49 protein-coding genes (2 of these 49 only partly in view) are annotated in these 56236 nt (G+C 66.1%); 23 read left to right on the plus strand and 26 right to left on the minus strand.

Annotated features, from left to right (window positions below):
* Positions 1–718 carry the 5' portion of a LysR family transcriptional regulator gene (locus ACFO3A_RS05135; protein WP_377724570.1) on the minus strand. 182 nt of this gene lie to the left of the window's left edge, so only the first 718 of its 900 coding nucleotides appear in the window; it begins with the start codon at positions 716–718; its stop codon lies beyond the left edge, outside the window.
* A gap of 103 nt (positions 719–821) precedes the next feature.
* Between ACFO3A_RS05135 and ACFO3A_RS05140 the strand changes: the two genes are divergently transcribed.
* The 3 genes from ACFO3A_RS05140 (at position 822) to ACFO3A_RS05150 (ending at position 2641) form a co-directional block, all read left to right on the plus strand.
* Positions 822–1370 (plus strand): cytochrome b, encoded by a 549-nt coding sequence (locus ACFO3A_RS05140; protein ID WP_377724571.1) that lies wholly within the window; start codon positions 822–824, stop codon positions 1368–1370.
* A gap of 61 nt (positions 1371–1431) precedes the next feature.
* Positions 1432–1995, plus strand: coding sequence for a YceI family protein (locus tag ACFO3A_RS05145; RefSeq protein WP_377724572.1), 564 nt, complete (start codon positions 1432–1434; stop codon positions 1993–1995).
* 76 nt (positions 1996–2071) lie between these two features.
* The gene (locus ACFO3A_RS05150; RefSeq protein WP_377724574.1) at positions 2072–2641 is read left to right on the plus strand and encodes a YceI family protein; all 570 of its coding nucleotides are present in this window, start codon (positions 2072–2074) and stop codon (positions 2639–2641) included.
* Positions 2642–2747: 106 nt separating this feature from the next.
* On the opposite strand, the gene ACFO3A_RS05155 is transcribed toward ACFO3A_RS05150, so the two are convergent.
* Genes ACFO3A_RS05155 through tsaB form a run of 4 tightly spaced genes read right to left on the minus strand, consistent with a single transcriptional unit; the run spans position 2748 to position 5389 of the window.
* Positions 2748–3374: a LysE family translocator gene (locus ACFO3A_RS05155; protein WP_377724576.1), complete on the minus strand. Its 627-nt coding sequence runs from the start codon at positions 3372–3374 to the stop codon at positions 2748–2750.
* Positions 3364–4224, minus strand: coding sequence for a uracil-DNA glycosylase family protein (locus ACFO3A_RS05160; RefSeq protein WP_377724578.1), 861 nt, complete (start codon positions 4222–4224; stop codon positions 3364–3366). The genes ACFO3A_RS05155 and ACFO3A_RS05160 overlap by 11 nt, the downstream gene beginning before the upstream one ends.
* Entirely contained in the window at positions 4221–4709 is a 489-nt protein-coding gene (gene rimI, locus ACFO3A_RS05165) for a ribosomal protein S18-alanine N-acetyltransferase (protein ID WP_377724579.1), read from the minus strand. Before rimI ends, ACFO3A_RS05160 begins: the two co-directional genes overlap by 4 nt.
* Complete coding sequence (tsaB, locus tag ACFO3A_RS05170; RefSeq protein WP_377724580.1) at positions 4706–5389, minus strand: tRNA (adenosine(37)-N6)-threonylcarbamoyltransferase complex dimerization subunit type 1 TsaB; 684 nt, start codon at positions 5387–5389, stop codon at positions 4706–4708. Before tsaB ends, rimI begins: the two co-directional genes overlap by 4 nt.
* A gap of 333 nt (positions 5390–5722) precedes the next feature.
* Between tsaB and dacB the strand changes: the two genes are divergently transcribed.
* The 6 genes from dacB to ACFO3A_RS05200 all read left to right on the plus strand — a co-directional run bounded on the left by dacB (position 5723) and on the right by ACFO3A_RS05200 (position 14253).
* Entirely contained in the window at positions 5723–7150 is a 1428-nt protein-coding gene (gene dacB, locus ACFO3A_RS05175; RefSeq protein WP_377724581.1) for a D-alanyl-D-alanine carboxypeptidase/D-alanyl-D-alanine endopeptidase, read from the plus strand.
* A gap of 222 nt (positions 7151–7372) precedes the next feature.
* Positions 7373–9742 (plus strand): TonB-dependent receptor plug domain-containing protein, encoded by a 2370-nt coding sequence (locus ACFO3A_RS05180; RefSeq protein WP_377724584.1) that lies wholly within the window; start codon positions 7373–7375, stop codon positions 9740–9742.
* Positions 9743–9753: 11 nt separating this feature from the next.
* Positions 9754–10953: a cytochrome-c peroxidase gene (locus tag ACFO3A_RS05185; protein ID WP_377724586.1), complete on the plus strand. Its 1200-nt coding sequence runs from the start codon at positions 9754–9756 to the stop codon at positions 10951–10953.
* A gap of 133 nt (positions 10954–11086) precedes the next feature.
* Positions 11087–12241, plus strand: coding sequence for an ABC transporter substrate-binding protein (locus tag ACFO3A_RS05190; RefSeq protein WP_377724588.1), 1155 nt, complete (start codon positions 11087–11089; stop codon positions 12239–12241).
* Positions 12242–12331: 90 nt separating this feature from the next.
* Positions 12332–12673: a hypothetical protein gene (locus ACFO3A_RS05195; protein ID WP_377724590.1), complete on the plus strand. Its 342-nt coding sequence runs from the start codon at positions 12332–12334 to the stop codon at positions 12671–12673.
* Positions 12674–12690: 17 nt separating this feature from the next.
* Entirely contained in the window at positions 12691–14253 is a 1563-nt protein-coding gene (locus ACFO3A_RS05200) for a methyl-accepting chemotaxis protein (protein ID WP_377724591.1), read from the plus strand.
* A gap of 269 nt (positions 14254–14522) precedes the next feature.
* Here the strand turns inward: ACFO3A_RS05200 and ACFO3A_RS05205 are convergent, their stop codons facing one another.
* The 7 genes from ACFO3A_RS05205 to glnE all read right to left on the minus strand — a co-directional run bounded on the left by ACFO3A_RS05205 (position 14523) and on the right by glnE (position 23553).
* Complete coding sequence (locus ACFO3A_RS05205) at positions 14523–15536, minus strand: L-threonylcarbamoyladenylate synthase (protein ID WP_377724592.1); 1014 nt, start codon at positions 15534–15536, stop codon at positions 14523–14525.
* A gap of 2 nt (positions 15537–15538) precedes the next feature.
* Complete coding sequence (locus ACFO3A_RS05210; protein ID WP_377724594.1) at positions 15539–16711, minus strand: 5-(carboxyamino)imidazole ribonucleotide synthase; 1173 nt, start codon at positions 16709–16711, stop codon at positions 15539–15541.
* On the minus strand, positions 16708–17202 hold the full coding sequence (purE, locus tag ACFO3A_RS05215; protein WP_377724595.1) for a 5-(carboxyamino)imidazole ribonucleotide mutase: 495 nt from the start codon (positions 17200–17202) through the stop codon (positions 16708–16710). The genes ACFO3A_RS05210 and purE overlap by 4 nt, the downstream gene beginning before the upstream one ends.
* 72 nt (positions 17203–17274) lie before the next feature.
* Positions 17275–18648 (minus strand): hypothetical protein, encoded by a 1374-nt coding sequence (locus ACFO3A_RS05220; protein ID WP_377724597.1) that lies wholly within the window; start codon positions 18646–18648, stop codon positions 17275–17277.
* Positions 18645–19583, minus strand: coding sequence for an ABC transporter ATP-binding protein (locus ACFO3A_RS05225; RefSeq protein WP_377724599.1), 939 nt, complete (start codon positions 19581–19583; stop codon positions 18645–18647). The genes ACFO3A_RS05220 and ACFO3A_RS05225 overlap by 4 nt, the downstream gene beginning before the upstream one ends.
* 26 nt (positions 19584–19609) lie before the next feature.
* The gene (locus ACFO3A_RS05230; RefSeq protein WP_377724600.1) at positions 19610–20806 is read right to left on the minus strand and encodes an HD-GYP domain-containing protein; all 1197 of its coding nucleotides are present in this window, start codon (positions 20804–20806) and stop codon (positions 19610–19612) included.
* Complete coding sequence (gene glnE / locus ACFO3A_RS05235; RefSeq protein WP_377724602.1) at positions 20803–23553, minus strand: bifunctional [glutamate--ammonia ligase]-adenylyl-L-tyrosine phosphorylase/[glutamate--ammonia-ligase] adenylyltransferase; 2751 nt, start codon at positions 23551–23553, stop codon at positions 20803–20805. The genes ACFO3A_RS05230 and glnE overlap by 4 nt, the downstream gene beginning before the upstream one ends.
* A 67-nt stretch (positions 23554–23620) precedes the next feature.
* Between glnE and ACFO3A_RS05240 the strand changes: the two genes are divergently transcribed.
* Positions 23621–27637, plus strand: a complete 4017-nt coding sequence (locus ACFO3A_RS05240) for a YhdP family protein (protein WP_377724603.1) — start codon at positions 23621–23623, stop codon at positions 27635–27637.
* Positions 27634–28452 carry a carbon-nitrogen hydrolase family protein gene (locus tag ACFO3A_RS05245; protein WP_377724605.1) on the plus strand — a complete coding sequence of 273 codons (819 nt, stop codon included), beginning with the start codon at positions 27634–27636 and terminating at the stop codon, positions 28450–28452. The genes ACFO3A_RS05240 and ACFO3A_RS05245 overlap by 4 nt, the downstream gene beginning before the upstream one ends.
* Positions 28453–28538: 86 nt before the next feature.
* Here ACFO3A_RS05245 and ACFO3A_RS05250 read toward each other — a convergent pair whose 3' ends face one another.
* A complete protein-coding gene (locus tag ACFO3A_RS05250; RefSeq protein ID WP_377724685.1) occupies positions 28539–29726 on the minus strand; it encodes an MFS transporter in 1188 nt (395 codons plus the stop codon).
* 303 nt (positions 29727–30029) lie between these two features.
* On the opposite strand from ACFO3A_RS05250, the gene ACFO3A_RS05255 reads away from it, so the two are divergent.
* Together ACFO3A_RS05255 and uvrA are read left to right on the plus strand one after the other, a co-directional pair.
* Positions 30030–31637: a methyl-accepting chemotaxis protein gene (locus tag ACFO3A_RS05255; RefSeq protein ID WP_377724607.1), complete on the plus strand. Its 1608-nt coding sequence runs from the start codon at positions 30030–30032 to the stop codon at positions 31635–31637.
* 89 nt (positions 31638–31726) lie between these two features.
* The gene (gene uvrA / locus ACFO3A_RS05260; RefSeq protein ID WP_377724608.1) at positions 31727–34693 is read left to right on the plus strand and encodes an excinuclease ABC subunit UvrA; all 2967 of its coding nucleotides are present in this window, start codon (positions 31727–31729) and stop codon (positions 34691–34693) included.
* A gap of 25 nt (positions 34694–34718) precedes the next feature.
* Here the strand turns inward: uvrA and ACFO3A_RS05265 are convergent, their stop codons facing one another.
* Positions 34719–35384, minus strand: coding sequence for a glutathione S-transferase family protein (locus ACFO3A_RS05265; protein ID WP_377724609.1), 666 nt, complete (start codon positions 35382–35384; stop codon positions 34719–34721).
* A 60-nt stretch (positions 35385–35444) separates the two neighbouring features.
* Here ACFO3A_RS05265 and ACFO3A_RS05270 point away from each other — a divergent pair, with 60 nt between their 5' ends.
* Entirely contained in the window at positions 35445–36833 is a 1389-nt protein-coding gene (locus tag ACFO3A_RS05270; RefSeq protein ID WP_377724611.1) for an aminopeptidase P N-terminal domain-containing protein, read from the plus strand.
* A 61-nt stretch (positions 36834–36894) separates the two neighbouring features.
* Here the strand turns inward: ACFO3A_RS05270 and ACFO3A_RS05275 are convergent, their stop codons facing one another.
* The 3 genes from ACFO3A_RS05275 to purB form a co-directional block, all read right to left on the minus strand.
* Complete coding sequence (locus tag ACFO3A_RS05275; protein WP_377724613.1) at positions 36895–38088, minus strand: phosphoglycerate kinase; 1194 nt, start codon at positions 38086–38088, stop codon at positions 36895–36897.
* A gap of 73 nt (positions 38089–38161) precedes the next feature.
* Entirely contained in the window at positions 38162–38722 is a 561-nt protein-coding gene (locus ACFO3A_RS05280) for a YaeQ family protein (RefSeq protein ID WP_377724615.1), read from the minus strand.
* Positions 38723–38835: 113 nt separating this feature from the next.
* Positions 38836–40212 carry an adenylosuccinate lyase gene (gene purB, locus ACFO3A_RS05285; RefSeq protein ID WP_377724617.1) on the minus strand — a complete coding sequence of 459 codons (1377 nt, stop codon included), beginning with the start codon at positions 40210–40212 and terminating at the stop codon, positions 38836–38838.
* Positions 40213–40636: 424 nt separating this feature from the next.
* Here purB and trxA point away from each other — a divergent pair, with 424 nt between their 5' ends.
* On the plus strand, positions 40637–41593 hold the full coding sequence (gene trxA, locus ACFO3A_RS05290) for a thioredoxin (protein WP_377724618.1): 957 nt from the start codon (positions 40637–40639) through the stop codon (positions 41591–41593).
* A gap of 55 nt (positions 41594–41648) precedes the next feature.
* Here trxA and ACFO3A_RS05295 read toward each other — a convergent pair whose 3' ends face one another.
* The 3 genes from ACFO3A_RS05295 to ACFO3A_RS05305 form a co-directional block, all read right to left on the minus strand.
* Complete coding sequence (locus ACFO3A_RS05295) at positions 41649–41987, minus strand: ribbon-helix-helix domain-containing protein (protein ID WP_377724619.1); 339 nt, start codon at positions 41985–41987, stop codon at positions 41649–41651.
* Positions 41988–42068: 81 nt separating this feature from the next.
* Positions 42069–42650: a DJ-1/PfpI family protein gene (locus ACFO3A_RS05300; protein ID WP_377724620.1), complete on the minus strand. Its 582-nt coding sequence runs from the start codon at positions 42648–42650 to the stop codon at positions 42069–42071.
* A gap of 92 nt (positions 42651–42742) precedes the next feature.
* Entirely contained in the window at positions 42743–43282 is a 540-nt protein-coding gene (locus ACFO3A_RS05305) for a GNAT family N-acetyltransferase (protein WP_377724621.1), read from the minus strand.
* Positions 43283–43429: 147 nt separating this feature from the next.
* Here ACFO3A_RS05305 and ACFO3A_RS05310 point away from each other — a divergent pair, with 147 nt between their 5' ends.
* From ACFO3A_RS05310 to ACFO3A_RS05325, 4 genes are all read left to right on the plus strand, one after another.
* Entirely contained in the window at positions 43430–43699 is a 270-nt protein-coding gene (locus tag ACFO3A_RS05310) for a DUF2061 domain-containing protein (protein WP_377724623.1), read from the plus strand.
* A 196-nt stretch (positions 43700–43895) separates the two neighbouring features.
* Positions 43896–46208: an NADP-dependent malic enzyme gene (locus tag ACFO3A_RS05315; protein WP_377724625.1), complete on the plus strand. Its 2313-nt coding sequence runs from the start codon at positions 43896–43898 to the stop codon at positions 46206–46208.
* 177 nt (positions 46209–46385) lie between these two features.
* Complete coding sequence (locus tag ACFO3A_RS05320; RefSeq protein WP_377724687.1) at positions 46386–46730, plus strand: guanyl-specific ribonuclease; 345 nt, start codon at positions 46386–46388, stop codon at positions 46728–46730.
* 18 nt (positions 46731–46748) lie between these two features.
* Entirely contained in the window at positions 46749–47162 is a 414-nt protein-coding gene (locus ACFO3A_RS05325) for a barstar family protein (protein ID WP_377724627.1), read from the plus strand.
* 111 nt (positions 47163–47273) lie between these two features.
* On the opposite strand, the gene ACFO3A_RS05330 is transcribed toward ACFO3A_RS05325, so the two are convergent.
* The 3 genes from ACFO3A_RS05330 to ACFO3A_RS05340 are packed head-to-tail and all read right to left on the minus strand — an operon-like array spanning position 47274 to position 49343.
* Entirely contained in the window at positions 47274–48752 is a 1479-nt protein-coding gene (locus tag ACFO3A_RS05330) for a M20 family metallopeptidase (RefSeq protein WP_377724628.1), read from the minus strand.
* A gap of 22 nt (positions 48753–48774) precedes the next feature.
* Positions 48775–48942 carry a hypothetical protein gene (locus ACFO3A_RS05335; protein WP_377724631.1) on the minus strand — a complete coding sequence of 56 codons (168 nt, stop codon included), beginning with the start codon at positions 48940–48942 and terminating at the stop codon, positions 48775–48777.
* Between the two features lie 32 nt (positions 48943–48974).
* On the minus strand, positions 48975–49343 hold the full coding sequence (locus tag ACFO3A_RS05340; protein WP_377724635.1) for a hypothetical protein: 369 nt from the start codon (positions 49341–49343) through the stop codon (positions 48975–48977).
* Positions 49344–49581: 238 nt separating this feature from the next.
* On the opposite strand from ACFO3A_RS05340, the gene ACFO3A_RS05345 reads away from it, so the two are divergent.
* Together ACFO3A_RS05345 and ACFO3A_RS05350 are read left to right on the plus strand one after the other, a co-directional pair.
* Positions 49582–50049, plus strand: coding sequence for a pilin (locus ACFO3A_RS05345; protein ID WP_377724636.1), 468 nt, complete (start codon positions 49582–49584; stop codon positions 50047–50049).
* A 21-nt stretch (positions 50050–50070) separates the two neighbouring features.
* Entirely contained in the window at positions 50071–50301 is a 231-nt protein-coding gene (locus tag ACFO3A_RS05350; RefSeq protein WP_377724638.1) for a hypothetical protein, read from the plus strand.
* Between the two features lie 151 nt (positions 50302–50452).
* Here ACFO3A_RS05350 and argC read toward each other — a convergent pair whose 3' ends face one another.
* Complete coding sequence (argC, locus tag ACFO3A_RS05355) at positions 50453–51385, minus strand: N-acetyl-gamma-glutamyl-phosphate reductase (protein WP_377724640.1); 933 nt, start codon at positions 51383–51385, stop codon at positions 50453–50455.
* Between the two features lie 277 nt (positions 51386–51662).
* On the opposite strand from argC, the gene sucC reads away from it, so the two are divergent.
* On the plus strand, positions 51663–52823 hold the full coding sequence (gene sucC / locus ACFO3A_RS05360; RefSeq protein ID WP_377724642.1) for an ADP-forming succinate--CoA ligase subunit beta: 1161 nt from the start codon (positions 51663–51665) through the stop codon (positions 52821–52823).
* Between the two features lie 21 nt (positions 52824–52844).
* On the plus strand, positions 52845–53747 hold the full coding sequence (gene sucD / locus ACFO3A_RS05365; protein WP_377724643.1) for a succinate--CoA ligase subunit alpha: 903 nt from the start codon (positions 52845–52847) through the stop codon (positions 53745–53747).
* Between the two features lie 200 nt (positions 53748–53947).
* On the opposite strand, the gene secF is transcribed toward sucD, so the two are convergent.
* Positions 53948–54898, minus strand: coding sequence for a protein translocase subunit SecF (gene secF / locus ACFO3A_RS05370; RefSeq protein WP_377724644.1), 951 nt, complete (start codon positions 54896–54898; stop codon positions 53948–53950).
* Between the two features lie 11 nt (positions 54899–54909).
* Positions 54910–56236 carry the 3' portion of a protein translocase subunit SecD gene (gene secD / locus ACFO3A_RS05375; RefSeq protein WP_377724646.1) on the minus strand. Its footprint extends 626 nt past the window's final position, so the window shows 1327 of its 1953 coding nt (coding positions 627–1953); its start codon lies off the right edge, out of view; it ends in the stop codon at positions 54910–54912.

Genomic DNA, 56236 nt, shown 5'->3' on the forward strand with positions numbered 1-56236 from the left:
GCTGCACCGTAATGCCCAGCCCCTGCTGCGCGGCCAGCGCCAGGGCGTCGCCATTGTTGGCCTGCAGCACGTAGTTGGGCGCAAACGATTGCAGCTGCCCCTCGACCATGAAGTGCCAGGGCCGGTTGTTTGCCCGCCCGGTGTAGCCCAGGCAGCGATGCTCCAGCAAATCGCCGGGGTGCTGCGGCGTGCCGTGCTGCGCCAGATAGGCCGGCGCGGCCACGGTGAACAACTGCCCCTGGCCCAGCTTGCGGGCGACGACGCCGGGGGCCAGCTCGGTGCTGACGCGGATGGCGATGTCCATGGCCTCGTCGATCAGATCGCTGGTGCGGTCGTTGAAATCCAGCGTCAGGGCGATGTGCGGGTAGGTCTGGCCGAACTGCGCCAGCAGCGGGGCGATGCGGCGGATGCCGAAGCTCACCGGCAGCCCCATGTGGATATGCCCGCGCGGGGTCTGGCCCGAGGCCATGACCTCCGACTCGGCATCCTCCAGCGCCTGCAGGATGCTGCGGCAGCGCTCCAGGTAGGCCAGCCCGGCGCTGGTCAGGGTCAGCTTGCGCGTGGTGCGGGTGATGAGCTTGACGCCCAGGTGTTCCTCCAGCGCCGCAATGCGCCGCGTCACGACCGAACGGGCCACCCCCAATTGATCGGCAGCAGCAGCAAAACTGCCCAAGTCCGCCACCCTGACGAAGTGCTGCATGGCATCCAAACGGCTCATTGTTGCAACCTTTGCAATAAAGTTTTGGCAATTGTCCCCTATCGCTTCACGGGTAAATACCCTAAAGTCCCAGGCGTTCCTGATTATTTTTTGATCTATGTCTATGCCTTCAGCACCATCCCGCTCCCATTACAGCGCCCCGGCCAAATTTTTGCACTGGTTGATGGCGCTGATGCTTTTCGGCCTGCTGGGCCTGGGCTTTTACATGCAGGGGCTGTCCCTGTCGCCGCAAAAGCTGCAACTGTATTCGTGGCACAAATGGGCGGGCGTCACCGTGTTTCTGCTGGCCGTCGTGCGCCTGGCCTGGCGGGCAGGCCATACCCCCCCGGCGCTGCCTGCCCACATGAATACGCTGGAGCGCCTGGGCGCCAGGCTGGGCCACTTTGCCCTGTATGTGCTGATGTTCGCCATTCCGCTGTCGGGCTGGCTGATGAGTTCGGCCAAGGGCATCCAGACCGTATGGTTCGGCGTGCTGCCGCTGCCCGACCTGCTGGAAAAAAACAAGGAAATCGGCAACGCCCTGCAAACTTTGCACGCCGTTTTGAATCTGACGCTGATTGCGGTGCTGCTGGCGCACGTGGCCGGGGCACTCAAGCACCACTGGTTCGACAAGGACGACGTGCTGACCCGGATGCTGCCGCGCCGCGCCTGACGCTACCGAATCAAACACCACGCCGGGGCCTGCGCCCCGCGTTTCCTGAAAGGATTTTTTCATGCAAAAACTTGCCCTCGCCCTGACTGCCGGCCTGCTGCTGGCCCACACCGTACAGACGGCCCAGGCGGCGGAATACACCCAGGTGCAGCCCCAGGCCAGCAAGATCACCTTCGACTACCAGCAAATGGGCGTCGGAATGCAGGGCGTGTTCAAGACGTTCAACGGCCAGTTGCGCTTCGACCCGGCGCACGCCGACAAGGCCCAGGCCAGCCTGGAAGTGGACCTGGCCAGCGTGGATGTCGATAGCGACGAGGCCAACGACGAACTGGCCACGAAAACCTGGTTCAACACCAAAGCCTTCCCCAAGGCCCGGTTCGAATCCACCAGCGTCAAGGCACTGCCCGCTGCCGGCCAGTACGAAGTGGCCGGCAAGCTGACCATCAAGGGCCAGACGCAGAACGTCGTGGTGCCCGCCCGCTTCAGCGAACAGGGTGGTCAGGGCGTGTTCGAAGGCAAGCTGACCATCCAGCGCGGCGCCTTTTCCATCGGCGAAGGCGCGTGGAAGGCCTTCGACATCGTTGCCAACGACGTGGTGGTGAACTTCAAGATCACCGCCAAGTGAACCCCGGCGTTCTTTTTCGGTCTCCCTTATCCCCTCTCTTTTGTTTGACCCCCTTGAAAGGAAAACCATGCTCCGTATGACCCAACTGACCGCTGCCCTGGCCATTGCCGGCGCTTTTGCCACCTCGGCCATCGCTGCGCCGGTTACTTACGCCATCGACAGCTCGCACTCCTACCCCAACTTCTCGTACCAGCACCACGGTCTGTCGACCCAACTGTCCAAATTCAACAAGACCACCGGCACCGTGGTGCTGGACAAGGCCGCCAAGACCGCTTCGGTGGACGTGGTGATCGACGCCACCTCGATCGACACCGGCTTTGACGTGTTCAACGGCCACCTCCAGGACGAAGACTTCTTCAACACCGCCAAGTACCCCACCGCCACCTTCAAGTCCACCAAGGTGACTTTCGACGGCGACCTGCCTGCCACCATCGACGGCGACCTGACGATCAAGGGCATCACCAAGCCCGTGACCCTGAAAGTGACCCACTTCGTCAGCAAGCCCCACCCGATGATGAAGAAGGAAGCCATCGGCGCCAACGCCAGCACCGTGATCAAGCGCTCGGACTTCAACCTGGGCAAGTACGTGCCCAACGTGGGCGATGAAGTGACGATCACCGTCGCCCTGGAAGCCGTGGCCAAGTAAACCGGGCAGCCTTCCTAAAAAAGGAGCTGCTACTGCTGGTATGGAAATGATTTCAAAGGTTTTTAACCCTGAAATCCTTGTCTGATCAGCGGTAGCAGCTCCTTTTTTATGCCCGCCGCGCCGTCAGCAGGCCCAACCCGGCCAGACCCAGCAACGATCCGCAGGCGCGGTTGAAGACCTGGCGGCGCCGGGGCGCAGCAAACCAGCGGCCCAGGTGGCTGCCGATGTAGGCGTAAGCCGCAATGGCCACCCATTCCAGCACCAGAAACAATCCGCCCAACACGGCGAACTGCGGTGCAGCGGGCTGGCCGACTTCAATGAACTGGGGCAGAAAGGCGGTGAAGATCAAAATCGCCTTGGGATTGCCCACCGCCACCCAGAACTCCTGTTTGGCCAGCGCCGGCAGGGAACGGCCCGCCCCCGTCGGGGCCGTGCCGGGGGCGGATTCCACCGGCGCCCGCCAGAGCTGAATGGCCAGATAAAAAAGATACAGCGCCCCGGCGATCTTGACCGCCAGGAAAAACACTTCCGAGGTCTGCAACACCACCGCCAGCCCGGCAGCCGCAATGGCGATCATTCCCGCAAAAGCCAGCAAGCGGCCCACGCCCGCCCAGCACGCCGTGGCAAATCCATAGCGCGTGCTGTTGGTGATGGAAAGCAGGTTGTTCGCCCCGGGCGCCATGTTCAGCGCAAAGCAGGCGGGGAGAAACAAGAGGAGATGTTCAAGATTCATGCCGGTTCTCCCTCCCGCCCAGCCGGGCGGCAAAGCGCAGATCGTCCCACGTCTCGCCCTTGTAGCGCCGGGGCTGGGCGGTGCGCAGCAGGAAGCTGGGGTCGTAGCTGACCGCCGCCGCAATGCCGTGCAGCACATGGCGCTGCTGGCGCAACTGCCCGACGGGTTCGCTGCGCTCCAGCACGGTTTGCGCCACTTTCTGGCCCAGCAGCAGCGCCCGCGCGGGCTGCACCTGGGCGATGGTGCGGGCCAGACACGGCTGTAGCGGCTGCCAGTCCACCGGGGCCAGGCTGCCGGCCATGCCCGCCGCAATCGGCAGGGCGCTGCTGCCGGGGCGTTGCAGGACGGCCAGCCAGACCTGCGGATGGGTGTCCAGGCCCAGGGCCTGGAGCATTTTGCCCAGCAGTTGCCCCACGGCGCCCGCCAGCGGGGTGGTGGGATTGACGCTTTCCAGCAGGATGAGCCACGGCCCGCCCGTGCCCTCTCCCGTCGCCTGCGGGTACAGATGCACCGCCGGGGCCAGTTGCCATGTCGTTGCCGCTGCGGCCACTGCCGCCGTTTCTGCGGGTGCAGGCGGGGGCGTGGTCTGGGCAGCGGCGGCAGGCCGCCGGGGGGACGGGCGCACGGGGGCTGCCGGGGCGGTTGTTGCCGTTCCGGCCGCTGGCGCACCGGCAGCAGGTGAATCGGCAACGGGTGCGGCCTCTGCCCGGGCCGGTGTCGGCACCATAGCGGTGGCCGTCCGGCCAGGGTTGGCAGCGGCCACCGGGGCCGCAGCGGTCTCGGGCAGCCACAGCGTGATGCCCATGGCCTGCAGCATGGCCAGCCGGCGCGGATCGAGTTGCAGACTCATTGCAGACCTCCTTGCTGCGGGTGGCCCACATCCTTGCGCATGAGGATGGCCGCCTCGCGCACGCCGGGGGCCACGGGGTAATAGTCCCGGCGCTGCCCGACTTCGGCAAAGCCGCAATGCTGATACAGGCTGCGGGCGCGGTCATTGCTGCTGCGCACTTCCAGCCACAGCGATTGCGCGGCGATCTGCACCGCCCAGGCTTCCAGCGCCTGCAACAGCAGGCGGCCATGCCCCTGCCCCTGGTGCGCAGGGGCCACGCTGATGCACAGCAGATGCGCTTCATCCGCAGCCTGCATGGCCATGAAAAACCCCAGCAGCTCGCCCGTGCGCACCAGCACCTGGGCGTGGTAGCCGCTGGTCAGGCCGTCGGCAAACTGGCGCTGCGTCCAGGGGTGAGGCTGGGCGGCGGCATCGACGGCCGCAACGGAGGGCAGCCACTGCGGCGCCATGGGCAGCAGCTGTGCGGGGGCCTGGCACTCCATCATGGCTGCCCGGCGGGACGTGCCGCCAGCCGTTCGGCGGTGGTTTGCGCCACCTTGTCGCGGATATACAGGGGCAGGGCCTGCTCGGCAGGCACCAGGGCGCCCGCCGCGATCAGCGCCGGGGCCAGTTGCAGCAGGGCCAGGGCATCGGGCAGGGCGGCAAGGTGCGTGCCGGCCGGGGCCAGATCGGCATACACCGCCTGGGCATTGCCCACGACCACGGCACCGGGCGGAACGGCCACGGCGGCCGGGGCGCTCAAGGCGATTTCCGTGGCCTGCTCCCACTGCCCGGCCACGCGGCGGTAGTGGGCGTGGTAGACCTCGCCCATGCGGGCATCGAGTACGGCCAGCATGTCCGCAGCGCCGTGGCGGTCGTAAGCGTCCTGCGCCACGGCCAGCAGGCTGCACACCGGCAGCACCGGAACAGCGCCGCCAAAGGCCAGCCCCTGGGCCACGGCGCAGGCCGTGCGCAGGCCGGTGAAGGCGCCCGGCCCCCGTCCGAAAACAATCGCATCCAGGGCCGACACCGTCAACCCCAGGGCGGCCAGCCCTTCCAGAATCTTCGGGATCAGGGTGCCGGATGCCTGCGGCCCGCCACCGCCTTGCCACTGCCACAGGGCGTCCCCGCGCTGCACGGCGATGTCGGTATGGTCGGTACTGGTGTCAAAGGCAAGCAAATCCATAAGGGGGCGATTATCTGCTCTGAGAACGTGTTTACGATCTCCGCGCGGGTGTGCCGTCGCGGCCTCGGGCGCTCTGCGGCGTTGCAAATCCTCGCGATAGCTCCGGCTATCGCTGCGGTTTGCCCTTGCAGGGCGCGGGCCAGCCAGAGGCTGGCCCCGTTCACGCTGTCCAAAGCTGCGCAGGCAGCTTTGGAGCCGCAGCGTTCACCCTAGCAGCCCATCCCGATCCGCTTCCCGCACCCCTTCGCGCCGAGAGCGTAAACACGTTCTGAGGCTGTTCTGCACGCAGCAAATGGCAAGCTGGCGGACTTTGTAAGTTCTAAACTTGTCGCCATGCTGAAAAAATTTTTCCACTCCTGCACCCTGTCCCTGGGCCTTGCCCTGGCGGCGCCCGCTGCCTGGGCACAGACGCAGCCTGCCCCGCTGCCCGCACCGGTTCAGGCGGCCTTGAGCCGCGCCCAGATTCCTGCCGAGGCGGTGTCCATCTTTGTCGCCCCGGTCACTCCGGGGCAGGCGCCGCGCCTGGCATGGCAAAGCGGCACGCCGCGCAACCCGGCCTCGGTGATGAAGCTGGTCACCACCTACGCGGCGCTCGACCAGCTTGGGCCGGCCTACGTCTGGCGCACGCCGTTGTACCTGGACGGCGTGATCGACGACGGTGCCTTCCGGGGCACGGTGTACCTGCAAGGCTCGGGCGACCCCAAGCTGGTGTCCGAACGCCTGTGGCTGCTGCTGGGGCGCTTGTACGGCCTGGGCGTGCGTGTCATCGTCGGCGACATCGTGCTGGACCGCAGCGCCTTCATCCTGCCGCCGCACGACCCCGGCGCCTTCGATGACGAACCTTACCGCCCGTACAACGTCGGGCCAGATGCCCTGCTCATCAACTACAACAGCCAGGTGCTGAGCTTCATCCCCGACCCCGGCGCAGGCGTGGCCCGCATCCATTACGAGCTGCCGCTGGCTGGAGTGCAACTACCCGCCAGCGTGCCCCTGGCCCCCGCAGGCAGCGCCTGCGGCGACTGGCGCAGCCAATTGCAGGCCGACTGGAGCGCTCCCCGGCAGGTGCAGCTGGGCGGCGCCTACCCGGCCCAGTGCGGCGACAAGAACTGGCCCGTGGCCCTGCCCGAACCCGAGCGCTTTGCCGCCAAGGCCGTCGAAGGCATGTGGCGGGCGCTGGGCGGCCAGCTCACCGGCGCGGTGCGCGACGGCAAAGTCCCCCCCGGTCTGAAGCCCGCCTGGGAGAACCAGTCGCCCGCCCTGGCCGAAGTGGTGCGCGACATCAACAAATACAGCAACAACGTCATGACCCAGCAGCTGTTGCTGACCCTGGGCAAGGAGCGCATGGGCGAAGGCAGCTTCGACGCGGCCCGCTTCGCCCTCGCCCAGTGGTGGCAGCAGCGCTGGCCGCACGACCCGGTGCCCGCCGTGGACAACGGCGCCGGCCTGAGCCGCGCCGCCCAGATCACGGCGCAAAGCCTGGGGCACATGCTGCAAACGGCCTGGGCCTCGCCGGTGATGGCGGAGTTCATGGCCTCGCTGCCCATCGCCGGCACCGACGGCACGCTGCGCCGCAGCCAGGCCAACGCCAGCGCCCACCTGAAAACCGGTTCGCTGCGCGATACCAATGCCCTGGCCGGATTCGTCGATGGCGCCAGCGGCCAGCGCTACGTGCTGGTCGCCCTGATCAACCACGCCAACGCCGGTGCGGCCCGCCCGGCGCTGGATGCGCTGGTCGACTGGGTGGCGGCGGATAAACGGTAGGTTGCTTATCTACGCCTGATGACGAAGAAAGACCAGAGGTGAGCCGGCAGCAGCCATAAGGAGGCAATAAAGGAGTAAAATCACGAACGATAATTGTTTTCATTATCAAAAACTGGTGATAATTCATATTTTTTGATATTGAACGATTCCGTTATGGACACTCCGACACTCCGACACTCCGACACTCCGACACTCCGACATTCAGCAGCGGCAGTCCTGGTCTTGACGGCACTGGCCAATGCCGTAACGGCACACGCCCAACAAACTGAATCGTCCCCCGAAGTAACAGAGCGCCAGATGCCCGAGGTACAGGTGCAAGCCACCAGCCTGGAAAGCCGCACCTACACCCGCGAAGAAATGGATGCCACGCCCAAGGGCAATCGCGACATCACCTCCCTGATCGCCGAGCACCCCGCCGTGCGGCTGAACCCGACCACGGATGGATCGGGCAACCGGGGCAGCCTGGCCCCAGAGCAGTTCTCCATCCACGGCGAAAGCCCGTTCCAGAACCAGTTCATGATTGACGGCATCAGCGCCACCAACGTCATCGCCCCGCACAACAACAACCTGAACCTGCAGATCGGCAACGTGCCCGGCTTCTCGCAGGCCTATAACCTGGATACCGACCTGCTTGACCGGGTCGAAGTGCATGACAACCGGGTACCCGTGGAGTTCGGCCACTTCACTGGCGGGGTGGTGGATGCCCGGATCAAGACCCCTGTGGGCGACAACCGCTTTACGGTCAAGCGCAGCTTCAACAGCTCCAACCTGACGCAGCAGGAAATGCCGGAGGGCATGGACGCCAAATGGACGAATGGCGAACCGGGCTTTTCCAGCATCTGGAAAAAGCATTTCACCAGCGTGAGCGGCGACGTGGGCATTACGCAGGACACGGCAGCGCTGCTGTCGTTCTCGCGCCGGGAGTCGGACATTTCCCGGCTGGCCCGGGTGCTGAACCGGTCCAGCGGCGGCCTGCCCAATGGCAACAGCGTGCGGCTGATGACGGAAAAACAGGCCGATACCGTGGACAACCTGATGGCCAAGATCCACACCAACTGGGGCGGTGGCACCCGCACCAATCTGCTGTTCAAGTATGCTGACCGGCAGGAGGATCTGGTTCACAGCTCCTTCCCCGATACGGCCTGGACGAACCGCCAGAAAGCCACCGGCCTGGGGCTGGAGCTGGTGCAGACGCTGAACAGCGGCGAGCTGACCGCCAAGCTGGGCTGGGACCAGATGGACGCCTTGCGGGAATCTTCCGCCACCGAACTGGTAACCCAGCAGTTCTGGAGCGGCAGCGGGCTGGCCCAATACACCTGGGGCGGGTTCGGCACCGAAGCGCTGGAACAGCGCCAGTTGAGCGCCAAGCTGCGCATGGACTGGAACGCCTTCGATGCCTGGGGACTGCGCCATAAGGTGTACGCCGGACTGGATGTGCAGGATACCGATGCGACGTTTGACCGCAAGCAGGACGCGTACAGCTACCGTGCCGTGATGCAGGCCGACGGATCGCAAAAAATCTATAGCAAAACCTACAACATGAAAGGCACGGCCAACGCGGGCTACAACACCGTGGGCCTATACCTGAGCGACAGCATGCAGTGGCAGCGCTGGACGGCCACCCTGGGGATGCGCGTGGATCACGACAACCTGTTCAAGAACACCAACTTTGCGCCCCGCGCCCGGCTGGATTGGGACGTGCTGGGCAATGGCCGCACACAGGCGGGCATGGGTTTCGCCCGTTACTACGGCCTGGATCTGATGGGCTACGCGCTGGCGCGGGAAAAAAGCCGCCTGTCGCGCACCGTGGTGAATGCCCAGGGGGTGGAGGTGAACAACCCGGCAACGGTCGTGATGCACAACTTCGACGGGGTGAAGACCGAGTATTCCGACGAATGGGCATTCAGCATTGCACAGCAGTTGTCTTCATCGCTGGAGGGCAGCCTGTCCTACGTCCACCGCAGCAGCCGCGATGGCGTGACCAAGGAGGGCACGTCCGCCGCCGGCTACTTCTACACCAATGATGGCCGGGGCCGCAACGAAACCATCATGGTCAGCCTGCGCACGCTGCGCCACTACGAGTTCCTGGCTGGCCAATGGACAGGCCGCGCCGACTTCAGCTGGCAGGACAGCCAGCGCAACCGCGACACCACGCTGGGTTATGACACTGCCGAGGAAGCGCCCGACGACCTCGTCGAATACAACGGCCAGCAAATACAGCGCAAGCACATGCCCGCCAGCATCTTCAACCAGCCGCGCCGCCTGAGCCTGAGTTCCCTGACCCGTTGGCAGCAAGCCGGGCTGGATTGGGGCAACCGCCTGTCGTGGAGAAGCTCGCGCCCGGCCATCACCTATCTGGGAATGCGCAACGGCATGGAGCGCTATGTCTCGACCCGCCTGCCTTCGTACTGGACATGGGACACCACGTTGACCTGGCAGCCCAAACAGGTACGGGGGCTGACGCTGAACGTGGAGGTACTCAACCTGCTCAACCGTATGCCGACCATTGCCGTCGCCAATCCCTTGCTGGCCAACAACGTGCGCTACCAGACCGGGCGGGAAATCTGGCTGACGGCGGGTTACCAGTTCTGATGGGAGGGCGCATGACTCGTCCGAGCAAGCCCGCCCGGCACGCGCTGGTGGTCGGCTGGGTAGCCCTGGCGCTGGCCTGCGGCAGCGCGGCCCAGACCATCGAGGCCAATGCCACCTCCGAGCTGGCCGCCAGCGCTGCGCCCAATACGGCCCTGGCCCGGCTGGCTGCACCTGCGGACAACGGCGACGCCTTGTGCGGCCTGCCCGAAGGCTGGGACATGGCCTGCCTGCGGGCGCAGTACCAGGGCACACCGTCCCGCTGGCCCCGGCCCGCCGTGGATACGGGCAAGGCCTGGCAGGAATGGGGGCCGGTGCCGGACGTGCCCGCCCCGGCCAATGCGGGGGAGCAGGCCCGCCGCACGCTGGGGCAGGCGCTGTTCTTCGACCCCGGCCTGTCCAACAAGGGCCGCGTGGCCTGCGCCAGTTGCCACCAGGCCGACAAGTCGTTTGGCGACGGGCGGGCATTGAGCGTGGGCGAAGACCGGCTGATGGGCCGCCGCCGCGCCCAGCCGCTGTTTGCCGCGCCGTTTGCCGACCAGTTGTTCTGGGATGGCCGCGCCCCTTCGCTGCAGGCACAGGCCAAGGATTCCATCCGCAACCCGTTCGAGATGAACAACACCCTGGCCGCCGCCCTGGCCCATGCCCGCGCCCAGCCGCAGTACCGCGACTGGATGCAGGTGGCTTACGGGCACGCCGACATCAGCGAGGACGAGATGGTGGACGCCATCGCCAGCTTCGTGCGCACCATCCGCCCCCCGGTCACCCTGGCCGATGCCGCCATCGCGGGCAACACGGGGCAGCTCAACGACCAGCAGCTGCTGGGCATGCACCTGTTTCGCACCAAGGCCCGCTGCATGAACTGCCACAGCGGCCCTTTGTTGACGGACAACGCCTTCCATGACCTGGGGCTGTCGTTCTACAGCCGGCGCAACCAGGATCTGGGACGCTTCGAAGCAACGCGGGACAAGGCCGATCTGGGCAAGTTCCGCACCCCCAGCCTGCGCGGCGTCGCCCACGCCGGGCCGTGGATGCACAACGGGCTGTTTGCCAGCCTGCCAGGGCTGATCCGCCTGTACAACGCCGGGATGGGCACCGTGCCGGGCGACCCGGCGCAAGACCCGTATGTGCCCCCCAAGTCGCCGCACATTCGCGCCCTGGAGCTGGATGCTGCCGAGATAGATGCCTTGGTGGAGTGGCTGAAAATCCTCTGACCGGGGGGCGTGCAAGGCGGCGGCGCGGAGGGTTGTACCCAAGGGTTTTCCCGAAAACACCGGGCTGCTCTCTGCAAGAGCCTGCCATGCACAATCAAACGCTTCCCACCCACTGCCTTTGGAGGTACCCGTTATGCAGCGACGTCGTTTTGTTTCCCTGGCTTCCCAGGCGGTGATTGCGGGGGCCTGGCCGACATGGGCGTTGCAGGCATCGGCGCAGGAGGCCGCCGCACCCGGCGTGACCGAGCAGGTGCTGACCATTGCCAGCTCCCTGGCGCTGACCGGGACGCTGGCCGGGTTCGGGCAGGCGGTGCAGCAGGGTGCGGGCGCGGCGTTTGCCGAGGCCAATGCGGCGGGCGGCGTGCATGGCCGCCAGCTCAAGCTCGAACTGGTCGATGACGGCTATGTGCCGGAGCGCACCGCCGAGAACGTGAAAAAAATCTTTCAGGAGCGCAGCGCCCTGGCCCTGCTGTCCTGCGTCGGCACGGCCAACAACACCGCCATCACCCCGCTGGTGGAGGCGGCGGGCATCCCCCACGTCGCGCCGATCAGCGGCGCGGCCTCGCTGCGCAAGAGCGAGCGCTTTGTCTTTCACGTGCGGGCCGGTTATACCGAGGAGGTGCAGCAGCTGGTGCAGCGCCTGGTGGGCATGGGGCTGAAGGGCATCGCCCTGGTCTACCTGGACAACGGCTATGGCCGCGAGCAGCACGAAGTGGCCGTCAAGGCGCTGAAAGACAACGGCCTGGCGCCCGCTGCCGAGCTGGCCCTGAACGTGGCCGGGGACAACCTGGCGGCGGTGCTGGCCGGCTTGAAGAAAGCGCGGCCCTCGTCCGTGCTGCTGCTCACGGCGGGCACGCCGTCGCTGGACATGGTGCGCGGCATCAAGAAAGAGTTGCCCGGGGTGCTGATGGCAGGCCTGAGCGTGACCTTGCAAGGTCTGAAGCTGGACGCATCGACCAGCGGCATGGCCATCACCACCGTGGTGCCCGACCCGGACAAGGGCCGAAATGCCCTGGTGCGGGCCTACCAGGCGGCCATGCGGGCGACGGGCGTGCAGGAGTTTTCTCCGGCCACGCTGGAGGCGTACATCAACGCCCGCGTCCTCATCGAAGGGCTGCGCTCGGCGGGCAAGGACGTGACCCCGGCCCGCCTGCGTGCGGCCCTGGCCGGGCTGCGCAATCTGGATCTGGGCGGCTTCACCGTCAGCTTCCCCGGCCAGGCGCCGTTCGTCGGCTCGCGCTACATTGCGCTGGGCGTGCTGGGCAGCAACGGGCGCTTTGTGGGATAACCGGCCCACGGCAAGGACTACTTCAATTTAGATAGCTGCTACCGCTGATTTTTACTTGTTTTCAGGATATTTTTATTATGAAAACATTGTATGAACAGCGGAAGCAGCTATTTTTTTATTCAAGCCCTGGCATCTCTTCCCTGCCCCAAGGGCGGTGTGAACACATTATTTCGATGCCGTCAATTTGAAAGAAACAATCCTGTTTCAGAAAAACAATGCCACCGCATCCAAAAAAACAACCTGTTGATTTTCAACAATAAAAATATTGACATAAATCAATTTATAAAAAAGCGAAACATATTTAATACGCCCGCGGCGGCATGCCTTTTGGCGTGTCTTTTTTTCTCCCTAGAATCTCCCACCTTGCAGCCGTCAGGGCCGATGGCTGCGCTGGGACAGGGCTGGGAAAAGCCCCTTTTTTTGCGTCCGTAGGAATGAGGCGTAGCGGTATGCGTGTCAATCTCCCGATCTCGAACAACGAATACGACTTTCCAGCCGATGAGTTGCTGATGTCCACCACCAACATCCGGGGGGAGATGACGCACTGCAACGAAGCATTCGCCCGGGTCAGCGGCTACAGCACCGAGGAGCTGATGGGCCAGCCGCACAACATGATCCGCCACCCGGACATGCCGCCCGAGGCGTACAAGGACATGTGGGCCACCGTCGGCCGGGGCCGCAGCTGGTCGGGCATCGTCAAGAACCGGCGCAAGAACGGCGACTTCTACTGGGTACAGGCCCACGTCACGCCCATCCTCAAGCAGGGCAAGCCACAGGCCTATCTGTCGGTGCGCACCAAGCCCTCGCGCAAGCAGATTGCGCAGGCCGAGGCGCTGTACGCCCGCATTGCGCAGGAGCGCGAGCGCGGCCAGCCGCGCATCGTGCTGCACTCCGGCGGGGTGCGCCGCGCCGGCCTGCTCGACCAACTGGAAAAACGCCACCGCCTGGGGCCGACCATCCGCCTGGGCCTGATGCTGCTGCCGCTGATGCTGGTCTCCCTGCTGCCCGGCTGGCTGGGCTGGCACGACAGTACCGCCCTGGTGCTGCAAAGCCTGGCCTGGGTACTGGCGGCGGCGCTGCTGCTGGCACGTTTTCACTGGAAGATGACCCTGCCGCTGCGCAGCCTGCGCCGACTGTTGAGCAGCATGGCCAGCGGCGACCTGACGCACAACGAGCCGGCCCTGCCCATGACCCACCTGCTGGGCAAGGCCATGTCGCGCCTGCAACGGCTGCAACTGAACATCCGCGCCGTGGTCGGCGATGCCCGCGAGGAGATGGACAAGTTCGGCGCCATCTCCACCGAAATCGCGCAAAGCGCCATCCACCTGTCCAGCCGCGCCGAATCCCAGGCCAGCAGCCTGGAGGAATCCGCCGCCGCCATGGAGCAGATGGCCAGCACCGTGGCCAACGCCAACGAAGCCGCCCAGCAGGTGCTGCGCCAAAGCCAGCACAGCGCCGCCCTGGCCCACGAAGGCGGGCAGGCCGTGGCCAAGGTCACGCAGGTGATGCAGGGCATCGAGCAGTCCTCGCAGAAGATGGGGCAGATCATTGCCACCATCGAAGGCATTGCCTTCCAGACCAATATCCTGGCGTTGAATGCCGCCGTCGAGGCGGCCCGTGCCGGGGAGCAGGGGCGTGGCTTTGCCGTGGTGGCGGGCGAGGTGCGTTCGCTGGCCCAGCGCTCCACCGAAGCGGCCAAGGAGATTCAGGCGCTGATCGGCGCCTCCACCAGCAGCGTCGGGCAGGGCGCCCGGCTGATGCAGGAGGCCCGCCAGGGCATCGAAAAAGCCGTGGAATCGGTGGCCGACGTCAATGCGCTGATCGGCCAGATCGGCGTGGCTGCCGACGAACAGTCCAAGGGCATCGCCCAGCTCAACGTGGCGGTGAACCACCTGGACCGCGACACCCAGGAAAACGCCGCCCTGGCCGAGCAATCCGCCGCCTCGGCCCGCGCCATGAGCCAGAACGCCGGGCTGCTGGGGCGCACGCTGGCGGTGTTCCGGCTGGAGTAGTAGAACCTGTTCACGCTCTTTTCCTGGTGCCCGCAAGGCAGCCAACCGCCGCAATCTAGGCGCGTGCCGCAGGCCAGGCTGGCGGCCTGGTCAAGGTGCGCAACGACGAGTGCGGCGGTTGGCTGCCTTGCCCCAAGGGTTGCCCCGCCAAGACAGCATCTGCGGCGTTGCAAATCCTCGCCGGGCCACCAGCCCGCCTGCGGTTTGCGCCTTGCATCTGCCGCCTTGGCGGGGCAACGGGCACCAGGAAAAGAGCGTGAACAGGTTCTTTACCCGGCAGCGGCGGCCCGCTGCAAGCGGTCGCGCACGCCTTCCCAATCGGCGCTGTCTTCGGGCGGCGCTTCCACCCAGATCAGGGGCACCTGCAAGGCGTCCAGGTCACGCAGGTCGCCGAACAGGTAGCGGGCCGCTTCGGCCGCGCTGGCGGGCATGGTGCGCAGGTGCAGGCTGCCGGCCCTGCCGATCCGTGCGGTGGACAAGGGGCTGCGGTGGTAGATGGCAATGGCCGGGGCGTCGCTGTCCAGCACTTCGACGGCGGCCTGGAGCTGCCGGGCCGTCATCAGTCGCACCTTGGCATTCGGTGCGTAGTGGGCCAGAAGGGTGCCAGAGGCGCGTGGGGTATGCGCTGCAAGCTCTTCTTTGGAGAGCGGGCGCTGGCCGCAGACGTGCTCGATGGCATCGCGTGTGACCGCGCCGGGGCGCAGCAGTACCGGCACGCCGCGCGTGCAGTCCACGATGGTCGATTCGATGCCCACGGCGCAGGCGCCGCCGTCCAGCACCAGCAGGTCGTCGCCAAACTCGGCGGCCACATGCGCGGCGGTGGTCGGACTGATGCGGCCAAACTTGTTCGCGCTGGGCGCCGAAACGCCCCACACCGGCGGCTGCATCTGCTGGCAGGCCCGCAGCACGGCCTGGGCCACGGGGTGGGCAGGGCAGCGCAGGCCCACGCTGCCCTGGCCGCCCGTGGACGCCTGCGCCACGCCCGGCAGGCAGGGCAGGATGAGGGTCAGCGGGCCGGGCCAGAAGGCGTCGATCAACTGCTGGGCGAACAGCGGCACCGTTTGCGCGTAGCGGGTGATGGCGGCGGCATCGGCCACATGCACGATCAGCGGATGGTCGGCCGGGCGGCCCTTGGCGGTAAAGATTTGCGCCACGGCGGCATCGTCGTCGGCGTTGGCGGCCAGGCCGTAGACGGTTTCCGTGGGCAGGCCGACCAGCCGGCCCTGCGCCAGCGCCTGGGCGGCGGCCTGGATGGAGGATGCCTGCTGGCCGTCCAGGATCATGCTCAGAACGCCTCGATGCCCAGGATGGCCGCCGCCTGCAGGGCCGTGGCGCGGGCGGCCTCGGGTGTGGCGGCGGTGATGTTCAGGTGCCCCATCTTGCGCCCAGGCTTGGCCTGGGTTTTGCCGTACAGGTGCAGGTGGGCGCCGGGCAGGGCCAGCACTTTGTCCCAGGCGGGCGTGGTCTGGTCGGCAGCACCCGGGGGAAACCACAGGTCGCCCAGCAGGTTGAGCATGATGGCCGCGCTGTGCTGGCGCGGCGGCACCAGGGGCAGGCCGGTCATGCAGCGCACCTGCAGCTCGAACTGCGAAACGTCGCAGGCGTTCTGGCTGTAGTGGCCGCTGTTGTGCGGGCGCGGGGCCATTTCATTGACGACCAGACTGCCGTCCTGCAGCACGAAAAACTCCACGCACAGCACGCCCACGTAATCCAGCCCCTGCGCTACCGATTGCGCAGCTGTCAGCGCTTGCCGCACCTGGGCTGGCGGCAGATTTCCCTCATAAACCTCGGTCACGGCCAGAATGCCGTCGCGGTGCAGGTTGCGCTGCACCGGCAAGTGAACGATGGCCCCGTCGCGCCCCCGGGCAACGATGACGGAGCATTCGTGCGCCAGCGGCAGCATCTTTTCCAGCACGCAGGGCACGCGGCCCAGCGCGTCCCAGGCGGCAGCCAGTTCGGCGGCGGTTTGCACCCGGGCCTGGCCCTTGCCGTCGTAGCCCAGGCGGGCGGTTTTCAGGATGCCGGGCAAAAGATCGGCGCTGACGGCGGCCAGCTGCTCCGGCGTTTCGATCACGGCGTGCGGGGCCACCGGCACGCCACAGCGCACGAAGTGGGCTTTTTCCGCCGCGCGATCCTGGGCAATGGCCACGCAGCGGCCGGCCGGGGAGACGGGCAGCGACGCAGCCAGGGTATCCAGGGCGCCTGCGGGCACGTTCTCGAACTCGGTGGTCACGGCTGCGCACCGGCGGGCCAGCTCGCTCAGGCCGCCGGCATCTTCATAGCCGGTGCGGATGTGGTGGTGGCTGATGCAGCCGGCCGGGCTTTGGGCATCGGCATCCAGCACCGCCGTGCCGTAGCCCAGGGCCTGCGCGGCATGGACGAACATGCGGCCCAGCTGGCCGCCGCCCAGCACCCCCAGCGTCGCGCCGGGCAGGATCACGTCGCGGGCGGCGCTCATGCGTTCACCGGCAGGGTCATGGCGCGGGCCGCTGCGGTTTGCTCGGTGCGGAAGGCTTCCAGCCGGGTGCGCAACGCCGGGTCTTCATTGGCCAGCAGCGCCACGGCAAACAGGGCGGCATTGGCCGCGCCCGCCTGGCCGATGGCAAAAGTGGCCACGGGCACGCCCTTGGGCATCTGCACGATGCTGTGCAGCGAATCCACGCCTTGCAGGTGGCGGCTGGCCACGGGCACGCCCAGCACGGGCACGGTGGTCTTGGCGGCGATCATGCCCGGCAGGTGGGCCGCGCCGCCTGCGCCCGCGATGATGGCCTTGAGGCCGCGCGGCGCGGCGTTTTCGGCGTAGCGGAACATATCGTCGGGCATCCGGTGCGCGGAAACGACCTGCGCCTCGAAGGCAATACCGAATTGCTGGAGGATGGCAACCGCGTGCTGCATGGTGTCCCAGTCGCTGCTGGAGCCCATGACCACGCCGATCTGGATGGCTTGCATAGTGTGAAAGTGAAAAAAGCGCTCCCGAAGCACCGGGGAGCGCGTGGGGCCGCAGGGGGAAAACTGCGGATTTTACGGCGCTGCCGGGTTTTCAGCGACCGGCGCAGCCGACACCCCGGCCCGGGGCACCGGCTGGCGGGCCGCCCAGCGCACCCACAGTGCCGCCAGCAGCAGTTGCGCCCCCAGGGCCAGCCAGGCCAGGCTGCGCGGCAGGGCGTCCACCGGGGCGGCATCCCCCATCAGCACCACCAGCGGTTGCAGCGCCGTGGCCGTGGTGCTGCCCATGGCGCCCCAGGCCAGCAGGGGCAGCAGCAGGTTGATGACCAGCCAGGTCACGGCAAACACCGCGCCGGGCGACTTCCAGCGCTGCGCCTGTAGGGCAAAGCCGGTCAGGATCAACCCCTCGCGCAGCAACTGGGCGCAGGCCAGCAGCAGCCACCAGCCCAGCGCCGAAGTGTTCGCATGGCCCCAGGCCAGCACCGCCGCCAGCACGGCCAGCAGCCAGCTCACCGGCCACAGCGGCAAGGCCGCCAGGGCCGCCGACCAGCGCCCTTGCTGCCCGCACCACAGCACCTGCCGCCAGGCCCGGGCCTGGCTGCCCATATGCTGCAAGGCAATGAAGGCCGTGCCCAGCAAGGCCCAGGTCGCCAGATGCGGCCACAGGGCTGCAACATCGCGGTGCCACACACCCGCGCCGGCAACGCCCGCCACCGTCAGGCCCAGCGGCCAGGCCCAGGGCAGGGTGGGAACATCCAGGCGCTCGCACAATTGCCGCCACAGTGCCAGCAGGCCCAGCCCCAGAGTGGTGCAGCCCAGCACATAGGCCAGGCCCAAAGGCCCCAGGTCCCAGCCCCACCAGGGCCACGCCGCCCGCTCGGGCAGGCCCCGCAACAGCCCCAGCAGGAACGGCAACCCGATCACCAGCAGCAGTCCCAGGCTGCGCCGCTGCCACAGCCCGCTGTGCCAGCGCACCAGCACGGCATTCATGGCCCAGGTCTGCACGCCCAGCCCCCACAGCACCGCCAGGGCCAGCAGGTGCCAGGCACGGTGGGTATCCCACAGCATTTCCCACAGCGAGGCCACGACGATGCTGGTCACCCCGAACAGCGCCGCGTACAGCCACGCCGGCACGGTTGCGCCCAGCAGCTTGCCCCAGGCCATTTGCCAGGGGGTGAGGGCCGACAGGCGCTGCCAGTCCCAGGTGTGCTGCTGGATTTCTTCGCGCAGGCTGCGGGCGGCCAGAACGCTGGCGTACAGCGTGGTGGCGATCCACAGGCCGGTCAACGCCGTCAGCCCCAGGTTGGGCAGACGCTCACGCGGGCTGGAAAGGGCCAGGGGCAGACCCAGGATCAGGCCGGTGAGCAGCAGCGTCCACAGCGCCAGGCTGGGCCGCCAGTTCAGCCACAGCTGGCGCTGAAATTCAGGGTTGTGCGTAGGCTGCATCATGGTGCCCCCTCCTTGGTGTGCGGGAGACGGCGGATATAGCGCTGCTGCACACTCTCGCGCTGCGGATACAGGCCCGCCACCGGCAACCCTGCCCGCACCCATTGCATCAACAGCGCGGCGCGTTGCGCAGCGGCGGCGGGCAGCCACAGCAGCAGCGGCTGGTCGCCGCCGCCCCAATCCTGCACGCTGTCGGCATCCACCAGGGCACGCAGTTGCTCCAGGGGCAGGCTCTGGCCTAGCTCCAGCGCAAACAATTGCAACTGCGGCGCATCATCGCGGTTGGCACGCAGGGCGCCATGGCTTTCCACCTGCCCGCCACGCAGCGCCAGCAGATGGGTGCAGTACTCGTCCAGCTCGCTCAGGATGTGGCTGGAAACAATGAGCGTCATGCCTTGGGCCTGCAGCTGGCGCAGCAGCGCAGCCAGGTCGGAGCGTGCCTCGGGGTCGAGGCCGCTGGCCGGTTCGTCCAGCAGCAGCACCGCCGGCTGGTGGATGATGGCCTGCCCGATCGCCAGCCGCTGGCGCTGGCCGCGCGAGAGCTGCGAGGGCAGGCGCTCCAGCAGGGGCAGCAAGTCCAGCTGCTGCGCCACTTGCGGCACCCGTGCCTGTGCGGCATGGCGCTCCAGGCCCATGGCGCGGGCCGCATATTCCAGCCCCTGGGCCACCGTGAGGCGCTCGTACAGCCCGAAAAAATCGGACAGATAGCCCAGGTACCGGTGTACTTGACGTGGCTGCGCGGCCACGTCGATGCCGCGCACGCGCACCTGTCCGGACAGCGGTTGCTCCAGCCCGGCCAGACAGCGCAGCAAGGTCGATTTGCCTGCGCCATTGGGGCCGACCAGGGCGGTCACGCTGCCGGCGGGAATCTCCAGGCTGATGCCGTCCAGGGCGCGGTGGCCGGGGTATTCAAAAATCAGATCGGTAATGGCAATCAAACGGCGGCCCTTTCCGGCGGCAATGGTCAGAGGGCCAGCAAACGTTCCAGGGGCACGCTCACACGCACATCCCGATGTGCGACCGCGCCGGTGATTTTGTGGGCCGGCACAGCCGTATCCCGGGAGATAGGGTCGCAGGGCATCCCTTCGCGGTTCAAAAATACCGCCACCCGGGGCGTTGCCGCGTGCTGGCTGCGCCGGATGACGACCCCGGCCTCGCCGCTGGCCAGATACACCCAGGCGCCGGGCGGGTAGATCCCCAGGGTCTTGACCAGGGCGGCCCCGGTTTCGTCCACGGCCTTGGTTTCGTCGTAATAGCAGGCCTGCATGGCCGAGGTGACGGACATCGGTTCGCGGCCCACCCGGGGAGCAATCCGGGCGCCGAAGATGTCGGCCCGCTGGATCAGCCGCGCCATCTGGCGGCCCGGACTTTTTTCCGTCAGGCGGCCCGGATCGCGGTAGTGGTGGAACTTGATCGCTTCCAGCCACAAGGGGTCGTGCACCCCCAGCGCCTGCAGCTGATGTACCGACATTTCCGAATGGTGATCGATGATCTTGGCCTGCTCGGCGCTCAGTGGCGAGCGCTGCTGCGCCAGGTCGTCCTGCAACTGCGCCATGGCGATGTTCATGGTCAGCGCTGCCCGGCCCAGGGTATGCACCTGTTCGTTGGGCCAGCGCAGGGTTTCGCGGGCTACGAGCATGGTGATGACGGCCACCAGCATGCCATGCGTGACGCTGTAGAAGCGCACCTCCTCTGCCGACAGCTGCACCAGCGCGAGCAGGGCGGCATCCGGGTTTTTCTGGCTGTAATTGGCCAGGGCGGCAAACATGTGGCCGAAGCGCGGGGCAAAGGTCTGCGGATCGGGTTGGCGCATGAGCTGGGTCCAGTGCAGCTGCCAGTCTTTCCAGCGCGGGTGGGGGGACTGTTCCTCTTCCTGTTCCTGTTTGCTCTTGGCCTGCAGGGTCGTTTCGGCAATGTCGCCCAGCTTGGTGTCGCTGTGCAGCATGGCCTGGAGCTGGGCCAGGTAGGCGCGGTACGCATCCCCCGACTCATCGGTATCGACGTACAGGGTATGCCCGCGCAGCAGCAGACTCTTCAAATCTTCCTGAGAGCGGATGACAAACCCCTTGCCTGCCAACAGCACGCCACCGACGCCGCGCAAGGCAAACGGAATGGGCTGGCCAAAGGGGATGCTGCTGATATCCAGTTCTAGAAGTTTCATAACGCAGAAGAAAAAACCGAGTCCCACAACGCCAGGACTGCATCGCGGTGGAGGGCAATGCTAACGGTATCCAGAACGCCATCCCCTTCATTGAGCCGGGAAATATGCTGCAGGCGGCGCAATTGCCGGTAGGCATCGGCGGCGGCCATGCCCAGCCCGGTCGGCACCAGGGCGGCGCTGTCGGCATAGCGCAGCAAGGCGATGTTGCCGGTATTGCCCACCAGTGCCGGGTGCTGCGCCGCGTGCGCCAGGACGAGGAACTGCACGACGAACTCGACATCCAGCATCCCGCCGGGGCTGTGCTTGAGGTCGAAGCGCTGCGGTGCCACCGGGTGCGCCTGGCGCAGGCGCTGGCGCATCTGGGCGATTTCCTGGCGCAGCGCCTGCACGTCGCGCGGGGCGGTGATCACCGCCTGGCGCACGGCATCGAAACGCGCGGGCAGGTCGCCGCTGCCGACCACGCAGCGGGCGCGGGTGATGGCCTGATGCTCCCATGTCCACGCCGTGTTGCTGCCGCGCTGCTGCTGGTAGTCGGCAAACGCGGCAAAGCTGGTGACCAGCAGGCCGGAATTGCCGTTGGGGCGCAGCTGGGTGTCGATTTCAAACAGATCGCCTTCGCTGGTCTTGACCGTCAGCCAGGTGATGAGCTTGCGCACGAAGGCCGCGTAGGCCTGGGGCGCCCGCTCGTCCGCATCGTCGAAGACGAACACGATGTCCAGATCGCTGCCGTAGCCCAGTTCCTTGCCGCCGAGCTTGCCGTAGCCCAGGATGGCGAAGTGCGGCTGCGCACAGTGGCGGTGCTTGAGACGCTGCCAGCACCACTGGCTGGTGACGTGCAGCAGGGTATCGGCCAGGGCACTCAGGTCGTCGGCCACCTGTTCCACGGTGATCGCGCCTTCCACGTCGCGCACCAGGGTGCGGAACACCTCGGCGTGGTGGGCGCGGCGCAGCAGGTTGAGCAGGTTTTCGTCGTCGTCCTCGCCGGTACGCTGCAATGCCTGGCGCCGCTGTTCCAGCTCCTGGGCGAAGCCCGCCGGGTCGAAGCGCTCGTGCAGCAGTTGCTCGCTGGCCAGCTCGTCGATCACCCCGGGGTGCTGGCGCAGGTACCGCGCCGGCCACGCCGCCGCACCCAGCATGTGCAGCAGGCGCTGATGCACCAGGGGTCGTTCGATCAGCAAGGCCAGGTAGCTTTCCCGGCGCAGCAGGGGTTCGAGCCATTGCAGGAACCCCAGGGCCGAGGCAATGCCGACCTCCTGCGCCTGCAGCCACTGCGTGGTGCGCTCCAGCAATTGCAGCAGCCGTGCCCGGGCGGACGGGCGCAGCGCCCGCACCTTGTGGCTGTCGCACCAGGTCTTCAATGGTTCGGCCAGCGGTTCGGGCGCGGCGTGCAGCAATGCTTGGACTTCGGGCAGGCGCTGTTGCCCGGCAGGGCGTTTGGGCGGCTGGCACATGCCGCCCGAGCAGCAGCTCTGCGGCCCGCCCAGCAGGGCGTCGAACTCCTGCGCCACCAGCTCGCGCCAGCGGTGCAGCTGCTCGAAGAAATCCGCCGTTTGGGCAAACCCCAGGGTGCGGGCAATCCAGTCCACATCCGCATCGTCAGTAGGCAGGACATGGGTCTGCTGGTCGTCCAGGTACTGGATGCGATGCTCCACCTGGCGCAAAAAGGTATATGCCTGGGCCAGCTGCGCGGCCGTGGCTGCCGGCATCAGTTCGGCCCGGGCCAGACGCTCCAGCGCCTGCAGCGTGGGACGGCAGCGCAGCTCGGGGAACTGCCCGCCGCGCACCACCTGCAGCAGCTGCACGGTGAATTCGATTTCCCGAATCCCGCCGGGCGAGAGCTTCACGTCGTTGCTGCGCCCGGGCTGGCCGTTGCTGCGGCGGCTGGCGTGTTCGCGGATCTGCCGGTGCAGATCACGCAGGGCGTCGAACACGCTGTAGTCCAGATACTTGCGGAACACGAAGGGCAGCACCACATGGCGCAGCGCCTGCACCTGGGGGCCGGCGATGCAGGCGCGGGGGGCGATCACCCGGCTTTTCAGCCAGGCGAAGCGCTCCCACTCGCGCCCGTGGGTCTGCAAATAATTTTGCAGCGCGGGCAGGCAGATCACCGTCGGCCCGGAATTGCCGTGCGGGCGCAGCGCCAGATCGATGCGGAAGACGAAGCCATGTTCGGTGACTTCGCCCACCAGCTGAAAAATCATTTTCACCACCCGGGTGAAATATTCGTGATTGCTGATGCTGCCCTTGCCCAGCGCATCGCGCCCGGTGGTTTCGCCTTCGTGTTCGTAGACATAGATCAGGTCGATGTCGCTGGAAACATTCAGCTCCCGCGCCCCGAGCTTGCCCATGCCCACCACCCACAGCTGCACTGCCTGCCCTTGCGGCCCACGGGGCTGGCCGTGGCGCTGCGCCAGCACCGCCTGGGCCTGGGTACAGGCCGCATCCAGCGCCAGCTCGGCCAGCCACGTCATGCTGGCCGTCACGTCGTGCAGGCTGGCCTGGCCCTGGCAATCGCGCTCCAGCACCCGGGCCAGCACCAGCTGGCGCAGCACGCGCAGCGCAGCGCCCAGCTCCAGCCCCTGCTGCTGCAACCGGGCCAGCGCCTGGGCCATGCCGGCAGCGTCGGGCTGCCCGGCGGGCAATACCGTCCATTGGTCGGCATAACGGCGCTGCACCCGCTGCCAGAAGCGCGAAACCGCTGCACGGTGGTCCAGGGAGGGCGGGGTCGGGGAGGCGGTAGTGAACATGCATCAACACAAAAAAGGAAGGCGCAGATCAGCGGGCGATAATTTACGGCTGATCGACCTTCCCAGAATGAACAACTGCGCTCCGCTTCCCTCCCGACGTCTGCACTGGCTGGCCCTGTTTGCCCGTTGGGCCTTACGCGCAACACTGGCGGCCTGGCTGGTGTTCCTGTTGATCTGGGGCGGATTGCACTTGTTGATTGTGCCGCGAATCCCGCAGTGGGGCGCCTACGTGGAGCGCTGGGCCAGCCACGCCATAGGGGCTCCCGTGCGCATCGCCCGGCTGCAGGCCCAGGCCAACGGGCTGTTTCCCACGTTGCAGCTCGAAGGCATCGAGGTGCTCGACGCCCAGCAGCAACCGGCCCTGCGGCTGCCCAGGGCGGTGCTGACCGTTTCGCCGCGCTCCATCCTGCGCGGGGGGCTGGAGCAATTGTTCATCGACGCCCCGGTGCTGGACGTGCGCCGCCTGGCCGACGGGCGCTGGCAGGTGGCGGGGCTGACCTTCGACGCCACAGGCAGCAGCAACCCCCGTGCCCTGGAATGGCTGCTGGAACAGCCCGAGCTGGCCCTGGCCCAGGGCGAAATCCGGTTCAGCGACGCGCAGCAGGGGCAGGACATCACCCTGCACGATGTCCGGTTGGTGCTGCGCGGCAACCACTGGCGCCATGCCCTGCGCCTGGATGCGCAGGACGACCAGGGCCAGCAATTGCACGCCAGCGGCCTGTTCCGCCGCCCGCTGCTGCCGGGCCGCCAGCCGGTCTGGCAGCGCTGGAGCGGCCAATGGTTCGCCCAGCTGCAATTGCAGCAATTGCCCCGCCTGCCCTGGCCTGCGGCCTGGGGCATTGCCAACATCCAGGGGCAGGGACAAGCCCGGCTGTGGATGGATGTTCACGAAGGCGCAGTGGTCGGCACCAGCACCGACATGGCCCTGCAGCAGGCCCGCGTGCAATGGCGCGACCCGGCGCACCCGCCCCTGCAACTGAGCCAGGTGCAGGGCCGCCTGAGTGCCCAATGGCAGGCCGGCCCGGACGGCAGCGCCCCCAGCGCCTGGGCGGTGCAGGCCAGTGACTGGGGCTTTACCTGGCACCCCCACCACCAGGATGCCCCCGCGCAGCACTGGCCCGCCAGCAGCTGGTCGGTGCAAAGCGCCGGAGCGAATGCGCAGCAGCACCTGCGCCTGCAACTGGCCCGTGCCGACATCGGGCTGGCCCGCGAATTGCTGGCACAACTGCCCGTGGCGCCCCTGCCCAGCGCCGTGCAGGAACCGCTGCAGCGCCTGGCCCCGGCCGGGCAGATCGAACGCTTGCAACTGCGCTGGAGCCACGACCGTGGCCAGCCCCGCTACCAGGCCAGCGGCCACCTCACACAGTTGCAGTTGCGCAGCCAGCCGGACGCCACCGGCGTCGGTATTCCCGGCGTGGCGGGCCTGAACCTGCGCTTCGACCTGACCGAGGACGGCGGCAGCGCCGAACTGGACATGGCTCGGGGCCACCTGGAACTGCCCGGGGTGTTCGAAGACCCGACTCTCCCCCTGGATCAACTCCAGGCACAAGTGCGCTGGACGCACCGGCAGGGGCGCTGGCAGGTGCAGGTGAACAACGCCCGGTTTGCCAATGCCGATGCCGCCGGCAGCCTGCAGGCGCACTGGCGCACGGGCGACGACAACGCCCGGCCCTTCCCCGGCGTGCTGGACCTGAGCGGAAGCCTGACGCGTGCCGACGGCACCCGCGTCCACCGCTACCTGCCCCTGGAGATTCCTGCCGAGGCCCGCCACTACGTGCGTGACAGCGTGCGTGCCGGCAGCAGCCGGGACGTGCGCTTTGCCGTGCAGGGCGACCTGCACCACCTGCCGTTTCATGGCCCGGATGCGCAGGGACGGTTCTACATTGCCGCACAGATTGCCGATGCCATTTACGACTACGTGCCCGCCCACCTGCGCCCGGCCGGGCAGGCCCCCTGGCCGGTACTGCACGGCCTGTCCGGGCTGTTGATTTTCGACGGCGCCCGGATGCAGGTACGGGATGCCCGCACCGGCTTTGCCGGGCCGCAGGGCCCCATTCCCCGGCTGCAACTGGCCCATCTCCACGCCGACATTGCCGACCTGAGCGACCCGGTGGTCCACGTCCAGGCCCAGGACAAGGCCCCGCTGAACGCCTTGCTGCACACCCTGCGCGGCAGCGCCATCGAACAATTGACCGAAGGCGCCCTGGCCCAGGCCCGTGCCGAGGGCCTGGCGCAATTGCAATTGCAGTTGCAGCTGCCCATCGCCCGGCTGGAAAAAAGCACCGTCCAGGGGCAGCTCCAGCTGCAGCACAACCAGTTGCAGCTCACCCCGGATACCCCTGTGCTGCGCCAGGCGCAGGGGCGCATCGCGTTTTCGGAAAACGGCTTTGCCCTGCAGCAGGTTCAGGCCCAGACCCTGGGCGGCAGCGTCCAGCTGACCGGCGGGATGCAGCATCCGCAGACCGGCGTGAAAATCCAGGCGCTTGGTCAGGCCAGCGCCGCAGGCTTGCGGGCCGAAGCGCCGCTGGCCCTGGTGCGCCAGCTGGCTGCCCACGCCCAGGGCAGCAGCGCCTACCGGGTCGACATCACGGCCCTGGACAGCGGCCCCGAAGTGGTCGTGCGCAGCGATTTGCAGGGGTTGGCGCTGCAATTGCCCGCCCCGCTGGACAAAACCGCCGACACCCGCCTGCCGCTGCTGGTGCGCACCACCGCCCCGGCAAACGGCGGCACCGAATTGCAGGTGCTGCTGGAAAACCGCGGCCAGTTGCGCTACCAGTTGGACGCCCAGGGCCAGGTGCGCAGCGGCTTCATCACCCTGGGCGACGTGGCATTGCCGCCCGGCCTGCCCGACGGCATTGCCGCCGTCGTCCGACTGCCCGCGCTGGACCTGGACGCCTGGAGCCAGGTGCTGGACGATGCCGCCCCGACCGACAGCCGCAGCGCTGCGGCCCCGGGCGGCTGGGCCGGCTACCTGCCGCAGCGCCTGCAGCTGGACGTGCAGGCGCTGCGGCTGGCCCAGCGCAACCTGGGGCCCAGCAGCGCCCGGCTCACGCAGCGCCAGGGCCGCTGGCACGGGCAGCTCCAGGCCGAACAGTTCGCCGGCTACGTCGAATACCACCCCGCCGACGAGCGCAACCCCGGCGGTCTGGTCTTTGCCCGGCTGGAGCGCCTGCATATTCCCAAGACCGAGGTCGAGCACCTGCAGCAAAGCGGCCAGGCTCCACCGGCAGCCACCGGGGACTGGCCTGCCCTGGACATCCGCGTACAGGACTTCACCCTGGCCGACAAGGCACTGGGGCAGCTCACCTTGCTGGCCCGCCAGCCGCGTCCGGGCAATTGGGCGCTGGAGCGCCTGCAGCTGATTACCCCGGAAACCCGCTGGCAGGCCCACGGCGACTGGGCTGCAGCCGTGCCCGGCAGCCCCCGTCGCACGAACGTGGACTTCACGCTGGAGACGGAGAATGCCGGCCGGCTGCTCGAACGCCTGGGCATGCCCGGCGTGGTCCGCGACGGTAGCGGAACACTGCACGGCCAGCTCGGCTGGCAGGGCAGCCCGGCCACCCCGCACTGGCCCAGCATGGACGGCACGGTGCATCTGGACATGGGCAAGGGCCAGTTCCTGAAAGCCGACCCCGGCATCGGGCGGCTGCTCAGCGTGCTCAGCCTGCAGTCCATCAGTCGCCGCCTGTCGCTGGATTTCCGCGACGTGTTCAACGCCGGTTTCGCCTTCGACTTCGTGCGCGGCGACATCGCCGTGGCCAACGGCATCGCCCGCACCAACAACCTGCAGATGAAGGGGCTGAATGCCGCCGTGCTGATGGAAGGCCAGGCCAACCTGCAGGACGAAACCCAGCAGCTGCGCCTGGTGGTGGTGCCGGAGATTAACGCCATGACCGCCTCCCTGGTGGCCACGGCGATCAACCCCGTGATCGGCCTGGGCAGCTTCATCGCCCAGGCGCTGCTGCGCGGCCCGGCCATTGCGGCGGCCACGCGCACCTTCGACGTTACCGGCAGCTGGGAAGACCCCGTTGTCACCCCCGCTGCTGCCGCCACCCCGGCAACCGTGCCCCAGGAGACCCCATGAAAACCGCCACCCTGCAGATGTGCAGCAGCCCGGACGTGGCTGCCAACCTTGCCGGCGCCCGCGCCCTGATCGCCCAGGCTGCCGCCCAGGGCGCCGAACTGGTGCTGCTGCCCGAATACTTTTGCGGCATGGGCCTGCACGACCAGGACAAGCTGGCCTGGGCGGAAGACTTCGGCCACGGCCCGATCCAGGACGCGCTGGCCGCCTGGGCCTCTGAATTCGGCCTGTGGCTTATCGCCGGCACCCTGCCGCTGCGCGGCACGGCGGCGCAGCGGGTCCTGAACACCAGCCTGCTGTTCAACCCGCAAGGCCGGTGCAGCGCCCGCTACGACAAGATTCACCTGTTTCGCTTCGGCACCGAACGCGAGCAGTACGACGAAGCCGCCGTCATCCAGCCCGGCACGCAGCCCGTGGTGGCCGACATCACCGACCGCAGCGGCCAGCCGTGGCGCGTGGGCCTGAGCGTGTGCTACGACCTGCGCTTTCCCGAGCTGTACCGCCGCCACGCCCAGGCCGGGGCGGACATCCTGGTCGTGCCCAGCGCCTTCACCTTCACCACCGGCCAGGCGCACTGGGAAGTGCTGCTGCGGGCCCGGGCGATCGAGAACCAGTGCTTCGTCCTGGCCGCCGCGCAAGGCGGCCAGCACGTCAATGGTCGGCGCACCTGGGGCCACAGCATGGCCGTCGACGCCTGGGGCGAGGTGCTGGCCCAGCGTACCGACCCCGGCCCCGGGGTGGTGCTGGCAGAACTCGACCGCGCCCACCTGGCCCGGGTGCGCCGCCAGCTCCCGGCGCTGGAACACCGCGTTCTTTAAAAGATAGCTGTTTCCGCTGTATACAAGCGATATTCAGGATTAAAGCAATCTGAATATCAATATATACAAGCGGAAAAAGCTATTGTTTATGTATTCTTTACCGCCTCGCGCCCTATGGGTTGCAGTGGCCATGTAATCACCAGCCAGAACACGCACAGCACCGCCGTGGCGCCAAACACTCCGGCCATGCCGCCGTGGCGCGAGAGCAGGCCGCCCAGAAAGCCCCCGGCAAACAGGCCCAGCGACTGCAAGGTGTTGTACGCCCCCAGCGCCGCGCCGCGCAGGCTGTCCGGGGCCATGCGCGAGACGAGGCTGGGCTGGGTGGCCTCCAGCATGTTGAAGCCGATGAAAAACACCAGCATGGCCGCGCCCAGCGGCCACAGCGAGGGGGCGTCACCCGACAGCGTCAGCGCCCCCAGGCCGGCCTGCACCAGCAGGATCAGCACAATCGCCAGCAGCAAGGCGGTGCGCAACTGGCCCTTGCGCTCCATGGCAAACAGGCGCCCCAGTGCGGCAAACGACAGCAGCACGGCCGGCAGGTAGACCTGCCAGTGCGCCGCCTTGGCCAGCCCGGCCTGCACCAGCAGGGCGGGCACGGCCACCCACATGGCCATTTGCACGGTGTGCAGCACGAAGACCCCGGCGTTCAGGCGCAGCAGGTCGGGGTAGTGCAGCAAGTCGGCAAAGCGCCCACGGGGCAGGCTGGTATGCCGGCGTGGCTCGGGCGGCACGATGGCGACGACGGCGACGATGCCGGCCACGGTCAGCGCCAGGGTGATCCAGAAAATACCGGCCAGCCCCACCCAGCCGGCCAGCAGGGGGCTCAGGACCAGCGCCAGCGAAAACATCAGCGCGATGCTGCCGCCGACCATGGCCATGGCCTTGGTGCGCACGGTTTCGCGCGTCAGGTCGGCCAGCAGGGCGGTGACGGCCGCCGAGACGGCGCCCGCGCCCTGCAGGGCACGGCCCCAGACCAGACCCATGAGCGAGTCGGCCAGTGCGGCCATCAGGCTGCCGGCGGCAAAGACCAGCAGGCCCAGCACGATCACCTTCTTGCGGCCAAAGCGGTCGGAAGCCAGGCCCAGCGGCAGTTGAAAGACGGCCTGCGTCAGCCCGTACATGCCCAGGGCCAGGCCAACCATGGCCGGGTCGTCGCCCCCGGCGTAGTTCCGCGCCTCCAGGGCAAAGACCGGCAGCACCAGGAACAGGCCCAGCATGCGCAGCGCAAAAATCAGCGCCAGGCTGCCGCTGGAGCGCAGTTCCTGCCGGGTCATCTTGTTGGGGGCAGAGGTGGAAGTGGCGGCGGCTGCCGCAGAGGTTGAAGTGGACACGCGAGACTTCCCGCAAAAAAAGCTAGAACCAGGCCCGCACGTGCAGGCCCTTGAGGCACGGAATTCCATCCAGGAATGGAACGGCCCGCTATTGTGCGTATTCCGGAGAAAAGACGTGCATCTTCTGGAATACCCCAGCCTTCCCAACAAAACCTTTCAGGTGTATCAAGGATACTGTGTCGGCCCGGTGCCATTCTTGTCGCGCCCACCGGCCGCTTCCTTTTGCATACACAGACTGGACTTGCCATGCAATTTCTTACCCGCTTTACCGTTGCCCGCCGTCTGACGGCAGCCGTCGTCCTGTCCGCCCTGGGTCTGGTGGTCGTGGTGGTCATGCTCATGCTCTCGGAACGCAACCTGATGCTGACGGAGCGCTCCAACAACCTCAAAGGCATGGTGGACATCGCCGCCGGCATTGCCTCGCACTACCACGACCTGGCCAAAAGCCAGGACCTGCCCGAGGACGTGGCCAAGGAGCGGGCGCTCAAGGCCATCGGCAAGCTGCGCTATGGCGCTGGGGAATACTTCTGGGTCAACGACATGCAGGTTCACATGCTGATGCACCCCATCCGGCCCGAGCTGGACGGCAAGGACCTGAGCGGCAGTACCGACCCCACGGGCAAGCATCTGTTCGTCGCGTTTGTCGATACGGTGAAAAAGGACGGGCAGGGTTTTGTCGAATACCTCTGGCCCAAGCCCGGACACGACAACCCGGTGGCCAAAATTTCCTACGTCAAAGGCTACGCGCCCTGGGGCTGGGTGGTCGGTTCCGGGGTGTATGTCGATGACGTGCAGGCGCTGTTCCTCAAGCGCGTGATCGAGGCCTTGCTTATTGGCGGGATTTTCACCCTGCTGCTGGCCGCCACCATCTGGCTGATTTCGCGCAGCATCCTGCGCCAGCTGGGCGACGAGCCCACCGCGCTGAACACCCTGGTGCAAGCCGTGGCCCACGGCGATCTGGCCGCCCGCAGCCAGCAGCAGAAAGTGCATGACGGCAGCGTGCTGCACGGCATCCACCAGATGCAGGAGAGCATGACCCGCATCGTCGGCCAGGTACGCCACGGCGCCGAAGGCGTGGCCACCGCCAGCGCCGAAATCGCCCAGGGCAACCAGGATTTGTCCGCCCGCACGGAAAGCCAGGCCAGTGCCCTGGAGCAGACCGCCGCCTCGATGGAAGAACTGGGCGCCACCGTGCGCCACAACGCCGACAACGCCGCCCAGGCCAACCAGATGGCCGCCAACGCCCGCCAGATCGCCGACCAGGGCGGGCAGACGGTGGAGCAGGTCGTTCACATCATGCAGAGCATCCACGCCGACTCGACCAAGATCGGAGACATCATCGGCGTGATCGACAGCATTGCCTTCCAGACCAACATCCTGGCGCTGAACGCCGCCGTGGAAGCGGCCCGTGCCGGCGAACAAGGCCGGGGCTTTGCCGTGGTGGCATCGGAAGTGCGGGCCCTGGCCGGGCGCAGCGCCGATGCGGCCCGCCAGATCAAGCAGCTCATCCACGACAGCGTGACCCACGTCGACGAAGGGCGCGTGCTGGTGGATCAGGCGGGCAATACCATGCAGGAGGTGGTGACCGCCATCCGCCGCGTGACGGACATCATGGGCGAGATCAGCGCCGCCAGCCGCGAGCAAAGCGAAGGCGTCGGCCAGATCGGCGAGGCCATCACCCAGATGGACCATGTGACCCAGCAAAACGCTGCCCTGGTCGAGGAAATGGCTGCTGCCGCCGCCAGCCTGCAGACCCAGTCGCACCAGCTGGTGCAGACCGTCAGCGTGTTCCGCCTGCGGGACGGTGTCGGCCATCCCGGCAGCCATACCCCCACCCTGGGCTACCAGGAATAAGCCGGCCACAGCCTCCCTGCCCGCCGCTGCAAACGCCCCTATCATGGGGCGTTTTGCTTCTGCCTCGTTTTGCCTCGAACGGTTCTTCTGTGTCTGCCACCCTCCCTTTGTCCCCGCCTGCGGCCTACCTGGGCCAGCGCCTGATCAGCATTCGCGGGGCGCGTACCCACAATCTGCAAAACATCGATGTCGATATTCCGCGCAACCAGCTGGTGGTGATTACCGGCCTGTCCGGCTCGGGCAAGTCCAGCCTGGCCTTCGACACCCTGTACGCCGAGGGGCAGCGCCGCTACGTGGAAAGCCTGTCCACCTACGCGCGGCAGTTTCTGGGGCAACTGGACAAGCCGGATGTGGACGTGATCGAGGGCCTGTCCCCCGCCATCGCCATTGAGCAGAAGGCCACCAGCCACAACCCGCGCTCCACCGTCGGCACGGTGACCGAGATCAACGACTACCTGCGTCTGCTGCTGGCTCGCGCCGGGGTGCCGCACTGCCCGCAGCATGGGCAGCCCTTGCAGGCGCTGACCGTCAGCCAGATGGTCGATCGCCTGCTGCAACTGCCCGAGGGCACGCGCCTGATGCTGCTGGCCCCGGTGGTGAGCGGGCGCAAAGGGGAATTTGCCGAGTTGCTGGCGCAGTTGCAGGCCCAGGGCTTCGTGCGCTTTCGCATCGACGGGCAGATCGTGCAGGCGGGCGAGCTGCCCGCGCTGGACAAAACCCAGCGCCACGACATCGCCGTGGTGGTCGATCGCATCAAAGTGCGCCCCGACATCGCCCAACGCCTGGCCGAAAGCCTGGAAGCCGCCCTGCGCCTGGCCCCGGAAGCCGGGCGCATCGTGGTACTGGACATGGACGGCAATACCGAACTGACCCTGAGCAGCCGCTTCGCCTGCCCGCAGTGCCACTACGCCCTGGGCGAGCTGGAGCCGCGCCTGTTCTCCTTCAACGCTCCGCAGGGCGCCTGCCCTACCTGCAACGGCCTGGGCAGCGCGGAAGACTTCGACCCGCAGCGCGTGCTGGCGCACCCGGAGGTCAGTCTGGCCAACGGCGCCATTCCCGGCTGGGAACGGCGGCACGGCACCTACTTCGAACTGCTGCAAGCCGTGGCCCGGCATTACGGGCAGGACATCGAAGCGCCGTTTGCCAACTGGCCGCAGGCCGTGCAGGACGTGGTGCTGTGGGGTTCGGGCACCGAAGCCATCACCTTCACCTACCGGCACGACGGTCAAAGCCAGCCGGTGCAGCACCCGTTCGAGGGCGTGATTCCCAACCTCACGCGCCGCTGGGCCAGCCACCCCAGCGGCCCGCTGCACGACAGCCTGGCCGCGCTGCGCAGCAGCCGCCCCTGCCCCGATTGTCACGGCGCCCGGCTGCGGGTGGAGGCGCTGAACGTCTTCATCGGCGCGGGGGCGCAGCAGCGCAACATTCACGCCATCAGCACCAGCACCCTGAGCGAGGCGCTGGCCTGGTGCGAGGGCGTGCAGCTCACCGGCAACCAGGCCACCATTGCAGAAAAAATCCTGCAGGAAATCACCAACCGCCTGCGCTTTCTGACCGATGTCGGGCTGGGCTACCTGAACCTGTCGCGCAGCGCCGACAGCCTCTCGGGCGGCGAGGCGCAGCGCATCCGCCTGGCCAGCCAGATCGGCAGCGGCCTGTCCGGCGTGATGTACGTGCTGGACGAACCCAGCATCGGCCTGCACCAGCGCGACAATGACCGGCTGATTGCCACGCTGCAACGCCTGCGCGACCTGGGCAACAGCGTCATCGTCGTCGAGCATGACGCGGACATGATGCGCTGCGCCGACCACATCCTGGACCTGGGTCCCGGCGCAGGCATCCACGGCGGGCGCATCATGGCCCAGGGCACGGTGGCGCAGATCATGGCCAGCCCCGATTCGCCCACCGGCCAGTACCTCAGCGGCCAGCGTTCGATTGCCGTGCCCGCCCGGCGCACACCGTGGCTGCCGCTGCCGGTGCCGCCGCCCGTCCTGCCGAAAAACGCCTTCGGCCAGCCGCTGCAAAGCGCCCCGCCTGCCGAACACCCCGGCCTGCAATGCCTGCGCGTGCTGGGGGCCAGCGGGCACAACCTGCGCGGGGTAAGCGTGGACTTCCCCATCGGCCTCATCACCTGCGTGACGGGCGTGTCCGGCTCGGGCAAATCCACTCTGGTCAACGACACCCTGTATGCCGAAGCCGCCCGCCGCCTGCACCGCGCTGCCGCCCAGCCGCAGCCGCACGAGGCGTTGCTGGGCCTGGAGCTGATCGACAAGGTGATCTGCGTCGATCAGGCCCCCATTGGCCGCACCCCGCGCAGCAACCCGGCCACCTACACCGGCATCTTCACCCCCATCCGCGACCTGTTCGCCCAGGCGCCCACGGCCCGCGAACGCGGCTACGGCCCGGGGCGCTTCAGCTTCAACGTGGCCCAGGCCAGCGGCGGCGGGCGCTGCGAAGCCTGCCAGGGCGACGGCCTGATCAAGGTGGAGATGCACTTCCTGCCCGACGTGTACGTCGCCTGCGCCGTCTGCCACGGCCAGCGCTACAACCGCGAAACGCTGGAAGTGCAGTGGAAAAGCAAAAACATCGCCCAGGTGCTGGACATGACGGTGGAGGACGCCCTGGCCTTCTTCGCCGACCAGCCCGCCCTGGCCCGCCGCCTGCAAACCCTGATGGACGTGGGCCTGGGCTACATCCGCCTGGGGCAAAGCGCCACCACCCTCTCGGGCGGCGAGGCGCAGCGCGTCAAGCTGGCGCTGGAGCTGGGCCGGCGCGACACGGGCCGCACCCTCTACATTCTGGACGAGCCGACCACCGGCCTGCACTTTGCCGACGTGGAGCTGCTCCTCACCGTGCTGCAACGCCTGCGCGACGCGGGCAACACCATCGTCATCATCGAACACAACCTGGACGTGATCAAAACCGCCGACTGGCTCATCGACATCGGCCCCGAAGGCGGCGCCGGTGGCGGCCAGGTGGTTGCCCAGGGCACGCCGGAACAGGTGGCGGCAGATACCGCCAGCCACACCGGGCGGTATCTGCGCCCTTATTTGTAGCAGCGGGCGGAACGCAGGTACGTATTCAGCGCAGGTCAGGCGCAGGCGTGGGGTCGACCCCCTGGGCTTGCGCCGCCTCCTGCTGGATCTGCAGGCTTCGCTGGTAAGCGGGGCGTGCCTGCAGGTCGGCCCAATAGGCTTGTACGGCAGGGGGGTAGTGGTCTGCCAGACCCAGGTGCTGGCCCAGGAGCAGGGCATAGCCCACCGCCACATCGGCTGCCGTAAAACGCCCGGCACACAAGAATGGGGCATGGCCCAGCGCCGCTTCCACCGCCCGCAAACGCGCCAGAAACCAGCGGGCGTAATCCTCGGCCACCTGGGGCTGCTGGCGCTCGGGGGGTTCGAAGTGGCGGTAGCGCAGTACCAGGGTTTGGGGGAAGGTCAAGGTGGCATCGCTCATGTGCAGCCAGTTCAGGTACGCACCAAAATCCGCCTCCTGCTCCCGCACTTGCAGGGTGGTGTTGCCGCTACGGCGCACCAGATAATCACACATGGCCGCCGACTCCGTCATGCGCGTGGCGCCGTCCACCAGCAACGGCACCGTGCCCAGCGGGTTGTCCTGCAAGAACGTCCGCGCCTGCACCCTGGGGGGGAAAGGCAGCATGTGCAGCCGATAGGTCAGCCCCAGTTCCTCCAGCATCCACAAGGGGCGCAAGGAACGCGCACTCACGCAGTGGTACAGCTCGATCATGGTTAGTCTCCGTTTTTAATACTCAAAGCCGCCGCATCTTAAGCGCTACCATCCTCGCCCATGACTGCCTCTACCGCGCTACTGCCCCCCACTGCCTACCCTCTTTCTGTCTACGCCCAGCGCCGCGCCCGGCTGGCCGCCCAACTGGGTGACGGCGGCATCGCCATCGTCCCCACCGCGCCGGAGCGCCCGCGCAACCGCGACAACAGCTATCTGTACCGGCACGACAGCTACTTCTTCTACCTCACCGGCTTCACCGAACCGGGTGCCACCCTGGTGCTGGCCGCCGATGGCCACGCCACCCTGTTCTGCCAGCCCAAAGATCTGGAGCGCGAAATCTGGGACGGCTACCGCCTCGGCCCCGAAGCCGCGCCCGCCGCCCTGGGGCTGGACGCCGCCTTCGCCAACACCGCCATCGACGAGCAACTGCCCGCCCTGCTGGACAACCGGCAATGCGTCTGGTGGCCCTTCGCCACGCACGACGGCCTGGCCGCGCAGATCGAACGCTGGCTCACCCCCGTGCGCCAGCGTGCCCGCGCCGGTGTGCTGTGCCCCGCACAGCAAGGCGACCTGTGCCGCCTGCTGGACGACATGCGCCTCATCAAGGACGCGCACGAACTGGCCACCATGCGCCGCGCCGCCACCATCAGCGCCGCCGCCCACATCCGCGCCATGCAATGCAGCAGCCACATGCTGCGCAGCGGCCAGGACGTGCGCGAATACCACCTGGACGCCGAACTGCTGCACACCTTCCGCCACGGCGGCGCCCAGGGCGTGGCCTACGACAGCATCGTCGCTGCCGGGGCCAACGCCTGCGTGCTGCACTACCGCGCCGGCTGCACCCCCGTGCGCGACGGCGACCTGGTGCTGATCGACGCCGGTTGCGAACTGGACGGCTACGCCGCCGACATCACCCGCACCTTCCCCGCCAATGGCCGCTTCACCGGCCCGCAGCGCGACCTCTACCAGCTGGTGCTGGCCAGCCAGCACGCCGCCATCGCCGCCACCCGCGCCGGCAACCGCTTCAACGACCCGCACGACGCCACCGTCGCCGTGCTGGCCCAGGGCCTGCTCGACCTGGGCCTGCTGCAGGCCGACCGGCACGGCAGCACCCAGGACATCATCGAGAACAAAACCTACACCCAGTTCTACATGCACCGCACCAGCCACTGGCTGGGCATGGACGTGCATGACTGCGGCAGCTACACCGAACCCGGCGCCCCCGCCCGCCCCGACGGCAGCCGCCCCAGCCGCATCCTGCAGCCGGGCATGTGCCTGACCATCGAACCCGGCCTGTACGTGCGCCCCGCCGACGATGTGCCCGAACACTTCCACCACCTCGGCATCCGCATCGAGGACGACGCCGTCGTCACCGCCATCGGCTGCGAACTGCTGACGCGGGACGTGCCCGTGGAAGTGGCAGAGATCGAGGCGCTGATGCGGGCCTGAACCCGGACATGAAAAAACCGCCCGGGGTTTCCAGGCGGTTGCCGATGGGGCCGGGGCGGTTTTACCCCTGCGCCCGTTTTTCCAGAATCTCGAAGGCGGGCAGGGTCTTGCCTTCCAGCACTTCCAGGAAAGCGCCGCCGCCGGTGGAGATGTAGCCCACCTTGTCCTCGATGCCGTACTTGGCAATGGCCGCCAGGGTGTCGCCGCCGCCCGCGATGCTGAAGGCACTGGACTGGGCGATGGCCTCGGCAATCGCCTTGGTGCCGTCGGCGAACTGGTCGAACTCGAACACGCCGACCGGGCCGTTCCAGACGATGGTGCCCGCCTGCTTGAGTTGTGCAGCCAGCCTGGCGGCGGTTTCGGGGCCGATGTCCAGGATCAGGTCGTCATCGGCCACTTCGGTGGCTTTTTTCACGGTGGCGGCAGCGTCTGCGCCGAAGGTTTTGGCGGTCACCACGTCGGTGGGGATGGGCACTTCCGCGCCGCGTGCGGCCATGGCGGCGATCACGGCCTTGGCGTCATCGAGCAGATCGGGTTCGGCCAGCGATTTACCGATGTTCAGCCCCGCCGCCAGCATGAAGGTGTTGGCGATGCCGCCGCCGACGATGAGCTGGTCGACGTTGTTCGCCAGCGATTGCAGGATGGTCAGCTTGGTGGATACCTTGGAGCCAGCGACGATGGCAGCCAGCGGACGCGCCGGGTTGGCCAATGCCTTGCTGATGGCGTCGATTTCTGCCGACAGCAGCGGGCCGGCGCAGGCGATGGGCGCGTATTGCGCGATGCCGTAGGTGGTGCCCTCGGCGCGGTGGGCGGTGCCGAAGGCGTCGTGGACAAAGATGTCGCACAGCGCGGCCAGCTTGCGGGCCAGTTCTTCCTTGTTCTTTTTCTCGCCCACGTTCACGCGGCAGTTTTCCAGCAACACGACCTGGCCGGGCGCCACCTGCACGCCATCGACCCAGTTGGCGACCAGGGGCACGTCGCGGCCCAGCAGTTCGGACAGGCGCCGGGCGACGGGAGCCAGGCTGTCGGCGGGCTTGAATGCACCTTCCGTGGGGCGGCCCAGGTGGCTGGTGACCATGACGGCGGCCCCGGCCTGGAGCGCCATTTCGATGGCGGGCACGGAGGCGCGCACGCGCGTGTCCTCGGTGATCTGGCCCGCATCGTTCAGGGGCACGTTCAGGTCGGCACGGATGAAAACACGTTGGCCTTGGGCTTTGCCCTGGGCGCACAGGTCGGAGAAGCGCAGGATGTGCATGGGATGGTCTTATAGAAGATTGGGAAAATCCCGCGCATTGTAGGCAAGCGCCAACGCCAGAGTTACCGCCGGGTTACTGCCAGCGTTGCAACTCCGCCACGACCAGTCCCTGTTCGCTGGACAGGGTGAGCTGCCCGTCCTGAATCGTCGCCTGCAACTGCATGGAGCGCTGGGCCAGCGCGGCCAGTTCCTGCGCGGTTTCTGCCGCAATGCGCCAGACTTCCAGTTTTTTCTGCCGCGCCACCTTGTTTTCCAGCCCTTTCCACCACACTTCCGCCGCCGGGCCGAAGGGGTAGAGCAGCACCTGATCGGACTTGCTACACGCCTTGCTGATGGGTTTTTCCTCGGGCTGGCCCACTTCGATCCACAACCGCTTGGCGCCGGTGAAGTCGGTGATGTGGACGTCCGGGTCGTCCGGGTCGCTCAGGCCGGTGCCGAAGGCCAGCGTGCCGTCGCCGTTGCACAGCGCCTGCAACTGCCAGGCGTTCAGCGCCAGCGCCACCAGCCGCACCATCATGCGCTCGTCGGTTTCGCTGGGGTGGCGGGCCAGGGTCAGGTTGTGGTCGGCGTAGTAGCCATGGTCGATGTCGGCAATCGACAGGTTGGCTTTGAAGATGGTGGATTTCAGGGCCATGAGGGATTCATATAAAAAACAAGAGCTGCTTCCGCAGGGTTTCCCTGGTTTTGGCAGCTCTTTATATTTGAAATGCTTATCTAATCAGCGGTGGAAGCTATCAAATCATTCGATCAGATACGTTGGGCCAGTTCGACGGCCTTGCCGATGTAGCTGGCCGGGGTCATTGCCAGCAGGCGCTGCTTGTCGGCCTCGGGGATGTCCAGGCTGCGGATGAGCTGGTGCAAATCCTCGGCCAGCACGCTCTTGCCGCGCGTGACTTCCTTGAGTTTTTCGTAGGCCCCGGCCACGCCGTAGCGGCGCATGACGGTCTGGATCGGCTCGGCCAGCACTTCCCAGGCGGCGTCCAGGTCTTCGGCCAGGCGTTCTTCGTTCAGTTCCAGCTTGTTCAGGCCGGTCATCAGCGAAGCGTAGGCCAGCGTGGCGTAGCCCAGCGCCACGCCGATGTTGCGCAGCACGGTGGAGTCGGTCAGGTCGCGCTGCCAGCGGCTGATGGGCAGCTTCTCGGCCAGATGGCGCAGCACGGCATTGGCCAGGCCCAGGTTGCCTTCGCAGTTCTCGAAGTCGATGGGGTTGACCTTGTGCGGCATGGTGGACGAGCCGATCTCGCCCGCCTTCAGGCGCTGCTTGAAGTAGCCCAGGCTGACGTAGCCCCAGATGTCGCGTGACAGGTCGATCAGGATGGTGTTGGCGCGGGCCACGGCGTCGAACACCTCGGCCATGTAGTCGTGCGGCTCGATCTGGATGGAATAAGGCTGGAAGGTCAGCCCCAGGCCCACCGGCTCGGCGCTTTCCACCACCTTGCGGCTGAACGCCTCCCAGTCGTGCGTGGGGTAGGCGGCCAGATGGGCGTTGTAGTTGCCCACGGCGCCGTTCATCTTGGCCAGAATCTGCACGCCCTCGATCTGCGCGATCGCCTTGTTCAAACGCATGGCGACGGTGGCGATCTCCTTGCCCACCGTGGTCGGGCTGGCGGTCTGGCCGTGCGTGCGGCTGAGCATGGGCACGGCGGCAAACTGGTGCGCCATCTCGCGCAGCTTGGCGGCCACGGCGTTCAGGCCGGTCAGCAGCACCTCGCGCCCGGCGCGGATCTGCAGGGCATGGCTGGTGTTGTTGATGTCCTCGCTGGTGCAGGCGAAGTGGACGAACTCGGACGCCTTTTCCAGCTCGGCGTGGCCCTTGAATTGGTTCTTGATCCAGTATTCGACGGCTTTCACGTCGTGGTTGGTGGTTTTCTCGATGTCCTTGATCGCCTGGGCGTCAGACTCGCTGAAATTCGCCACCAGCCCCAGCAGCAGTTCACGGGCTGCGCCGGACAGCGGCGCAAATTCCGGCAGACCGGCATCCGACAGGGCGATGAACCACGTCACCTCCACCTGAACGCGGCGGTGCATGTAGCCGTATTCGCTCATGATGGGGCGCAGGGGGGCAAGTTTGGCGGCGTAGCGGCCGTCCAGCGGAGAGAGGGCGGTAAGGGCAGAGAGGTTCATGGGCGGCGATTGTAAAGGCCGCCCCCGGCGCAGCCCTGCGCCGTTTGCGAATGCTGCCGCGCCCAATGGTGCCCAATGTTTTGGCCCCAGCCCGGGCAATGCCGGGCTGGGGCCAGGAAGAAAAAGCGCTGCAAGGCAACCCGTGGGCAACTTAAGAGAGGGAGGGAGGAGAGACACCCCCAGGCTGGCATTCAAGACGATGGCCGTGCCCCGCAGCGAAAAAGTCCGCAAAACCAGAGGTCTTACCCAGCATAAGGTGGGGCGGGAGGGCGGAAGTTCCAGCCCTTTACAACTTCTTTACGTTTTTGCGCTGCACACAGTTGGTCCGCACCGCCCCCTCTGGCAAAAGCGGACAGCGCCCCAAGATATCCGGGAGAATCACCCCATCCGCGCCCCCGGGCGAGCGTCACGAGAGTTATCCCCCATGATCGACATCACCCTAGAGAATTTTGAAGCCGAGGTCATCGCCACCTCCATGCACACCCCGGTACTGGTGGACTTCTGGGCCACCTGGTGCGGCCCGTGCAAGACGCTGGTGCCCACGCTGGAAAAGCTGGAGGCCGACTACGGCGGACGCTTCATCCTGGCCAAGATCGACGTGGACGCCAACCAGCAGATCGCCGCCATGTTCGGCGTGCGCAGCGTGCCCACCTGCGTGCTGATGGTCGGCGGCCAGCCCGTCGACGGTTTCATGGGGGCGCAAAGCGAAGGCCAGGTGCGCCAGTTCCTGGACAAGCACTTGCCCAGCGAGGACGCCCTGCACGCCGAGGCCGAAGCGCAAGAGGCCCAGCAGCTCATGCAGGAGGGCGACACCGACGCCGCCCTGCAAAAGCTGGCCGAAGCCGTGGCCGCCGACCCCGGCAACGACGATGCCCGCTTCGACTACGTGCGCCTGCTGATCGCCAGCGGCGGCATCGAGGAAGCCACCGCCCTGTTGCAGGAACCGCTCAAGCGCATCCCCCAGCCACTGCGTTTTGCGGCCCTGAGCGAATGGCTCCAGTGCATCGTGTTTGCCCAGCACGACCCGCGTGCCGAATGGCCGCTGGCGCAGTTCGAGGCGACCATTGCGCACAACAAGCGCGACTTCGACACGCGCTTTGCCAAGGCCCAGCTGCTGGCCGCCGCCGGGCAGTGGACGGACAGCATGGACGAACTGCTGGAAATCATCATGCGCGACAAGACCTGGAACGAGCAGGCCGCCCGCAAGCTGTTCGTCGCCATCCTGGAACTGCTCACCCCGCCCAAGCCGAAAAAGCAGGACGCCGTGCCCGGCAAGAGCGCCGGCGGCATCGAACTGCTGGGCAAGAATGCCGCCGCACAGGACGCGGCCACGGCGCTGATCGACAGCTACCGGCGCAAACTGAGCATGGCGCTCAATTGACCGTCAGAAACAAGAGCTGCTGGCGCTTTCCTGGCAAGGGAAAGTGCCATTTTTATTAGGAATACATATGCCGGGATTCCAGCACGATGGAGCGGATGGGAATGCGCACGTCCTGCGGAATCTGCCCGTCGAGCTGTAGCGCCAGGTAGCGCATACAGCACACGCGCAGGAACGAGGTGAAGTTGGTCGGCTCTGCCGAGCGCTCGCGCAGCAGCTCGTCGTACAGCGTGGTGCATAACTGGGGCACGGTGTAACCGTCGCGGGCGGCGATTTTCTCCAGCACGTCCCAGAACAGGTTCTCCAGGCGGATGCTGGTCGCCACCCCGTGCAGGCGCAGCGACCGGGTGCGGGAGCTGTAAAGCGCCGGGTCGGCGCTGATGAAAACTTGGCACATACGGCATTCCAAACCAGACAGGGCAGGCGGCAATGGTGGCCACCTGCCCCGGGGTTTGTCAAACCTCGGTGCGTGGGCCGGTTACAGGGTGATCTGCGTGCCCAGCAGTTTCAGGAACTGCGCCATCCAGGCCGGATGGGCGGGCCAGGCCGGGGCGCTGACCAGGTTGCCCTGGGTGTGCGCCTGATCGACCGGAATGTCCACATAGCTGCCGCCGCCCAGGATCACTTCCGCGCGGCAGGCCGGGTAGGCCGAGCAGGCACGGCCTTGCAGCACCCCGGCCCCGGCCAGCAGCTGGGCGCCGTGGCAGATGGCGGCCACGGGCTTGTCGGTATCGAAGAAGTGGCGCACGGCGGCGCACACGGCCTCGTCGTTGCGCAGGTATTCGGGGCCACGGCCACCGGGGATGACCAGGGCGTCGTAGTCCGCCGGGTCGATGTCGGCAAACGTGGCGTTCAGCGTGAAGTTGTGGCCCGGCTTTTCGCTGTAGGTCTGGGCGCCTTCGAAGTCGTGGATGGCCGTCTTGATCTGCTCGCCCGCCTGCTTGTTCGGGCAGACCGCATCGACCCGGTGGCCTACGGCCAGCAGGGTCTGGAACGGCACCATGGTTTCGTAGTCCTCGCAGTAGTCACCGCAGATCATCAGGATTTTCTTGCTGGCCATGTCTGTCTCCTTCGTTGGCAAAAAAACCATTGTCTGCCCCCACCCGGCAACGCGGGTATTAGCCGATTACTACGCGGCGGCACACGCTGGGGCTACAGGCGGCGGGTCATGTACAGCGCTCCGGCGCCGTAGCTGTCCAGGTGCTGCTGCTCGATAGGGCTGGTGACTTTTTGCTCGGCAAACCCGTAGCGCTGCCAGAACCGGCTGGAGCCTTGCACCGCCACCAGGGCCATGTGCGCCACGGCGCGGGAGCGGGCCAGCTCCATCAGCCGGAGAACCAGGGCATGGGCTACCTTCTGCCCGGCCAGCGCCGGCAGCACCGAGATGTCGTGCAGGTACAGCGCCGGGGCGGCCTGCGGCGGCGGGGGGTCGAAGTCGCCATTGAGTGCCGTGATATGGCCCACCGCCGACCAGTACGCCGCCGCATAGGCCAGCAGCCCGGATTCACCGGGGCGCTCCACGCCCAGGGAACACTGGTGCCCGGCGGCCAGGCGCCGGGCAAAGACGGCGCGGCTTTCACAAAACTGGACGCCATACGCCTGGGTCTGGATGTGCAGCAGGCTGTCCACATCGGCAGCCGTCAGGGGCCGGATGGCCCAATGGTTCACGGGGGCAGACACTACAGCGGACATGACCGGCACAGACCTCCTTCAGCAAGACGAAAAAGAGCGTAAACAGGTTCCAAGGGTAATGGAAATTGCTGATTTTGCAGATAGGAAAAACCGAACACAACGCAAATAAGAATTATTATCATAAGAACAACTTTTGGAGAGATTGCCATGACTGCCCTGACCACCCTGCTGCGCCGCCACCAGCGTACCCTGCTGAAAACCTTGAGCTACTACTGCCTGCACATCACCGTGGCCATCGGCGTGGCGTATGCCGTGACGGGCAACCTGTGGGTGGCCATGACCCTGAGCCTGCTGGAGCCGACCGTGCAGATGCTGTTCTTTTTCGTCCATGAAAAGCTCTGGGATCGTAAAAAACAAGAGCGCCTTCCGCTGAATCAGTGGGAAATCAACGATGAAAAGCCTATGAAAACGGCATGAATCAAGCGCAAATAGCTTCTTTTTATATGTATGCCGATATTGCATACCTGAAAGTTAATCTGTTTGACCCAGGGGCCGATCGCAGGCGCAGCAGGCGAACAGGGGCAGCGGCCTACAATGCCCGTTTCCTTTGACAAACCGCCTGCGCCCGCATCGCGCGGCCGCAGGCCCTCTCTGCGCTTCACGCCCGCCTGCCATGCCTCAGAACACTCCCTCCCCGGCCCTGATCGATAAAAAAGCGCTGCTGCGCCAGTCGGCGCTGGAGTACCACCAGTTTCCCAAGCCCGGCAAGGTGGCCATTGCCGCCACCAAACCCATGGGCAACCAGCACGACCTGGCGCTGGCCTACTCCCCCGGCGTGGCTGCGCCCTGCGAGGAAATCGTCAAGGACCCTGCCGCCGCCTTCAAATACACCAGCCGGGGCAACCTGGTGGGCGTGATCTCCAACGGCACCGCCGTGCTGGGCCTGGGCGACATCGGTGCGCTGGCCTCCAAGCCGGTGATGGAAGGCAAGGGCGTGCTGTTCAAGAAGTTCGCCGGGGTGGATGTGTTCGACATCGAGATCGACGAGAAGGACCCGCAGAAGCTGGTGGAAGTGATCGCCGCACTGGAGCCGACCTTCGGCGCCATCAACCTCGAAGACATCAAGGCGCCCGACTGCTTCTACGTCGAGCGCGAGCTGCGCAAGCGCCTGAACATTCCCGTTTTTCACGACGACCAGCACGGCACGGCCATCACCGTGGCCGCCGCCATGGTCAATGCCCTGAAGGTGGCGGGCAAGAAGATCGACGAGGTCAAGCTGGTCGCCTCCGGCGCGGGCGCTGCCGCCCTGGCCTGCCTGAATCTGCTGCTGGTGCTGGGGCTGAAGCGCGAAAACGTCTTCGTCACCGACCTGGCCGGCGTGGTCTACGAAGGTCGCACCGAGCTGATGGACGAGGACAAGGCCCTGTTCGCGCAAAAAACCGAGCTGCGCACCCTGGGCCAGGTGATCGAGGGCGCAGATGCCTTCCTGGGCCTGTCCGCCGGCAACGTGCTGAAAAAGGACATGGTCGCCAAGATGGCCGCCACGCCCATCATCTTCGCCCTGGCCAACCCCAACCCGGAAATCCTGCCCGAAGATGTCAAGGCCGTGCGCGATGACGCCATCATCGCCACGGGCCGCACGGACTACCCCAACCAGGTAAACAACGTGCTGTGCTTCCCCTATATCTTCCGGGGCGCACTGGACTGCGGGGCCACCACCGTCACCAAGGAGATGGAAGTGGCCGCCGTCCACGCCATTGCCGATCTGGCCCAGGCCGAGCAAAGCGAGGAAGTGGCCGCCGCCTACGTCGGCCAGCCGCTGTCCTTCGGGCCGGAATACCTCATCCCCAAGCCGTTCGACCCGCGCCTGATGCTGATCGTCGCCCCCGCCGTGGCCCAGGCCGCCGCCGACTGCGGCGTGGCCCTGCGCCCGATTGCCGACATGGCTGCCTACCGCGAGCAGCTCAAGACCTTCGTCTACGCCTCGGGCACCATGATGAAACCCATCGTCATGACCGCCAAGGCCGCCACCAAGAAGCGCGTGGCCTACGCCGAGGGCGAGGAAGAGCGCGTGCTGCGTGCTGCGCAGATCGTGGTGGACGAACGCATCGCCCGCCCCACGCTGATCGGCCGCCCGCTGGTCATTGCCCAGCGCATCGAAAAATTCGGCCTGCGCCTGCAGGAAGGGCGCGACTACGACATCGTCAACGTCGAGCATGACGAGCGCTACCACGACTTCTGGCAGACCTACCACCGGATGACCGAGCGCAAAGGCATCACCGAGCCGATGGCCAAGATCGAAATGCGCCGTCGCCTGACCCTGATCGGCACCATGCTGCTGCACAAGGGCGAGGTGGACGGCCTGATCTGCGGCACCTGGGGCAGCACGGCCCTGCACCTGAACTACATCGACCAGGTGATTGGCCGGCGTCCCGGCACCCTGACCTACGCCTGCATGAACTGCCTGCTGCTGCCCGAGCGCCAGGTGTTCATCGTCGATACCCACGTCAACTACGACCCCAGCGCCGAGCAGCTGGCCGAAATCACCCTCATGGCCGCCGAAGAGATCAAGCGCTTCGGCATCAAGCCCAAGGTGGCCCTGCTCTCGCACAGCAATTTCGGCTCCAGCAACCAGCCCAGCGCCGTCAAAATGCGGGCCACCCTGGAGCTGCTGCGCGTGCAGGCGCCGTGGCTGGAAGTGGATGGCGAAATGCACGGCGACGTGGCCCTGGACGGCGAAGCCCGCCTGGAGCTGATGCCGCACAGCACGCTGGAAGGCGACGCCAACCTGCTGGTGCTGCCCAATATCGACGCGGCCAACATCAGCTACAACCTGCTCAAGCAGGCCGCGGGCGGCGGTATCGCCATCGGCCCGGTGCTGCTGGGCGCCGACCAGCCGGTGCATGTCCTCACCCCCAGCGCCACCGTGCGCCGCATCGTGAACATGACGGCGCTGACCGTCGCGGACGCCAACGCCGGGCGCTAACGGCCCCCCAGCCTGCCGTGCGCCCTTCGGCCACCAACCGGGCCGCAGTGGCCCGGCAGGCTTGCTTTTTCAGGGGGGCTCCTTCACACTTGCGCCCGTTTTCAAGCCTCCCCCACCCTTCTTTTTCCGGCCGTGTCCTCGTCCCTGTCTCCCCTTGCCGTGCTGCGCCGCTGGCGCATGGCCGCCCTGGCGCTGTCCACCTGCGTGCTGCACAGCGCCTGCGCCTACGAGCCGTCCCAGGTCACCCTGGCCGAACTGCCCGTGCAGGCCCGCACCACGTATGAGCGCATCCTGAGCGGCGGCCCCTTTCCCTACGACAAGGACGGCAGCATCTTCGGCAACCGCGAACGCCTGCTGCCGGCCGAAAAACGCGGCTACTACCGCGAATACACCGTGAAAACCCCGCGCCAGCGCAGCCGGGGGGCGCGGCGCATCGTCTGCGGCGGCTGGCAGCCCACGCGCCCCCAGGCCTGCTACTACACCGCCGACCACTACGCCAGCTTCACCCGTATCGCGCCCTAACCGCCCACTGCTTCCGCCATGACCGCTGCCCTCCCCGACCTGCTGAACAATGTGCCCCCGCAAGTGGTGCAGTCCATCCGGGCCTTCCGCATTCCCGATCTGCAGGCGGCAGCGCAGGCCGGCGGCCAGCATTTTCTGTACGCCAACTTCGCCGACATCGAAACCAAGGCCGAGGCGCTGGAGCTGATTGGCCGGGAGTTTCACCTGCCCGCGCACTTCGGCAAGAACTTCGATGCCCTGTACGACTGCCTGACCGATCCGCTGGCCCGTGCCTGCCGCCAGCCGGGGTTTGTCGTCGTACTCGACCAGTTGCCCGTCGCCCCCAAGTTCGACAAGGACGTGCGCGAGCAATTGCTGGACTGCTTTCGCGATGCGGCCGAGTTCTGGGCCGAACAGAACGTGCCGTTTCGCTGCTTCTACTCCTACCTGTGATGCAACGAAATCAGGAGCTTCTACCGCTTGCCGTCAAAGCATCTGAATAAAAAAAGACCCTGAAAACAAGAAAGCACCCGCGCGAGGTGCTTTCTTTTTTAATGCGCAGTCTTATTGCGCCGGGTCGCCGGCCGTGGCCGCCATGGCCCCGATCACCTGTGCCACGGCGGCGGTGAGCTTTTTGGCGTAGGGCAGGTGCAGGAACTCGTTGGGGCCGTGGGCGTTGCTCTTGGGGCCGAGGACGCCACAGACCATCATCTGCGCCTTGGGGAAACCCTGGGCGAGCATGTTCATCAGCGGAATCGTGCCGCCCTGACCGATGTAGCCGCAGTCCGCGCCGAAGTGGGCGCGGCTGGCGGCGTGCAGGGCCTGCTCGAACCACGGCGTCATGCCCGGCGCGTTCCAGCCGTTGGCGCTGGACGCGCCCTCGAACGTCACCTTGGCGTGGTACGGTGCGTTGTCTTCCAGCAGGGCTTTCAGCTCCTGCACGCAGGCGGCGGCATCGGCCAGCGGCGGCAGGCGCAGGCTGAGCTGGAAGGCGGTGTAGGGCCGCAGCACGTTGCCCGCGTCGCGCAGGGCGGGCAGCCCTTCCGCGCCGGTGACGGACAGGGTCGGCTCCCAGGTGCGTTTGAGCAGCGCTTGCGCCGGGTCATCCGTCATGGGCAGGGCAAAGCCGCCGGGGCCGCCGCAATCGTGCTGCGCCCAGGGGAAGTAGTTCCACGCGGCATCGCCCAGAATCGCCGCCGTGGCCTGGGCCTGGGCGATGCGTTCCTGCGGAATGGCGCTGTGGAAGCTGGCGGGCAGCACGCGGCCTGTGCGGCTGTCTTCCAGGCGATCGAGCACCTGGCGCAGGATGCGAAACGACGATGGCACCACGCCCGAGGCATCGCCCGAATGCACGCCTTCGGTCAGGATTTGCACCTTCAGCGTGCCGCTGGCCATGCCGCGCAGGCTGGTGGTCAGCCACAACTGGTCGTAGTTGCCCGCGCCGCTGTCCAGGCAAATCACCAGGCCCACGTCGCCCAGCCGGGATTTGAGCGCATCGACATAGGGCAGCAGGTCGCCGGAGCCGCTTTCCTCGCTGGTTTCGATCATGCCGACGATGCGCGGGTGCGGCGTGTTCTGGCTTTTCAGCGCCTGGATGGCGGCGATACTGGCGTAGATGGCATAGCCGTCGTCCGCACCGCCCCGGCCATAGAGCTTGTCGCCGTCGATCACCGGCGTCCACGGCCCCAGGTCGCGGCGCCAGCCGTCGAACTCGGGCTGCTTGTCCAGGTGGCCGTACATCAGCACCGTGGGGCTGGCGGCGGCGTTGGCCTGCGTGCCGTCCACTTCAAAAAACAGCAGCGGCGTGCGCCCCGGCAGGCGCACGATCTCCAGCTTGAGGCCTGCCACCTTTTGCGCCTCCACCCACGCAGCAGCGTTGCGCACCACCTGCTCCAGCAGCCCCTGCTGCTGCCAGTCGGGGGCGAACATGGGCGATTTGGCCGGAATGGCGATGTAGTCCTTGAGCTGGGGAATGATGCTGCTGTCCCACTGGCTAGTTACTTGCTCCAGCGCCTGGCTGGGGTTGAAGGATGAATCAGTCATAAAAAACAAAGCTAGTTTCAAGTCAGCGCTGGCCGCCATCAGGCAAGTTAGGCAGTAAAGCGGCCAGTTGTTCGCGGGCAATCACATGCCCATGCGCGGCAGCCTTGGCAATCCACATCAGCGCCAAGGCATTGTGGTCCTCGCCCGGCTCACCCAGCCGGGCCGCGTGCAGCAGGCCCAGCCAGTGCATGGCATCGGCCTCGCCCTGTTCGGCTGCCCGCTCTAGAAAATAATGGGCAATGCGCGTATGACCCTGCCCCCCCCCTCCCCCGACGCTGAAGTCTGCGCAGCCGCGCCGCGCAAGGCAATCAGTGCAAATTTGGCACCCATTTCGGCCTGGGCCAGCGCATCGCCCTGGTCGGCGGCCACCAGGGTCTGCACATCTTCCGCGCCCCAGGTGGGGCACAGCGCAACGTCCATCGCTTGCTGCACCACCGCAAAAGGCACCTGCGCACGCGTGCCATCGCCCAAGCGGGGCACCAATCCATCCTCTATGCGCCGCTGCCAGGTGCGCAGGCTGCGCCCGGTCAGGATGGCGGCGGTGTGAAGGCTGATGGAAGGCGGGGCGTCTGGATGGGCGGCGGCAATCATGCCTGCATTGTAGGGAGGCTTACGGCGCAGTTCCCGCCTTCAAATGTCGCCATTTTTCTGCGACATGCCGAGTGTCTTGATTTTTGAGCGACATGCGCAGGGGAGAAAGCGGGTTTTGTCTGTTGATTGCCACGACACGGGGCGGTATTGCAGCGGTTTTTCGAGTGTTTAAAGGTTGGCACGGGGGTTGCTATTACCGGTGCGTCTTTAATTTTTTACTCACTTGAAGGAGCTGGTTATGAAACGTACTCTGCGTTCCATGCAAAAGGGTTTCACCCTGATTGAACTGATGATCGTGGTGGCGATTATTGGTATTTTGGCGGCTGTGGCTTTGCCAGCGTATCAGGACTATACGGCACGGGCGAAAACAGCGGAAGTTATTTTGGCAGCCAGCACTGCACGTACTTGCGTGAGCGAAAGTGCCCAGGTTGGCACAAACCCTGATGACTGCGATGCAGATTTCCAGGCAACCAAGTATGTTAGCGGTATTACTGTTAGCGCTGCAGGTGTCGTGGTTGCCACTGCCCAAGATGATTTGAATGGTTTGACAATTACACTCACGCCCCAAAAGGGTACTGGAGCTGCCGCAGCAGCAGCTGTCGCCACCGACTTTACGATGGCCCCTGTTACCATTACTGAATGGGTGTGCACCGGCGCTGCAACAGGTTCAGCAAAAAACAGTTGGCTGCCTGCTAACTGCCGTTAAGCAACAGAAGGAGATGCACCCATGAGTAGAAAATTTGAACATGAAGGAAAAACCTTCGAGATTCGTGAAGCAGTTTTAAATAATTGCTATGCGGTTAGAGTATTTTTGGATAACAAACCGGTTAGCCCAAAATATTCGGCCACACTAGAAGTTGGTCATGATTACTTTTCTCAACAGCAGGCACGCATAGTGGACGAACTTGCCAAGACTGCAGAGAGCGACATTCGCAATGGCCTCTACTTTCAAGACTAGCCCTGCGCTCAAACGGAACCGCGCTAAAAGCAAGTAACCCGGATAAGCCAAGCGTATCCGGGTAATACTTCCAAGGCGTTTGCTTTGAAAAAGGCAGACGCCTTTTCTTTATCCAACTACCGCGTGGCTGCGCGGTAGTTTTATGGGGGTCTTACAACCCCAGCATGATTTGCAGGTTCTGCACCGCCGCGCCGCTGGCGCCTTTGCCCAGGTTGTCCAGGCGGGCGATCAGCACGGCGTGGTGGTAGTCGTCGTTGCCGAACACGCGCAGCTCCAGGTAGTTGGTATCGGCCAGGGTATCGGCGGCCAATTTCAAATCTTCGGTGGCGGGCAGCACTTTTACCCACTGCTCGGGCGTATTGGTTTTGGCGTAGTGCGCGGCCAGCACGTCATGCACATCGGCCACGCGCGGGCGGCCCGGCAGGGTATCGAGGTGCAGCGGCAGCTCCACCAACATGCCCTGACGGAAGTTGCCCACCGCAGGAATGAAGATGGGCCGGCGCGTGAGGCCCGTGTAGCGCAGGATTTCCGGGATGTGCTTGTGCGCCAGCCCCAGGGCATAGGCTTCGTGCGGGGCGGCGCTGCCGGACTCGTAGGCCTCGATCATGGGCCGCCCGCCGCCGGAGTAGCCGGAGATGGAGGGCAGCGCCAGCGGCATATCGGGCGGCACCAGCCCGGCATCGACCAGGGGGCGCAGCAGCGCAATCGCGCCGGTAGCGTAGCAGCCGGGGTTGCTCACGCGGCTGGCGCTGCGGATGGCGTCCAGCTGGCCCGGGGCCAGTTCGGCAAAGCCGTACACCCAGTCAGGCGCCACGCGGTGCGCGGTCGAGGCGTCGATGATCTTGATGGTCTTGCCGGTTTGCGCCGTGATGGCATCCACCATGGCCGCCGTCTCCCGCGCCGCGTCGTCGTGCAGGCACAGGATGACCACGTCCACCCCGGCGATCAGGGTGCGTTTGGCGGCGGGGTCCTTGCGCAGTTCGGGGGCAATGCTGACCAGTTCGATTCCGGCCATGTCCGCCAGGCGCTCGCGAATCTGTAAACCGGTGGTACCCGCTTCGCCATCAATAAAAATTCTGTGCATGTGTGAAAAATCCTCCATTCGGCCTGGTGCGCGGCCTGCGCAAGAAACGCATTGTCCTGCAGGTGTTGCACCTTGCGCATTGAAAGCATTTTTTCAAAGACTGATGTGCGCAAGTGACCACTAGCCCATGGTGTAAGACTGTGTTAGACCTGCGTGGTACATTCCGCGATTGCCATGCCTTGCACCCTCAGGCAGTGTGGTTACCATGGGGTTACTGCACGTTGTCGGGGGCGGAAAAGCGGGCATTCCCCCCTCCGTTACTGAGAGACACACACGCATGAAAATTCATGAATACCAAGGCAAGGAAATCTTGCGTCAATTCGGCGTGCCCGTACCCCGTGGCATTGCCGCTTTCACCGTACAAGAAGCTGTGGAAGCTGCCCAGAAACTCGGCGGCCCCGTATGGGTGGTGAAAGCCCAGATCCACGCCGGTGGCCGGGGCAAGGGCGGCGGCGTGAAAGTGGCCAAGACGCTGGACGATGTGAAAACCCTGTCTGAACAAATCCTGGGGATGCAACTGGTCACGCACCAGACCGGCCCGGAAGGCCAGAAAGTGCGCCGCCTGTACATCGAAGACGGTGCCGACATCAAGAACGAGCTGTACGTATCGCTGGTCACCGACCGCGCCACGCAAAAAGTGGCGCTGATCGCCTCCAGCGAAGGCGGCATGGACATCGAGGAAGTGGCCCACTCCACCCCCGAGAAGATCATCACCGAGATGATCGACCCCCTGACCGGCATCACCGAAGCCCAGTCGCGCAAGGTGGCAGCGGCCATCGGCCTGGAAGGCAAGTCCATCGACCAGGCGGTTGCACTGTTTGCCAACATCTACAAGTGCTACATGGATACCGACGCTTCGCTGGTCGAGATCAACCCTCTGAACTGCGACTCCAAGGGCGACCTGATGGCCCTGGACGCCAAGTTCAACTTTGACGCCAACGCCCTGTTCCGCCACCCCGACATCGTGGCCCTGCGCGACCTGGACGAAGAAGACCCTGCCGAAATCGAAGCCAGCAAGTTCGACCTGGCCTACATCAGCCTGGACGGCAACATCGGCTGCCTGGTGAACGGCGCCGGTCTGGCCATGGCCACCATGGACACCATCAAGCTGTTCGGCGGCGAACCGGCCAACTTCCTGGACGTGGGCGGCGGCGCCACCGCCGAGAAAGTGACCGAAGCCTTCAAGATCATGCTCAAGAACGAGAAGGTCGAAGGCATCCTGGTGAACATCTTCGGCGGCATCATGCGCTGCGACACCATCGCCACCGGCGTGGTCACCGCCTGCAAGGCCGTGAACCTGTCCGTGCCCCTGGTCGTGCGCATGAAGGGCACCAACGAAGAGCTGGGCAAGCAAATCCTGGCCGACAGCGGCCTGCCGATCATCGCTGCCGACACCATGGCCGAAGCCGCCACCAAGATCGTGGCCGCCGTCAAGTAAACCGCCCAGGAAAGAGCAACCATGTCTATCTTTATCAATAAAGACACCAAAGTCATCACCCAGGGCATTACCGGTAAGACCGGCCAGTTCCACACGGAAAAATGCCAGGAATACGCCAACGGCAAGAACTGCTTCGTGGCGGGCGTGAACCCGAAAAAAGCGGGCGAACGCATTTTCGACATCCCGATCTACGGCTCGGTCAAGGATGCCGCCAAGGAAACCGGCGCCACCGTCTCGGTGATCTACGTGCCGCCCGCAGGCGCTGCCGCCGCCATCTGGGAAGCGGTCGAAGCCGACCTGGACCTGGCCATCTGCATCACCGAAGGCATCCCCGTGCGCGACATGCTCGAAGTGCGCAACAAAATGCGTGCCAAGGTGGCTGCCGGCGGCAAGGAAACCCTGCTGCTCGGCCCCAACTGCCCCGGCCTGATCACCCCCGACGAAATCAAGATCGGCATCATGCCCGGCCACATCCACCGCAAGGGCCGCATCGGCGTGGTGTCGCGCTCCGGCACGCTGACCTATGAAGCCGTGGCCCAGCTGTCCGAACTGGGCATCGGCCAATCGTCCGCAGTCGGCATCGGCGGCGACCCGATCAACGGCCTGAAGCACATCGACGTGATGCGTGCCTTCAACGACGACCCCGATACCGACGCCGTGATCATGATCGGCGAAATCGGCGGCCCCGACGAAGCCGAAGCCGCCCAGTGGTGCAAGGCCAATATGAAAAAGCCCATCGTCGGCTTCATCGCCGGCGTGACCGCCCCCGCTGGCAAGCGCATGGGCCACGCCGGTGCGCTGATCTCCGGCGGCGCCGACACGGCAGACGCCAAGCTGGCCATCATGGAAGAGTGCGGTTTCACCATCACCCGCAACCCTTCTGAAATGGGCCGTTTGCTGCAAGGTCTGCTCAAGAAGGCATAAGCGCCGCAGCACGGCTGCTGGCACAACACAACCCCGTCAGGCATCGCCCGGCGGGGTTGTTTTTTTGTGCCAGCCCCAAAGGGTCTCAAGGCAAATAAAAAAATAGCTGCTACCGCTGGTATTTACTGAGTTTCAGGCTTTTTTATACCTAAAACCTTTTAAATACCTGCGGTAGCAGCTCTTTTTTTGATAGATGGCGATTACACCACCGCCCCCGCGTTGGGGTCGTTCGGATCGTGGTCTTTCCTGGTGGCTTTGACCAAATCCTCGCGCTTGACGCCCAGCCACATGACGATGGCCGAACCCACGAAGACCGAGGAATAAATGCCGAACAGAATGCCGATGGTCAGCGCCAGCGCAAAGTAGTGCAGGCTGGGGCCGCCGAAGAAGAACATCGCCAGCACCACGGCCTCGGTCGAGGCGTGGGTGATGATGGTGCGGCTCATGGTCGAGGTGATGGCGTGGTTGATCACGTCCGGCGTGCTGATGGCGCGGGTCTTGCGGAATTTCTCGCGGATACGGTCGAACACCACCACCGATTCGTTTACCGAATAGCCCAGCACGGCCAGCACCCCCGCCAGCACCGAGAGCGAAAATTCCCACTGGAAGAAGGCGAAAAAGCCCAGGATGATGACCACGTCGTGGAAGTTGGCGAACGCTGCCGCCACGCCGAACTTCCATTCAAACCGGAAGGCCAGGTACACGATGATGCCCACCAGCACCACGACCAGGGCCAGGATGCCGTTGGTCATCAGCTCCTCGCCCACCTGGGGGCCGACGAACTCGGTGCGGCGCAGGGTGACGCTGTCATCCTGCGCCTTGAGGGTTTGCAGCACCTGCTCGCTTTGCTGGGCCGAGGTCACGCCCTTTTGCACGGGCAGGCGGATCATCACGTCGCGCGAGGTGCCGAAGTTCTGCACCACCACGTCCTTGTAGCCCAGGCCGTTCACCGACTCGCGCACCTTGGGCAAATCGGCCGCCTGGGCATAGGTCACTTCCATGACGGTGCCACCCGTGAACTCCACCGACAGGTGCAGTCCGCGCGTGGTCAGGAAGAACACGGCCAGGACGAAGGTAATGATCGAAATCACGTTGAAGATCAACGCGTATTTCATGAAGGGAATGTCTTTGCGGATGCGGAAGAACTCCATGTCATCCTCCTTTATCGGGTTTCAGCCACGGGCGGGCGGCCCGGGTCGGCCAGGGGCGTGGAAACAATGGCCGCAGCAGCAGAGGCTGTCGGCGTTTCTGTGGCCTCGCCCTCGGGCTTCCAGACCTGGCCGATGGCCAGGCCCTTGAGCTTCTTGCGCCCGCCGTACCACAGGTTCACCAGCCCGCGCGAGAAGAACACGGCCGAGAACATGCTGGTCGCAATGCCGATGCAATGCACCACGGCAAAGCCGCGCACCACGCCCGAGCCGAAGGCCAGCAGCGCCAAGCCGACGATGAGCGTGGTCAGGTTGGAGTCCAGAATCGTCGCCCAGGCGCGGTCGTAACCGGCGTGGATGGCCGCCTGCGGCGACATGCCGCCGCGCAGCTCCTCGCGAATGCGTTCGTTGATCAGCACGTTCGAGTCGATGGCCACACCCAGCGCCAGCGCCATGGCGGCAATGCCGGGCAGCGTCAGCGTGGCTTGTAGCATGGACAAAACGGCCATCAGCAGCAGCAGGTTCACCCCCAGGGCGATGGTCGAGAACACGCCGAACAGCATGTAGTACACGCACATGAAGACGGCGATGGCCACCATGCCCCAGACCACGGAGTCGATACCGCGCTGGATGTTGTCGGCGCCCAGGCTGGGGCCGATGGTGTATTCCTCGATGATTTCCATCGGCGCGGCCAGCGAACCGGCCCGCAGCAGCAGCGAAGTGTCGTTGGCTTCCATGGTGGTCATGCGGCCCGAGATCTGCACCCGGCCCCCGCCGATTTCGCTGCGGATCACCGGCGCCGTGACGACTTCGCCCTTGCCCTTTTCAAACAGGATGATCGCCATGCGCTTGCCGATGCTCTCGCGCGTAATGTCCTTGAACACCCGGGCGCCCTTGGCATCCAGTGTCAGGTTCACGGTCGGCTCCTGCGTCTGGCTGTCGAAGCCGGGCTGGGCATCGGTCAGGTTCTCGCCGGTCAGGATGACCTGCTTTTTCACGATCACGGCCTGGCCGTTGCGATCCAGGTAGCGCTCCGCGCCAAACGGCACCGGCCCGGTGCCCATTTCGGCGGCACGGCCTTCGGTGGACTCGTCCACCATGCGCAGCTCCAGCGTGGCGGTGCGGCCCAGGATGTCCTTGGCCTTGGCCGTGTCCTGCACGCCGGGCAGCTGCACGACGATGCGGTCCAGCCCCTGCTGCTGGATCACCGGCTCGGCCACGCCCAGCTCGTTGATCCGGTTGTGCAGGGTGGTGATGTTCTGTTTCAGCGCCTGCTCCTGCACCTTGCGCAGGGCTTCAGGCTTGATGCTGGCGCGGATGCGCTGGTCGCTGCCGCTGCCC

Source organism: Comamonas nitrativorans (assembly GCF_042654765.1).
In the GTDB taxonomy this organism is placed as follows: Bacteria; Pseudomonadota; Gammaproteobacteria; order Burkholderiales; family Burkholderiaceae_C; genus Comamonas; species Comamonas nitrativorans.

What these genes read in the sequence shown, in the direction of transcription:
- ACFO3A_RS05200 (WP_377724591.1), top strand. Translation starts at nt 12,691, where the DNA reads ATGCGTGTCAATCTCCCGATCTCGAACAACGAATACGACTTTCCAGCC.
- ACFO3A_RS05335 (WP_377724631.1), bottom strand. Translation starts at nt 48,942, where the DNA reads ATGCACTGGCTGGGCCTGCTGCACGCGGCCCGGCTGGGTGAGCCGGGC.
- argC (WP_377724640.1), bottom strand. Translation starts at nt 51,385, where the DNA reads ATGCACAGAATTTTTATTGATGGCGAAGCGGGTACCACCGGTTTACAG.
- ACFO3A_RS05295 (WP_377724619.1), bottom strand. Translation starts at nt 41,987, where the DNA reads ATGTGCCAAGTTTTCATCAGCGCCGACCCGGCGCTTTACAGCTCCCGC.
- ACFO3A_RS05340 (WP_377724635.1), bottom strand. Translation starts at nt 49,343, where the DNA reads ATGATTGCCGCCGCCCATCCAGACGCCCCGCCTTCCATCAGCCTTCAC.
- ACFO3A_RS05240 (WP_377724603.1), top strand. Translation starts at nt 23,621, where the DNA reads ATGAACAACTGCGCTCCGCTTCCCTCCCGACGTCTGCACTGGCTGGCC.
- ACFO3A_RS05345 (WP_377724636.1), top strand. Translation starts at nt 49,582, where the DNA reads ATGAAACGTACTCTGCGTTCCATGCAAAAGGGTTTCACCCTGATTGAA.
- ACFO3A_RS05245 (WP_377724605.1), top strand. Translation starts at nt 27,634, where the DNA reads ATGAAAACCGCCACCCTGCAGATGTGCAGCAGCCCGGACGTGGCTGCC.
- secF (WP_377724644.1), bottom strand. Translation starts at nt 54,898, where the DNA reads ATGGAGTTCTTCCGCATCCGCAAAGACATTCCCTTCATGAAATACGCG.
- sucC (WP_377724642.1), top strand. Translation starts at nt 51,663, where the DNA reads ATGAAAATTCATGAATACCAAGGCAAGGAAATCTTGCGTCAATTCGGC.
- rimI (WP_377724579.1), bottom strand. Translation starts at nt 4,709, where the DNA reads ATGATGGAGTGCCAGGCCCCCGCACAGCTGCTGCCCATGGCGCCGCAG.
- ACFO3A_RS05350 (WP_377724638.1), top strand. Translation starts at nt 50,071, where the DNA reads ATGAGTAGAAAATTTGAACATGAAGGAAAAACCTTCGAGATTCGTGAA.
- ACFO3A_RS05315 (WP_377724625.1), top strand. Translation starts at nt 43,896, where the DNA reads ATGCCTCAGAACACTCCCTCCCCGGCCCTGATCGATAAAAAAGCGCTG.
- tsaB (WP_377724580.1), bottom strand. Translation starts at nt 5,389, where the DNA reads ATGGATTTGCTTGCCTTTGACACCAGTACCGACCATACCGACATCGCC.
- ACFO3A_RS05230 (WP_377724600.1), bottom strand. Translation starts at nt 20,806, where the DNA reads ATGAAACTTCTAGAACTGGATATCAGCAGCATCCCCTTTGGCCAGCCC.
- ACFO3A_RS05270 (WP_377724611.1), top strand. Translation starts at nt 35,445, where the DNA reads ATGACTGCCTCTACCGCGCTACTGCCCCCCACTGCCTACCCTCTTTCT.
- purE (WP_377724595.1), bottom strand. Translation starts at nt 17,202, where the DNA reads ATGCAAGCCATCCAGATCGGCGTGGTCATGGGCTCCAGCAGCGACTGG.
- dacB (WP_377724581.1), top strand. Translation starts at nt 5,723, where the DNA reads ATGCTGAAAAAATTTTTCCACTCCTGCACCCTGTCCCTGGGCCTTGCC.
- ACFO3A_RS05280 (WP_377724615.1), bottom strand. Translation starts at nt 38,722, where the DNA reads ATGGCCCTGAAATCCACCATCTTCAAAGCCAACCTGTCGATTGCCGAC.
- ACFO3A_RS05300 (WP_377724620.1), bottom strand. Translation starts at nt 42,650, where the DNA reads ATGGCCAGCAAGAAAATCCTGATGATCTGCGGTGACTACTGCGAGGAC.
- ACFO3A_RS05275 (WP_377724613.1), bottom strand. Translation starts at nt 38,088, where the DNA reads ATGCACATCCTGCGCTTCTCCGACCTGTGCGCCCAGGGCAAAGCCCAA.
- ACFO3A_RS05265 (WP_377724609.1), bottom strand. Translation starts at nt 35,384, where the DNA reads ATGATCGAGCTGTACCACTGCGTGAGTGCGCGTTCCTTGCGCCCCTTG.
- purB (WP_377724617.1), bottom strand. Translation starts at nt 40,212, where the DNA reads ATGAACCTCTCTGCCCTTACCGCCCTCTCTCCGCTGGACGGCCGCTAC.
- ACFO3A_RS05220 (WP_377724597.1), bottom strand. Translation starts at nt 18,648, where the DNA reads ATGATGCAGCCTACGCACAACCCTGAATTTCAGCGCCAGCTGTGGCTG.
- ACFO3A_RS05325 (WP_377724627.1), top strand. Translation starts at nt 46,749, where the DNA reads ATGACCGCTGCCCTCCCCGACCTGCTGAACAATGTGCCCCCGCAAGTG.
- ACFO3A_RS05320 (WP_377724687.1), top strand. Translation starts at nt 46,386, where the DNA reads ATGGCCGCCCTGGCGCTGTCCACCTGCGTGCTGCACAGCGCCTGCGCC.
- ACFO3A_RS05160 (WP_377724578.1), bottom strand. Translation starts at nt 4,224, where the DNA reads ATGAGTCTGCAACTCGATCCGCGCCGGCTGGCCATGCTGCAGGCCATG.
- ACFO3A_RS05195 (WP_377724590.1), top strand. Translation starts at nt 12,332, where the DNA reads ATGAACAGCGGAAGCAGCTATTTTTTTATTCAAGCCCTGGCATCTCTT.
- ACFO3A_RS05205 (WP_377724592.1), bottom strand. Translation starts at nt 15,536, where the DNA reads ATGATCCTGGACGGCCAGCAGGCATCCTCCATCCAGGCCGCCGCCCAG.
- ACFO3A_RS05190 (WP_377724588.1), top strand. Translation starts at nt 11,087, where the DNA reads ATGCAGCGACGTCGTTTTGTTTCCCTGGCTTCCCAGGCGGTGATTGCG.
- sucD (WP_377724643.1), top strand. Translation starts at nt 52,845, where the DNA reads ATGTCTATCTTTATCAATAAAGACACCAAAGTCATCACCCAGGGCATT.
- ACFO3A_RS05155 (WP_377724576.1), bottom strand. Translation starts at nt 3,374, where the DNA reads ATGAATCTTGAACATCTCCTCTTGTTTCTCCCCGCCTGCTTTGCGCTG.
- ACFO3A_RS05150 (WP_377724574.1), top strand. Translation starts at nt 2,072, where the DNA reads ATGACCCAACTGACCGCTGCCCTGGCCATTGCCGGCGCTTTTGCCACC.
- ACFO3A_RS05250 (WP_377724685.1), bottom strand. Translation starts at nt 29,726, where the DNA reads ATGACCCGGCAGGAACTGCGCTCCAGCGGCAGCCTGGCGCTGATTTTT.
- ACFO3A_RS05145 (WP_377724572.1), top strand. Translation starts at nt 1,432, where the DNA reads ATGCAAAAACTTGCCCTCGCCCTGACTGCCGGCCTGCTGCTGGCCCAC.
- glnE (WP_377724602.1), bottom strand. Translation starts at nt 23,553, where the DNA reads ATGTTCACTACCGCCTCCCCGACCCCGCCCTCCCTGGACCACCGTGCA.
- trxA (WP_377724618.1), top strand. Translation starts at nt 40,637, where the DNA reads ATGATCGACATCACCCTAGAGAATTTTGAAGCCGAGGTCATCGCCACC.
- ACFO3A_RS05330 (WP_377724628.1), bottom strand. Translation starts at nt 48,752, where the DNA reads ATGACTGATTCATCCTTCAACCCCAGCCAGGCGCTGGAGCAAGTAACT.
- ACFO3A_RS05310 (WP_377724623.1), top strand. Translation starts at nt 43,430, where the DNA reads ATGACTGCCCTGACCACCCTGCTGCGCCGCCACCAGCGTACCCTGCTG.
- ACFO3A_RS05185 (WP_377724586.1), top strand. Translation starts at nt 9,754, where the DNA reads ATGACTCGTCCGAGCAAGCCCGCCCGGCACGCGCTGGTGGTCGGCTGG.
- ACFO3A_RS05210 (WP_377724594.1), bottom strand. Translation starts at nt 16,711, where the DNA reads ATGAGCGCCGCCCGCGACGTGATCCTGCCCGGCGCGACGCTGGGGGTG.
- ACFO3A_RS05140 (WP_377724571.1), top strand. Translation starts at nt 822, where the DNA reads ATGCCTTCAGCACCATCCCGCTCCCATTACAGCGCCCCGGCCAAATTT.
- ACFO3A_RS05305 (WP_377724621.1), bottom strand. Translation starts at nt 43,282, where the DNA reads ATGTCCGCTGTAGTGTCTGCCCCCGTGAACCATTGGGCCATCCGGCCC.
- ACFO3A_RS05255 (WP_377724607.1), top strand. Translation starts at nt 30,030, where the DNA reads ATGCAATTTCTTACCCGCTTTACCGTTGCCCGCCGTCTGACGGCAGCC.